Genomic DNA, 54,489 nt, shown 5'->3' on the forward strand with positions numbered 1-54,489 from the left:
CCAAGCCACACACTCATAACTACAACTATAACGCATTGGATCCGTGACGCGGTGAACGGGTCCGGACGCAAACTGGACTACACGTACATAACGGTCTTAGACACACCACCGATTACGGTTTGACGACGGTTCGAGTCCGTCGGTCGGCATTACGGCGGCCACAGCGGCGGGGTTCCTCCCGTACCCATCCCGAACACGGAAGATAAGCCCGCCTGCGTTACGGTGAGTACTGGAGTGGGCGACCCTCTGGGAAACTCGTTTCGCCGCCTCCACTCATANCCCGAACACGGAAGATAAGCCCGCCTGCGTTACGGTGAGTACTGGAGTGGGCGACCCTCTGGGAAACTCGTTTCGCCGCCTCCACTCATATCGACCAATACGGTCATCATCCACCGATCGTGGTCTGACGGCGGTTCGATTCCGCCGATCGGCATTACAGCGGCCATAGCGGCGAGGTTCCTCCCGTACCCATCCCGAACACGGAAGATAAGCTCGCCTGCGTATCGGCAAGTACTGGAGTGGGCGACCCTCTGGGAACGTCGATTCGNCCCGTACCCATCCCGAACACGGAAGATAAGCTCGCCTGCGTATCGGCAAGTACTGGAGTGGGCGACCCTCTGGGAACGTCGATTCGCCGCTACCATTCATATTATTACCACGCAGCCATTCCTGTGTGGTCCCAATTTCAATATCAAAATCGGATCGGCACGTATCATCGATCCGATCTCCAGTGAAATCCTACTGGAATGGGTAGCAGGTCAACTAGAGATACGACTTGATACGGGAGCGAGAGCTGTTACAAGGGCAGCTATACTAGTTGTTGAGATATTGTTGTTCCCATTGCCGACGCTCTTCGATCGCTTGCTGCCCACGATTACTGATCTCGTAGTAGTTGGTTCGCCGATCGAGTTGTCCCTTCTCGACGAGATCCTTGTTGACGAGAGTGTCGAGATTTGGATATAATCTGCCGTGATTGATTTCACTGCTGTAATATGTTTCAATCTCGTCCTTTACGTCCTGACCAGACGGCTGATCAGCACCTGCAATTACGTAAAGTAGGTCTCGTTGAAACCCTGTCAGATCGTCCATTGTGTATCCTTGGGTGGACGAACGAAAACCTGGCTATTTGTTATCGGTTTCGTATCAACTGTTCCGACCACGTTTAGCAAAGCTAACTATGGCAATCGTATTCCTTACTCCTGTTTCATTCAGTAATAACGACTTAAACCCGACAACACAGCCACACAAACAGGTCAATATACGGTATTGACACTACAAAGTCCTATTCATGATTGATTAGATATAACCGGTCCTATTCGTCGCAAACGTGCCTATCAGCAGCTGCTGGTTGCGGTAAAGCGCGAAAGAACGAAAGTCGACTGTGAAAACCCGTTACCGAACGTGAAAGCCGTGTTACAGGCGGGTGACGTTGGTGGCGCGGGGGCCCTTGGGGGCCTGTTCAATATCGAATTCGATGTCTGTGCCTTCTTCGAGGTCCGGACCGCCAACGTCTTCCATGTGGAAGAAAACGTCATCGTCCGCGTCGTCCGTCGAAATGAAACCGTAGCCGCCTGTGTCGTTGAAGAAATCAACGTTTCCTTTCGCCATTGCAATTCAAGAAAGACCCCCGATACGTATAACAGTTGTGTTACAGTATGTATGTCGGAACAAAAATAATATCACCCTGTACCCAACGATCACAGGATGAATGTCTGAGAAACGGCGGATCCAATCATTCTCACTTGCCGATAGAATTGTCACTCGAGAAATCGACTTATCGGCCACTCGAGACGGCGCGGAACCCGATGTACTGCTGGAGCGGCCCCCTCGGTTGGAGACGGAAACCAGCGACTGCAGGCCACTCCCGCCAGGTCCACCAGAGCACGAATCAGGTGATCGTCCAGAAACGGGGCCGAGTCAGTCGCGAGTGGGTCAGTCGAGCCTGGGTTTGCCGGCAGATTGAGACGGGAGTAGGGCCGTGGGAGCGGTGGCATTGCTGCTGGCGCTCTTAGATAGCACTGCTTAGGGTGGCTCACTGGCTACCATCGGTATGACCAAGACACGGACGCAGGGAGCGCCGACAGTCGCGCAAGTGGGCTTGATTGGACTCTTCGTCACGGCGCTCGTGACTGCGCAGGTAACCGCGTCGAAGGTACTGGCGTTCGAACTCCCCATGTCGCTGCCGGTAACGGGGTCCCAACTCGCGTTGCCCGGAGCGGCACTCGCGTACGCACTAACCTTCCTCGCAAGCGACTGTTATACTGAATTGTACGGCCGGCGTGCGGCCCAGATCGTCGTCAACGTGGGGTTCGTCCTGAATTTCGTCGTCCTCGCGCTCGTTTGGTCGACGATTGCCGCACCGGCGGCCGACCCGAGCACTGCTGGACAGTTCGCGACGGTGCTTGGCGCGTCGACGAACATCGTTCTCGGTAGTCTGCTCGCGTACATCGTCAGCCAGAACTGGGATGTGCTCGTCTTTCACCGGATTCGAGAGTACACCGGTTCCGAGAAACTCTGGCTCCGCAATATCGCCTCGACGGCGAGCAGCCAAGCGATCGATACTGTCATCTTCGTGTCGGTCGCGTTCGCCATCGCGCCGGCGGTCCTCGGTGTCGGCACTGTGCTTCCGACCGACGTCGTGCTCTCGTTGATGGTGGGCCAGTACCTGCTGAAATTCGTGATTGCCCTCCTCGATACGCCGATCGTCTACGCGATCGTCTCGGTCGTGCGCTCGCGTGAGGGAGGCAGCACCAACGACATGCATTCCGTCTGAGTCGCCAGTAGTCTGAACGGTCGGCCAGGTCGAACGGGGACCGTTTAGTAGCCTGCTCGAGAGCCACACCTATGGACGAACGTATACGCGAACACGCTGCGGTACTGGTCGACTGGAGCGCTCGCGTCGAAGCGGGCGACAACGTTGTCCTGTCGGTTGGCCCGGACGCCCACGAGCTGGCGGTCGCCGTCGCAGAAGAACTCGGCAATCGCGGGGCGAACCTGCTTGCGACCTACAGTTCGGGCGAGATCACGCGGTCGTATCTCCGTGCTCACGACGGCGATTTCGATGCGAACCCAGCACACGAGCTCGCGCTGCTCGAGAACGCCGATGTCTATCTCTCGCTTGGCGGTGGCCGAAATACGAGTGCGATGGCCGACGTGCCAGGCGAGCAGCGGCAGGCGTACAACAACACCAGACGTGAGATCCGCGAGGCGCGACTGGATACTCGCTGGGTGTCGACAGTCCACCCGACGCGGTCGCTGGCCCAGCAGGCGAACATGGCCTACGAGGAGTACCAAGACTTCGCCTACGATGCGATCCTTCGGGATTGGGAGTCGCTCGCCGAAGAGATGGCCCAGCTCAAGACCCTCCTCGATGACGGCAACGAGGTCCGTCTCGTCTCGGAGGGGACCGACCTGACCATGCGAATTGACGGTCGCACGGCAGTCAACAGCGCTGCTTCGGTCGCGTACGACTCGCATAACCTGCCAAGCGGCGAGGTCTTTACGGCACCCGCTGGGACCGAGGGGACGGTAACCTTCGACGTGCCGATGACCCTGCGGGGTGAGTCCGTCCGGAACGTTCGCCTCGAGTTCGCGGACGGCGAGGTCGTCGACTACGATGCCGACCAGGGCGAAGCAGTGATCGGCGACATCCTCGAGACGGACGAGGGTGCGCGCAGACTCGGCGAGCTCGGGATCGGGATGAATCGCGGGATCGACCGGTATACGGACAACATCCTTTTCGACGAGAAGATGGGCGATACCGTCCATCTCGCGCTCGGTCGGGCCTACGACGCCTGTCTCCCCGACGGCGAGTCCGGCAACGACTCGGCGGTCCACGTCGATCTGATTACCGACGTTAGCGAAGCGTCCCGGCTCGAGATTGACGGCACGGTTGTCCAGCGCAACGGGACGTTCCGATTCGAATCAGGGTTCGACGGCTGAGCAGCCACGGGTCCACTCGGCGGGCGGTGTGAGTGAGACTCGAGCGGCGGCGAACAGTACGGACTGCATACGAGAAAGTGGATACACGTCACTAAATCGAAATGATTGCATACGCCTACCGATGAGTCCACATGTCAGTTCTTGTTCTGCCGACCTGATAGCTGTCGACACCTTGGTATCGACACCAGTGGGATCGCTGTCGACAGGAGAACCGGCACTCGACGGTTTCGTCATGCTCTCGAGTCTCGAGGCATAACTGAGACTATGCGCGATCACCTCCGGGCCGGCGTCGCGATCTTCAACGATGGCTACTATCATGCCGCCCACGACGCCTGGGAGGATCACTGGCTCGACCTCGAGGCGGGCAGCGACGACGAGCGGCTGCTGCACGGTCTCATCCAGTACAGCAGCGCGGTGTACCACGCTCGCGGGCGAAACTGGGAGGGGACGGTCGGGCTGGCCGAGAGCGCTGGCGAGTATCTCGCGGGGTTACCCGCCGACCACCGTGGGCTCCGGCTCGAGTCCGTTCGATCGTACCTTGCGGGACTCGCGGCCGATCCCGAACTCATAGAGCGGCGACCGCCGGTCGTGCTCGAACATGAGGGGACAGCGCCGACGCTGTCGGACCTCGACATCGGGCCGACGGCGGTTGCAGCGGTCGTCCTCGCTGAGGAGTTCGGCTACGATGAGGGACCAATCGCGCAGGCACGAGCGTACGCGCGGCGCGATCTCGAGGCCGGTGACGACGCCAGCCAGTTCATTACATTGCTGTTCGATTTCGTTCGCGAGGACGAGCATCGGGGGATCGTTTTCCAGCGGCTCACCGAGCACGTCGGCAGACGGCAGGCTCGAGAGAAAGACGTCGACGGGTTATTCGGACCGAAGTGACGGAGGCGAGTGTAGGCAGTTCTGTTTAGGCGTCGGGTTCGAGGACTCGTTCGTCGCCGTCGTAGTGGGCGGAGTTGTCCTGTGGGTCGTAGTCGAGGACGTCGCGGGCGCGCTCGAGCGAGTAGTATTTGCGGTCGTTGTCGGAGATGCCGTAGACGATCTCATAGTCGTAGTCGGCCTGAATACAGCGGTCGAACAGGTGTGCACAGTCTCGGTAGGAGAGCCACATCGCCTGTCCGCGCTCGTAATCGATCGGTGGGTGGCCCTCGGTGAGATTGCCAATGCGAACACAGACAACCGAGAGATCGTATTCGTCGTGATAGTAGCGCCCGAGGGTTTCGCCGGCAGCTTTCGAGACGCCGTAGAGGTTGCTCGGCCGCGGGAGTTCGGTGCCATCGAGGAGATAATCGTCGTGGGCCCGGTACATCTCGGGCGTGCGTTCCTCGGTCTCGTAGTTGCCGACGGCGTGATTCGACGAGGCGAACGCGACCTTTTCGACGCCGGCGTCGACGGCGGCTTCGAAGACTGTCTGTGTGCCGTCGATATTGTTGGTCAGGACGCTGTTCCACGGTGCTTCCGGTCGCGGGTCACCTGCGAGGTGGATCACGACGTCGATGCCCTCCATTGCCTCGCGGACGGCCTCACCGTCGGTGATATCTGCGACGACGAACTCGCCGGGCTGGTCGCCCGTTGGCGGATCGCGATCCAGCAACCGCCACTCGTAGTCATCCGACAGGCCGCCGAGGATGGCCGTTCCGACCCGCCCCGCAGCCCCCGTGAGCAGGACTGACTGTGCCATTCGTTCGGTGTGAGGGGCAGCGTCGATAAGTACCATGCGATTCGGCCCCAGCGCGGTCGGTGGTGTCATGCATCCCCCGTGTGCACCCACGCCTCGAGCCGACTCCACTCGCATCGCAATCCCCTTCCCGACCGCACGCGAGGGCCTGTACATGCCCACAGACACGACACCCACGGACGCGGAAGCCGCCTGCTTCGAGGCCGGCATCAAGTTCGGCTCGCTGTATCATCAGTTCGCCGGCACACCCGTTTCACCGGACAGCGCCGCGAGCCTCGAGTCCGCAATCGAGGAGTCGATCGAAAACCAGCCCCACTGCGCCGCAGTAACCGTCGACGTGCTTGTCGACGAACTCGAGGCCGAACTCGCCGACGCGACGGCCGACTACACCGAACTCACCGGTCGCTTTCTCGAGGTCGAAATCGTCGTCGAGTATGAGGGCTGTGAGGTCGTCACGCGCATGGAAATGGAAGACGGCTATCCCCTGATGCGACTCGAGTCGGTTCGCGACGAACAGTCACACTGACGCCCGGCGTCAGACGCTCGATCGGTCGACTTTTTCGGGTGCTTCAAACGCCGTCGCGAGTTCGAGCAGTTGCACCAGGATCCGGCCGGTCGCGCCCCAGACGGTGTAGCCGTCGACGTGGAAGTAGTGGATGACGATGTCGCCGTAGTAGGGGTGTGAGCGGCGTTCGTACTCGTAATTCTCGGGATCGAGTAGCTCCGATACCGGGAGGACGACGATCTCGGCGACCTCGTTGTCGTTGCGGACGTACTCGCGATTCGGCACGTGGGCGACGAAGGGCGTGACGGCGTACTCGGTGACCGTCCGGATGTCGTCGAGCTGGCCGACGATCTCGGCTTCGGTGGGCTCGAGGCCGATTTCTTCGTTTGCCTCCCGAAGCGCAGTCTCGAGGATCGTTGCGTCCTCGGGTTCGGCCCCGCCACCGGGAAAGCTCATTTGGCCGGGATGCTCGCCGAGATGATCGGCCCGCCGGGTAAACAGTAGATGGTCCTCGCCGTCGCGGTCGACGATCGGCGCGAGGACGGCGGCGTCGTACTCCTGATCGTCGATTTCGGTCGCTTCGTAGGCTGCGACCGGGCCGAGGGTCAGTCTCGTCGTCATTCCTCGAGGGCGTCCTCCAGTCGCCGCCGTTCGTCCGCGAGGTCGATCGGAGCCCATGCTTCGAGATCGTAGCTGACGTCGAGCAGGGTCCGCAGTCGGTCCGTCTCGTCGGCCGTGATGGCCTCGGCGACGGCGTCGATGAATCGCTCGCGGGTCGCCTCGCCCAGCGCCTCGCGATCGGGGTGCCGGCGGTCGACGTCGAGAATGTGCGGAACGTCTTCGGCATGGTCTGGTACCGTTGGGAACGCTGTCGGTCCGGGGACCAGTAGCGCCTCGCTGTTCGCGATCGTCTCCCCATCGCCCTCGCTGGCTGGATCGTATCGAACGAGCGCGAACGACTCGAGGGCCTCGTCGATCGTCGCCTCGAGGGCCGCGTCGTCGACGGCTTGTCCGTCGGCGCGGTAGGCGGCCTCGGCGAGCGCCCGCTCGAGTTCCACGCGGGTCAACCCGCCGAAGAGGTCGACCACGCCGGCTAGTTCGTCGGCGGTCGCGTCCATACGCGGCCTAACGGCGGGTATCGGGATTAGTCTTGTGAGCGCGACCCAGCGTGGTGATGTCGCCACGGACGGGTTGCCGCGAGCACGTCCGCCGGTTCGAACGGCGCATCGACCCATCGCGGGAGGCGCATGTCGATGGCGGCGTCGGGCGGCGCAATCGATTCGGCGTAGCGTGTCACTTGTGCTCGCTCGCCTTCGAGATCGTACTCGAGTCCGTTGAACGCCGCGTCGGCACGGTACTGTTCGATTAGCGCCGTCCCGGCGGCCCGATAGCGATCGGGGAGCGTCTCGTAGTCGGGGGCGACGCCGTGGTCTTCGAGGACACACAGGAGCGCGGCGGCAACCTCGCGGCTCATTCCCTCGAGGCCGGCCTCGCCGTCGACCACGCGGTGGTCGTGTTCGTGACGGCCGAGGTCGACCTGTGCAGTCCCGTCGAAGCCAGCGACGTCGTAGGCGTCACCGAGTGTGCCGACCTCGAGCCCCCACGTCCGTGGCGTGTGCAGTCGGCGGGCGAGATCGGCGGTCGCGGCGAACTCGCCAGCCAGTGCGTACCGGAACGCCCCGAGGTAGTCGACGATTGGGGCGTCGTGGGCGTCCGCGAGCGCCCGAAGCAGCGGTTCATAAAACAGGCGGAACAGCCGACCGTAGAGCCGGCCACGCTCGATGCGGGCGTAGTACCCTTTTACAAAGTCGAAATCAATCGTCAGCGGTGCGAGCAGCCGCTGGACGTGTTCAGCCTCGTAGCTTTTGGCGTCGGCGTCGTGGACGACGACCGTGTCGGCAGCTGCAGCTGCTGGTCCGAGTGCGAGCCAGACGTCCCGGCCTTTCCCCCAGTTGCCCGCCAAACCCGTGTCGGCGAGCAACGCGTCGACCTCGGGCGCGTTACACCAGAGCACCCGCGTCGGAACGTCGAAGGTGGCGAGCCAGTCCCGAAACGGTTCGATCTGCGCTCGCTCAGCGCGGACGGGAACGAAGACGGCCGCTGGCGCTGGCTCGAGGCGCTCGAGTTCCTCGAGGACGCGTTCGGTGGCAGGACTCTTGTACTCGCGACCGGTCATCGGAACGACGAGTGCCGTTTCGGCGACCGCGGCGGCGATGTCACGGGTGAGGGAACCGCCGACGCCGTCTCCCTCGCCGAACTCGTGGAGCGTCGCGATCCGCTCCTGGCAGTACTCCATCGATGGGTTGTTCACGCGGACGGGTAAAACGGCCACGACTCCGGCCAGATTCGTAGCCACTGCTGCAAACCGATCGCACGAAGACTGTGCGATCAGTGTCTCAATCGTTTAGCGTCGATCCCTCGATTGTCGGCCGACTCACATCAAAAAAAGCACCGGTCTTTTTCTATCCCACCTTCTTACAGGCGAATATGAAATCAGTTCGGAAGGCACTTCGTGATGGCGACCTTGATAAAGACACCTACGATCGGCTCGTCTGTGGTGACTGCGAGAAGCCGCTCAAAACCGAAAACGACCCGAACGAGATCAAGACGGTTCGCATCTGTCCTGACTGCGCGTCCGAGTGGAAGGAGATTCGCTAGCCCTGTCGGCGGTCGGTGGTGTGCGGAGTCGAGCGGCTAGCGCTCGCCAGCGAGTGCCGAAAAGAGCCGTTCTTCGAACTCGTCGCGGCTGATCCCGTCGGATGGACCGATGCCGTTCATGTGATCGACCGAGAGTTGGCCGCCACCCATACGCGCGTGCCCGCCCGCGCTTGCCATCGGAATGTCACTGATGGCGTGGCGGAGCGTCTCACCCATGTGAACCCGATCGTCACGCGACCGGCCGGAGAGATGAAGCGTCCCGTCGTGTTCGCCGTAGACGACGACCGCCGTGACACCCTCGAGGTGCATGAGTTCGTCTGCGGCCTGTGGGATCGCGTCGACGTTGCTGATCTCGCCGACGTCGCAGACAGCGAAGGGGCCTTCGACCCGCTTTTCGGTGATCGCCGTTGCCTTGACCTGTAACACGTCATCGCTGACTTGCGGGTTGGCGATCCGATCGAGCAGGTCCTCGTCGATTCCGGGGAACAAGGCTGCGGCGGCGTCGAACTCCGCCCGCGAGCAGCCGTTCGTCAGGTGGTTCGTATCGGACTGGATCCCATAGAGAAGACCTGTCGCAAGCTCCGGCGATACCGCAAGCGAGCTCGAGTCGTCCGCTGCATCCATCGTCGCGCCGATGTCGTGGAGATATTCGACGAGGATCGTCGACGCCGCCCCGTACGCCGTTCGGACGTCGGTGAACTTCGTACCGGCTCCGTTCCCGGGGTGGTGATCGACGACAGCGATCGGCTCGACGGACTGGGCACCACTAAAGCCTCGCGGCGTGTTGTGATCGACCAGGACCACCGCGTCCGACGCGAGCTGGGAACTGGCTTCGATGGACTCGAGCTCGAGCCCGAGGACGGTCCGGAACGCCCGGTTCTCTTGATGGCGGATCTCGCCTGCATACTGTAACGTCGTGGTCGTGTCGACCGATTCGGCGATCCGCTCGACGCCCATGGCACACGACATGGCGTCGGGATCGGGATTTGGATGCATCAACACGGACACGTCGTCGTAGTTTGCCAATAGGCGCTGGAACCGGGCCCCTGGCGGTCGTCGAAACCAGCGAACGAGCCACCAGACACCGAGGACGAGCGCGACGACGACGAGAACCAGCAGCGACAGTAGGAGCGGCTCGAGCGAACGGACCGAGTCGCTGACCGACTCGACCACCAGCGGGTTCGTCCCGACTGCCGTCGTGGCCGTCGAGACGCTCCAAGCGCTCATATCGCCATGTCAAATCGAACCACCAAGAGTGTTCCCCCGGTACCCCGTGTTCGGCGGCTACCGATCGCTGGTGGCGGCGGCCCGATAGCGCTCGATCGCGTCACGGTACCCCTCACGGAAGGTCGGATAGGCGAACTCGTAGCCCAGTTCGCGAAGCTTCTCGTTCGAACAGCGCTTGCTCGTCAGGATGCGGCGTCGGCCTGCCTCGGAGAGGTCGTCGTCCGCGAGCCGGTCGGCTTTCGTCCGCTTCGGCGGCTGCTCGACGCCACACTCGTCGGCCAGCCAGTCCGCGAACGCCCACTTCTCGGCGGGCTCGTCGTCGACCACTTGGACGACCTCGCCGCAAGCGAGGGCTTCCTCGAGCACGTACCGGACCGCGCCGGCGGCGTCGTCCCGATGGACCATGTTCAGATAGCCCGCCGTTACAGGGCCCTCGAGATAGCGCTCGAGCCGATACCGGCCGGGGCCGTAGAGGCCGGCAAAGCGGGCGACAGTCCCCTCGAACCCGTATTGTTCGGGTAACTCGAGGGCGAGCCGTTCGGCCTCGGCGAGGACCGCGGTCTTGTCGGTCGTCGGCTCGAGGGGGGTCGTCTCGTCGACCCAGTCGCCGTCGTGGTCGCCGTGGACGCCCGTCGAGGAGGTGTAGACGAGCCGGTCGGGCGCGTGCTCGCGCTCGCCGAAGGCTTCGATCGCCGTGTGCAACCCCTCGACGTATACGTTGCGGGCGGCTTCGGCTCCCCGGCCGCCGCTGCTCGCCGCGAAGACGATCGCGTCGACGTTCGGGACAGCCGCGAGCGCCTCGCGGTCGGTGACGTCGGCCTGGACGGCGTCGAAGCCAGCGTCTTCGATCCGTGCAACGCCCTCATCTGATCGGCGGACGCCGATTGGGTCGTGATCTCGCGCCGCGAGCTGTCGACCCAGTTCGAGGCCGACGTACCCACAGCCGAGAATGGCAACGCGCATACGCGAGTTCGTGCCCGAATCAGCATAGGTTCACCGCTCGTGGCGATCACTCGACAGTGACCTCGAGCGCGTGTGGGTGCCACGCGTTCTCGGCGTAGCCGCCCTCGTTCCACGGGTAGTCGTCGCCGTCTTCATCCGCGTCAGCGATCCGTGCCGGCTGGCGGCGGCCGCGTTCGTCGGTCGCGCGCGAGGCGAGCGTGTACGTGCCGGGTGCGGGCTCCCAGCGGTACCGAAACAGCCGCCACGCACAGTCGTAGTCCGGCCCGAACCAGTCCGCATCCTGCCAGCTGTCGCCACCGTCGGTCGAGACCTCGATCCCCGTCACCGCGTCGTCGCCGGCCCAGGCGACGCCGACGATCTCGACCGTACCGTCGGCATCCGGGGTGACGGTCGCGCCGTCGTCCGGCTGGCCGATCGTGGACTTGACGTTCTCGTCGAACGTGTAGGGATGGTCGATCTCGTCTGACTCGAGCTGGTCCCAGGTGTCGAACGTCGAAACTGTTGCGTTCGAGTTAGGCTCGACGCCCTCGGGATGGATGCGGTAGGACGATTGTTGCCACTGAGTGAAGTCCTCGCCGTCGCGGTCGGCCCACTCCGGGCCGTGGACCATCGTCTCCGTGACGTGCAACTCGGTGAGCCACTTGACGCTGTTGACGCCGTACCAGCCGGGGACGAGCAACCGAACCGGATGGCCGTGCTCGGGCGGCAACGGCTCGCCGTTTATTTCGTAGGCGAGGATGCAGTCCTCGAGGACCTTGGCCATCGGGATCGAGCGAGCGAACCGGTCGTTTTCGTCCTCGACTTCGGGGTGGTCGCCGCCGACTGCGGTGAGCCACATCCCGTCGTCGGTCGTCGCGCCGTAGTTGGCCAGAATCGACGTCAGCGGCACACCGGTCCAGATGGCAGTGCTGACGGCCCCGTACTCCCACTGGACGCTGCCGGTTTCGGGATCGAAGTAACCGCGGCCGTTACCGGCACACTCCATTGTGTGTGCGACCGCGACCGTTGGGTAGTCCTCGCGAAGATCGTCCATCCCCAGCGTGCCCTCCCGGTCGACTGCGCCGGCGAGGTCGACCGCCCAGTCGGCGGCGTCGGGATCGAGCGTCTCGTTGCGGTGACAGACGTAATGGTCCTCGATCGGCGTGAGCCAGTTCGCGTACGTCTCCCGATCAGCGGCACCCACGACCCGATACCGGTCCTCGAGATCGGTGACGGCTTCGGTGCCGGGTTTGCGCTCGAGAATCGCGTCAGTTTCCTGTTGCCGATTCTCGCTGCGCTCCGAGTTCGACATACGGGCCACACATCACCGAGTGCGATAAATCACGGGGCGTGGCAACACTCACCGAGACCAATCTGGAACACAACTGTGAGCGGAGCCGCGTCTACGGCGCACCGTCTGCGATCACGTATTGCACATGGACGAACTCCTCGAACGACATCGGCGCTCGCCCCTCGATCTTCTGCTGGATCTCCTTTGCCTCGAGGTCGATGTCGATGTAGCTCTCGAGCGCCTCGACGTCGAGGACCGCCGTCGACATGCCCAACAGCAAGTGCTCGAGCGCCATTGTCACGATCGTCTCCGGGTCCGGTTCGCCCTCGGCGAGTGACTGGATCTCGGCGGCTTCCTCGAGCGTCAGATCGGGCGAGTCGCCGGCTGCAAGCGCCTCGAGCGTGTCTTCGTCGAGGTCGGTGTCGGCCGCGACGGCTGCAGGGCCATACTGGTCGACGATCGTTGCGAGGTCGTCCTCGTACTCGGCCCGCAACGCGGCGGGCGAGTCGGGAACAGTCATCCGCTGTTCGTAGAACATATCCGAACGGACGGGGATACAGCAGAAAGGTATTGTGACCTCTCCCGATCGTTGTGGGGAGTTACTGTGCAACCAGTCGGCTCACCAAGTGTATCAACTCACCGGAACGTTAAACAGGCTGCTTACATATGGAAGTGGTATGAAAGTCGCCCTCCTCGGAGTCGGTCAGGCCGGTGGGAAGATTACTGAACGGCTTGCCCGGTTCGACGCAGACATGGGATTTGGAGCCGTTCAGGGCGCGTTGGCCGTCAATTCTGCGAAACCCGACCTCAAGTCGCTCGAGTTCGTCGACACCCAGCTGATCGGTGCCGACCGCGTCAACGGCCATGGCGTCGGTGGTGACAACGAACTCGGTACCGAGGTTATGCAGTCGGACATCCAGCAGGTCCTCGGCGCACTCGACGGCCGTGTCACTTCGAAAGCGGAGGCAATCTTCGTTGTCGCCGGTCTCGGCGGCGGCACCGGTAGCGGTGGTGCGCCCGTACTCGTCCACCATCTCCAGCAGGTCTACGATGTCCCCGTCTACGCGCTCGGTGTCTTACCGGGACGCAACGAAGGGGCGCTCTATCAGGCCAACGCCGGTCGGTCACTGAAGACCCTGCTGCGAGAAGCCGACGCGACGCTATTGATCGACAACGACGCCTGGCACGAACAGGGCGAGAGCGTCGAAGGGGCCTTCGAGACGATCAACGATCGGATCGCCCGGCGGGTCGGCCTGCTGTTCGCATCCGGTGAGGCCGTCGAAGGCGTCGGCGAGAGTGTGGTTGACTCGAGCGAAGTCATCAACACGCTGCGTGCAGGCGGCGTCGCGGCGCTTGGCTACGCGAGCGAAGTCGCAAGCGAGGACAGCGCCGAGAACATCAGAACGACGATGAGCGTCTCCCGACAGGCGCTGCTGACGGGGACGAGCCTGCCGGATGCGACGACCGCGGAGGCGGCACTGCTCGTCATTGCGGGCCAGTCCGACGCGATTCCGCGCAAGGGCGTCGAGCGGGCTCGGCGCTGGCTCGAGGACGAGACCGGGAGTATGCAGGTCCGCGGCGGCGACTTCCCGCTTGACAGCGACCGCCTCGGCGCGCTGGTCTTACTCGGCGGGGCGGAACGGTCCGATCGGATCGAGGCGTTCATGGACCGTGCCCGGGAGGCAAAACAGGCTCAGGAAACCGAATCGACCGACCACGCGGACGCGTTCGCCGACGACCGGCTCGAGAACCTCTTTTAACGAACCGCGCTTTCGTCACCACGTGAACTGACGGCGACCCGACCGAGCCCGATCGGCTCCTTCGTACCCAGTTTTGTTTATAAGTCACTCGCGAGCCGTGGTATGGCCCAACATGGGGGAACGACGCCCCTGCTAACGGTTTTCAGGGGTTGTGTGACCGGTACATTTAAATTATAGGCGACAGTACTGTCTGTCACCAGAACGCCACCGGGGCGCGTATCGCTCGACGATCGATGACAGGAAATCTTATTCACCGAGGTTTCGCAGATCGTGAGCAGCCGCTTCGACCAGTTGATCGAGAGTTAGTGAGTCATTCGCCGAGCCGTCGGCGAGCGCTTACACAGTCGGTCGACTGGTTCCCCGGTGCGGGTATGGCACAGAGGTTTGACTAACATGGTAGACGAATCGAAAAACATCGAACTGACAGAGGACGACCTCGAAAACAAATCGAAAGGACAGCTCATCAAGATGGCCGGCCAGCTGCGAGACCGGCGAAACGAGCTGAACCAGATGGCTTCCGAGCGCGCATCCAAGCGCGACGACCTGAACGCGAAGACTCGCGAGAAGGTCGACAAAGCCCAAGAGCACCGCGAGAAACGCGACGAGCTCAACGAGCAGGTCCAGGAGCACAAGGAAAGCCGCAACGAGCTCAACGCCGAAGCCAACGAGCTGTTCGACAAGGTCGAGCAGCTCAAGTCGGACATGGAACTCGACGAGGGCAAGGACTTAGAGGAGCTCGAAGAAGAGATCGAGCAACTCGAGTTTAAACAGCAGACCGAGGTTCTCTCGAGTGAAGACGAAAAAGAGCTGATCGAGAAGATCGAGTCCAAGCGCGAGGAGTACGAAGAGCGCAAGCAGAAACTCGACCAAAACGAGGATCTCGAGGAGCTCGTCGAGGAAGCCGAGGAAGTCCGATCAGAAGCCTCCCAGCACCACCAGAAGGTGACGGAGCTGGCGGACAAGGCACAGGAACATCACAATCAGATGATCGAGGCCTACCGCGAGGCCGACGACATCCGTGATGAGGCCGACGAGATGCACGAGAAGTTCGTCGAGGCCCAGGAAGCCGCCGACCGCCACCACGAGGACTTCGTCCGCGTCCAGAAGCGCCTGCGCGAACTGGACAAGAAAGAGGAAGAAGAGCGCAAGTCCGAGCGCGACAAGAAGAAAGAAGAGGCCAAAGAAGAGGCCGAGGAAATCTATCAGAAGTTCAAGGAAGGCGAGACCCTCGACACCGAGGACCTGATGAAGCTCCAGAAGACGGGGCTGCTCTAGATCGATCCCGTCTACCTCGATTTTCTCCCGATTTTCGGGGTTTGAACGCGGTCGTATCGCTGTTTTCTGCGTCGCCACATCGAGAGCGGATGCCAGTTGCGCGTCCGACTCCCTGACGACCACTGCGTCTCGTGTGCCGGCCACGCTCGAGTCCGTCGCACGAGACTGCATGCCAATATGGTTGTAGCCTGTTACTATTCGAACGATCGGCAGGGGGTAGCAATGGCTTACGATGGAACGACCGATGGTCGACAGCCCGAATCGGGGTGGCTCAGGGCTCGAGTGAGGCGACGATCGCAGACGAGCCCTGCTGGTGAGGAGTGGACACGCGAGTATCTGTAGTCGGTACCTATGACCGTCCAGTCGGGACTCGTTCGGTGGCGACCGCGATGGGATGTAGTATTCGATCTATAACAATGGAAGAGGGGCCCACAGCCATCGCCTATGGAACGACACAGGGACGACGCGGGCGTGGTCGTGCCGGGGATCGACGCGCCGAGTACCGTCGCGTGTCTCCGCTCGCTTCGACCGCGCGGTATCCGCACGATCGTCGGCTCGGAGTCGCGGTCGACGCCGGCGGCCACGTCTGCCTATCGCGACGAGTTCGTCGGACTGCCGGACCCGGAGACGGACCTCGCTGCATACGGTGACGCTTTGCTCTCGCTGGCCGAGCGGCCGGACGTCGAGACGATCATCCCGGTTCGCGAGGAGGATATCTACGTGCTTGCCGAGCGAAAAGACGCGTTTGCGGACGTAATCGCGACGCCGTGGCCGGACTTCGAGACGCTTCGACGCGTCCAAGACCGCGTCGACCTCTTTGCAGCCGCCGATGCGGCTGGGGTTGCCGCTCCCGAGACCGCGCTGCTCGATCAGTGGGACGACTGGGACCGGGAGACGATCGTCAAACCACGATACACCGTCGCATCCTCCACCTATCTCGGCGCGCGGTTCGACGACGCGGAGATCGGCTCGACGGAGTACCAGCGACCGGGTACTCAGCCGGATCCTCAGGCTGCTCTCGAGCGGCGCGGCCACGTTCCGCTCGTCCAGGAACGAATCCCTGACTCACGGGAGTTCGGCTTTTTTGCACTTTATGAGCACGGCGATGCGGTCGCGACCTTCCAGCACTGTCAGCGTCGGGGCTGGAAGTACTGTGGTGGCCCCAGCGCTTACCGCGAGTCGGTCCACATCCCCGACCTCGAGACTGCCGGACGCGCCCTGCTCGACGAACTCGAGTGGCACGGGCTCGCGATGGTCGAGTTCCTGCGCGATCCGGCCGACGGTGAGTTCAAGCTGATGGAGATCAATCCGCGATTCTGGTCGTCGCTGCCGTTTTCAGTTCGTGTCGGCGCGGATTTCCCCTACTACTACTGGCAGCTGGCAACCGACGGACAGCTCACGTCGGAGCCGACCTACGATGTTGGGGTGGGCGGGCACCTCTTGCGAGGGGAACTCAGTTACCTCCATAGCGTCGCGACCGAGGAGTACCCGCTCGTCGAGCGGCCGTCGCTCGGCACGGCTGCACGCGAGGTCGCCACGTCACTGGTGTCCCACCCACGGTTCGATTACGCGGTGCTCGACGATCCGGTGCCGTTCTTCCAGGACGGCGTCAACCTCGTGCAAGCGTGGCTCGACGGCCGATCCGACGGCGGCATACCGGATCAGACCGAAACCAGTCTCGAGCCCGAGTCGACGGACGACGGAGTGGAGCCGACGGAGACGAAGCCGGGGGCTGACGAGGAGTCGACACGGTCGGCCCAGACCGACGGCGGCCGGTCGCCGGACTCGTAGGCGATCGCACTGATCGATATGGGGTCGTCTGCGTGTCTAACCGCCAACGCTTAACGGGAACCGCACCCAGCTATCGGTATGACTCGAGGTGACTGCTGTGGTCAGTAGTGAGGGTATCGGGCGACTCGCGGTCGTCGTCGGTGGCGGCCTCGCGTTCGTGATTATCGGCGTCGTCCTGTTTATCATCTTCCCGGCGACGCTGACGGATCTGCTGGGCGTGATACTCGCGCTCGCCGTCGCACTCGTCGGCATCCGGCTTGCGGGCAACGCTGCCAGTTCGCTGTTTCCGGACTACGATGTCGCCGAGGTCGCCGTCGAGGGACCGATCAGCCGGGACGGCGGTGGCGGCCGCCTTCCCACGACACCGGGTGCGACGCCGGCCGACGACATCGTCGAGCAGATCGACCGCGCGAACGACGACGACAACGTCCGGGCGCTGTTGTTGAAATTAAATACGCCCGGTGGTGAGGTCGTCCCGAGCGACGACATTCGACTCGCAGCCCAGCGCTTCGACGGGCCGACGATTGCCTACGCGACCGATGTCTGTGCCAGTGGCGGCTACTGGATCGCCAGCGGCTGTGACGAACTCTGGGCCCGCGAGGGCTCGATCGTCGGCTCGATCGGTGTCATCGGGTCACGGATCAATGCGAGCGATCTCGCCGAAAAGGTTGGTCTCTCCTATGAACGCTTTGCCGCCGGTGAGTACAAAGACGCCGGCACGGCGCTCAAGGAGATGGACGACGACGAACGCGAGTACCTTCAGGGGTTGATCGACGACTACTACGATACCTTCGTCGAACGGGTCAGCGACGGCCGCGACTTGGAGCCGGGATTTGTCCGCGACACCGAGGCCCGGATCTACCTTGGTGAGCAGGCCTACGACATGGACCTCGTCGATCACCTCGGCACCCGCCGGGAGATCGAGGACGAACTGGCCGACCGACTCGACACCGACGAGGTGACCGTCGAGGAGTTCGAACCCGAGCGGCCACTGATGACTCGCGTCGGCGCGGGTGCCCAGCAAGTCGCGTACGCCTTCGGCGCTGGGCTCGCCGGCCTCGGCGATGGCCGCGGGTTCCGGCTGCGTAGCTAATCACGGAGCGATGTTCTCGAGGCGGCTGGCACGGGGTCCCCCGTGACAGGTTGGCTCGAACGAGTAAGTGGTTTTATCGTTGCACGGAATGCATCGCCTATCGTGACAACGCTGGTCGTCTGCCTCGACCGAACCGACGACGTGGGCCGCAAAACCGGTCTCCACTCGCCAGTCGTCGGCTGGGAGGCAGTCCGCGCGCTCGTGACTGACGTCGGCCTCGCGGATCCGGAGGACTCGAGTGTCAACACGCTTCTCGAGTCGCTTCGAGTCGCACAGGACTTACGCGACGAAAACGAGGAGGTCGTCGTTGCGGTCGTCTCGGGGGATCACGAGTCGATGGTGTCGGCAGATCGAGCGGTCGCCGCACAACTCGACGATCTCATCGCCGACTACGACCCCGATTCGGCGGTCGTAGTGACCGACAGCGCCGAGGACGAACGGCTGATCCCGATCGTCGAGAGCCGCGTCCGGGTCGATTCCGTCGACCGGGTCGTCGTCCGCCAGGCCCGGGACATCGAATCGACGTACTACCTGCTCAAACAGTTCCTCGCCGACGAGGAACTCCGCCAGACCGTCCTCGTCCCGATCGGGCTGACGATGCTCGTCTTTCCGTTGCTTGCGACCACCGTCGGTCCCGCGAAGGGAGCGGCCGCGATTACGACCGTCATCGGCCTCTTCTTGCTCTACAAGGGGTTCAACATCGACGAACTCCTGACCCGCTTTGCCCACCAGACGCGAGAATCGCTGTACTCTGGCCAGGTGTCCGTCGTTACCTACGTGGTCGCGGCCGGCTTGACCTTTGTCGGCCTGTTTGCCGGCGCACTCGGCGTCTCGAGCCTCGGTGACACGCCCGGTGTGGTGCTTCCGGCGACACGGTTTGCCTTCGATAGCATCCCCTGGCTAGCGATGGCTGCGCTGACCGCAAGCGCCGGTCGGCTGCTCGACGAAGTGATCGGCGATGAACCGGTTCGACGGTCCTTCCTCAACCTGCCGTTTATCGTCGTCGCCGTCGGGCTGGTAATTCGTGGTTTCTCTGCATACTTCCTCGAGCAACAAGGCGTGATCGAGCCGTTCGTCGTTTCGGCGTACGAATTCGGCGTCTTCTCGAACGAGCGGTTCGTGATGGTCGCCGGCGAACGACTCGCGCTGTTTGTCGTCTCGGCGCTCGTCGTCAGCCTCGTCGGCGCGCAGGTCGCGTCGTCGCTGAGTGAGTCACACGGCGGCGATCGAACCGATGGCGGGGCCGACGCGACGACCGACGCGGGAACTAGCGCACGTTCTGATCGGTCCGATCCCGAACTCACGGACGGCGGTGCGAATACGGCTGCAGATCCCGACCGCGATCGCTAATACTGTCGGCCAAAACGGATCACACATCGATCGAACGTGAGACACGATCGAGCGTTCATTGACTGTTGTCCGACAGTATACCAACCCGAACTCGGTATCCCTTTACCCATCCCTGCCGATCACCTCACATGAGCGACGCAGACGGCGCGTGGGTGAGTCTCTTTTCGGGTGGCAAGGACTCAGCGTGGGCGCTGTACCAGGCCATCGAGCGCGGCTTCCCGGTCGAACGGCTCGTCACCGTCCACCCTGCGGGTGACTCGTATATGTATCACGTCCCTGCAACCGACCTGGCCGCGCTGGCGGCCGAAAGCATCGGGATCGAACTCGTCGATGTCGAACCCGACGATTTCGGGGCCGACGCGGTGACCGACTCGAGTGCACAGGGCGACGACGAACTCGAGCCACTCGAGGCCGCCCTCGAGGAACTCGACTGTGACCTCCCGGGCGGTATCGCCGGTGTTACGGCTGGGGCCGTCGAGAGCGAGTACCAGACGAATCGCATTCAGGGGATGTGCGACCGACTGGGCTGTGAGCTGTTCGCCCCGCTGTGGCAGGAAGACCCCCACGAGTTGGCCGACGCGATGCTCGAGGCGGGCTTCGAAATCATGATCATCCAGGTCGCAGCTCATGGCCTCGACGAGTCGTGGCTCGGTCGAACGCTCGACCGGGAGGCACTCACCGAACTCGAGGCGCTCAACGAGGAGTACGGCGTCCATATTCTGGGCGAGGGCGGCGAGTTCGAGACGCTGGTTGTGGATGGACCGCATATGGATCGGCGGATCGACCTCGAGTACGAGACGGAGTGGGACGGAACCCGCGGGCGGTTGCGGATTACGGACGCACAGCTGGAATAAGCGAACGTCTCCCGCGAGTGAACGGATGCGCGGTTGGAGTAGCGGAGTGGAGTTGGCCTGTTTACTGACTGATCCCGTAGCGAGTCTCGAGCGGGGCGCGCTCGTGTCTGGCAAGAAATACGTGGAGCGCGATCGCGACGGCGAACAGTCCGAAATTCCAGACCGGCGAGTTGTAGTAGATCACGTCGATGATCACTGGTTTCGCGTACAGCGGCCAGAACGGCTCGAGCGGGGCGGCGATGTCGGGAGCCGAGAGGAGGTCCGCGAAGATGTGGCTGATTCCACCGAGGGCGAGCCCACCAGTCGCGAAGACGAAGACGACCTCGCTCGTGATGTCGGTGCTTCGGATCCAGCGGGTAGCGTTAATCCGGGGAGTGAGCCACTTCGAGGCACCTGCGCCGACGAGGACGCTTGCCAGCGCCACGAACAGCAGGGTGTGAGTGATGCCGTGGTGGGTGATCGGGAGGACCTGCTGCAAGACGAGGTCGGTGTCCGGGAGCATCGCAGTCGCCAGCGCAAAGCCAGTAAACCCCAGCGCACCGCGTTGGCCCCAGACGAGCCACGCCGGAGCGGCAAACAACAGGGCCATTCCGAGGTGGCCGGTGACGTCGACCATATGAGTGGACGGTTATCGGAACCGCCGGACGAGCCGGAGGAGCACTGACACTGCTGTCCCGAGGCCGGGAATGCGAGACGAGAGCGCGGCCGCACCGAGCAACAGGAGACCGCTCTTTGGTCGTCCGCGCCGAAACGCCAGCGCGCTGTCGATCAGTGTCGAGACGATGCTCAGCTTGTTCGCCGTCCGTGAGTTGACGTTCGTCATCGTTCTGTTCGCCGAGATTGGCACGTCACGGGTAAGTACGACACCGCTGCAACAGCAGGCTCACAGGACTTCGCTCTCACACTGATCAAAAACTCTCGAGCAAAACCGCTCGCTCATTTCATTCGCTCACGGGAACACCGTGCTCGATTACCGCACTAATCGTGCTTGAACGAGCGCTGACCCGTAAACGCCATCGCGGCATCGACCTTTTTCGAGGAGGGGTTCGCGAACGACGTGAGCGAACCCCTCCTCGAAAAATCTCGACCAAAAAAGCCGCTCGCTCATTTCATTCGCTCACGGGAGCGCCGTGCTCGATTACCGCACTAATCGTGCTTGAACGAGCGCTGACCCGTAAACGCCATCGCCATGTCGTGTTCGTCTGCAGCCTCGATCACATCCTCGTCGTTGACCGAGCCGCCGGGCTGGACGACTGCCTCGATGCCCGCCTTCGCGGCCTCTTCGATGCCGTCCGGGAACGGGAAGAACGCGTCCGAGGCCATGACCGCGCCCTCGGCGTCTTTGCCTTCCGCGTGCTCGTCGGCTTTCATCGCTGCCAGCCGAACCGCGTCGACGCGGGAGACCTGTCCCATCCCGACGCCGACCGTCTCGGTGCCGTCCGCGAAGAGGATCCCGTTCGATTTCACGTGCTTGAGCGTTTGCCACGCGAAGACCATCGACTCGAGTTCCTCCTCGGTGGGCTCGCGCTCGGTGACGACCTCGAGATCATCGACCGAAATCGACTGCAGGTCCCGTTCCTGGACCAGTCGGCCGCCGACGAGGTCCTTTTCCGTGAAGCGCTCGGTCTGCTCGCCGAGCGCTCGCGGCTCATCGCCGCTCGCATCCGAGGCGCTACGCGCCTCGCGGCCCACGTCGAGCACACGGAGGTTCTCCTTCTCGCAGAGTACCTCGAGTGCGTCGTCGGTGTAGCCGGGGGCGACGACGACCTCTTTGAACGAGTCGATGATCTGTTCGGCCGTTGCAGCGTCACACTCTCGATTGAGCGCGACGATACCGCCGAAGGCGCTCATCGGATCGGTCGAGAGGGCCTTCTCGTAGGCCTCGGCCAGCGAGTCCGCGGTCGCACAGCCTGCGGGGTTGGTGTGTTTGATGACCGCCGCCGCGGGCTCGTCGAACTCCTTGATGAGGTTGAGCGCGCCGTCGGCGTCGTTGTAGTTGTTGTAAGACAGGGCCTTCGCGCCCTCGTTCAGTTGGTCGGCGTGGACGACGCTCGCCTCATCGCAGGTGTAGTCGGCGTAGACGGCGGCGTCCTGGTGGGGGTTCTCGCCGTAGCGCAGCGTATCCGCGCGGTCGCTCGCGGTGAGCCGCCGGGCTGGCAGCCCCTCGGCGTCAGGTGCGGTCGGCGTATCGGCGTCGACCGTGACCTCGCCGGCCTCGAGATCGATCTCGAGTGCGTCCTCGGCGACCCACTTCACGGCGCGGGGATACGCACGGAATTCGCCCTCGTAGAGGACGCGTTCTTTCAGGGTGTCCTCGTCGTCGCCCTCGTAGACGGGGATCGGCTCCTGGGTGACGATCGGGCCCATGTCGACTTCGTCCTCGACGACTGCGCCGTCCTCGTCGGTCGCGTCGGTGACGACGTGGACCGTACAGCCGGTCACCGACACGCCGGCCTCGAGCGCGTCGCCCCAGGCGTCCATGCCGGGGAACGACGGCAGCAAGGCGGGGTGGACGTTCAGCGTCGTCGGTGCCTCGTCGAGGAACGTATCCGAGAGGATCCGCATGTAGCCGTCCAGACAGACGAGGTCGAACTCGTACTCGCTCAGTGCCTCGAGCACGGCCTCCTCGTGCTCGCGGCGGCTCATGTCCTCGGCGAGCGGGACGACTTCGGTGGGAATCCCGCGTTCGGCTGCGGCCTCGAGTACCGGTGCGTCTTCGGTGTTCGTCAGAATTACGGCGAACTCAGCTCCGCCCGGCTTTCGGTCGGCGATGTTCAACAGGTTGCGCCCTCGGTTGCCGGCCATCCCGGCGATTCGCGTCATGGTCGAACCCGCGCCCGCAAGCGGCAAAGTGGTTGCGGTCTCGAACACCGAGGTATCCACATTCGTGTATTATTCTGACTGTATTTCGCCCCCGATCCGCAGAGGTATGCACGCTCGTGGCATCGAGCGGCCACTGGTTTCGATACGCTTTTGCGACCCGCTGGACGAACGGCCACTATGACAGAGACCGACGCCCTGTATGCCGTTTCACCGCTGGACGGCCGATACGGTGGCCGGACCGCACCGTTGTCGCCGTACGCGAGCGAGGCTGCACTCATGCGCGCCCGCGTTCGCGTCGAAGTCGAGTACCTGATCGCACTGGCCGACTGCGAGGCGACGCCGCTGGAACTCGACTTAGAGGAACGCGAACACCTCCGCGGGCTCTACAACCACTTCGCCGAGGAGGACGCTCGCCTGATCAAGAAACTCGAGACAGAGGGCCACGCCGATTTCGAGGCGACCAACCACGACGTCAAGGCTGTCGAGTACTTCGTCCGCCACCGACTGCCCGAAAACAGCGATGCATCCGCCTGGATCCACTTCGGACTGACCAGCGAGGACGTGAACAACCTCGCCCACCGGCTGCTCATCCGCGACGCCGTCGACGAGGTGCTCCTCCCCGAACTCTACGACGTCCAGAACACGCTTGCCGAGATGGCCCGCGAGTACCGCGATCTTCCGATGCTGGCGCGTACCCACGGCCAGCCCGCGACGCCGACGACCTTCGGCAAGGAAATGGCCGTCTATGCCTCCCGACTCGGCCGCGCCACGGGCCGAATTCGACAGGCGACCGACGAACTGAGTGGCAAACTCGGCGGTGCATCGGGCACCTACGCGGCCCACGTCGCCGCTTACCCCGACGTCGACTGGCAGGCTTTCGCACAAGAGTTCGTCGAGGGCCTGGGCCTTGAGTTCGAGGAGCTTACGACGCAGGTCAACCCTTGTGACGATCTCGCGGCCGTCTTCGACGCGTTCCGCGGAGCCAACGACGTCCTGCTCGATCTGGATCTGGATATGTGGCTCTACGTCTCCGATCGCTATCTCGGTCAGGAGGCCGTCGAGGGCGAGACGGGCTCGTCGACGATGCCCCACAAGGTCAACCCGATTGACTTCGAGAACAGCGAGGGTAACCTCTCGAAGGCCAACTCCGATCTGACCTTCCTCGCGGACTACGTCACTACCTCCCGGCTCCAGCGCGACCTCTCCGATTCGACCGTCAAGCGTAACATCGGTGGTGCCTTCGCCCACTGTCTGATCGGCTACGGCAAAACCGCCGCCGGCCTCTCGAAGGTCGTGCCGAACGAACACGTGATGCGCGACGAGCTCGAGTCGACTCCCGAGATCATCGGCGAGGCCGTCCAGACGATCCTCCGGCGCGAGGGTCAGGCCGACGCCTACGAGCGTGTCAAGGCCGTCACCCGCGGCAAGGACGTTACGATCGAGGACTTCCGCGAGATGTTCGACGACCTCGACGTCGACGAGGACGCCCGCAAAGAACTCCACGCGCTGACGCCGGCAGGGTACACCGGCGTCGCGAGCGAACTCGTCGACGACCTCGAGTAACCGCGAGCGCGTTTTCCGTCAGTTCCGATCACCAGTCCCACCCCCAGTCTCAGTTCCGGAATCCGGTTCCGGGACCGTGACAATATTAATCGGTCTTATTCGAGGGAGTGTATGGAGTATCTTCTCTGGGTGATCGTCGCGCTCGTTGCCTACGGCCTGATGGCACCGCTGACGAGCGTCGTGACGACCGACGTGCCACCCGCGGTTGCGCTCTTTCTCTCGACGACGATCTTTCTCTGCCTGACGGCGGTCGTCCTCGTCGTCACGGGAACCGGCAGTCTCTCGGACGTCACCAGCCCCTCGGCGGGGATCGTCTACGTCGCCGGCCTGTTCCTCTCCGCCGGCATCCTCGCGTACTACCAGGCGCTCGAGCGCGGGCCGGTCAGCGTCGTCGTGCCGATCTACGGGCTCTTTATCGTCGGGAGTTCGATCATCGGGATCGTCTTTCTCGGCGAGGACCTGACCGCGACCCGCGCGGCCGGCATCGTCGTCGCGGCGGCCGCGATTTACCTCGCTGCAGGAGGTGAGGAGTGATGCGTCGCTATCTCTCCCTCTCGCTGTTCGCCTGTCTGTCCTACAGTTTGGTCGCGCCGTTGCTCTCGATCGCGATGCTCGAGTTACCCAGCACGCTGGCGGTGTTCCTCTCGAACTCGGTGATGTTTCTCACGGTCGGCCTCGTGATCCGCGCTCGCGGCCTGTCGGTGGGGCCGTATCTCCGCCACCCGCGTACCCCCTACATCCTCGCGATGGGCGTCCTGCTGACGATCGGGCTGTTGACCTACTACCGGGCGCTCGCGCTCGGGCCGGTCAGTATTGTCGTCCCGATCTACGGGCTGTTCATCGTCGTCAGTTCGCTGGTCGGAATCCTCGCCTTCGAGGAGACCGTCACGCCGCGCAAAATTGCCGCCATTGCGCTGAGCGTGCTGGCAATCGCGCTGATGTCCCTGTGATCCTCGTCGCGGTCGGCCCAATCACTCCGTCGTATCGACGCCAGCGGCGTCATTGATCGGGCACTTCTGGGTCGTTCCGGTCACTAGCAAGATCGCGCCGATGAGGAGCGCGATGACCGCGGTCACGATTCCGACGGCCCAGTAGCCCATCAGCGCGGCGATACCCGCTAACACAGCGATCGCGCCAATGACGAGCCGTCCGGTCCGATCGATTCCGCCGACGTTCTTTTGCATGGCATTCACCCACACTAAATTAGGTTCCAGTTGACAAAATCGTTCGGTGTACCACGCGAGCGGTACGTCTCGGCGAGAAACAGGTCGCGATCGGATACCGAAGGGGCCGTCCGTCTGCTCCGGTTACGCGACCAACGCCGCGAGCGTCTCCTCGAGCGCCTGCGCCGCCTCGCGGACGGCCGCGACCTGCACGTACTCTCGCGGGGCGTGGGCGACCGCGCCCTCGTCGTCGGCGAGGACGCCGGGGCCGAAGACGACCGTTGGAGCGTCCGCCGCAAAATACGAGGCCTCTGTGGCCGCGGTGAACGGGCGCACGTCACCGCCGGCCGCGTCTGCGAGCGTCCGAACGACCGCCGCGTCAGGGTCGGTGTCCCAGGCCTCGAGAAACGGCGTTGGCCGGTCGGTAAAGCGAAACTCGAGACCGACATCGTCGGGAACCGCGGCCCGCAGATGCGCTGTCAGCGCCTCGTGGAACTCGTCGGCGGTCTCGGGCGGGACGCTCCGCCTGTCGACCGTCAGCGCACAGTCGGCCGGCACCTGATTGGTCGCCTCGCCGCCCTCGACGACGGTCGGGGTCAGCGTCGCCGCGCCGAGTTGCGGGTGGGTCGGCGGTGCATCGTCGCGCTCACCGAAGGTGCGGATCGCCGCGAGAGCGTCCTCAAGCGCCGCGACCGCGTTGATACCGGTGTCGGGTTCGGCGGCGTGGGCGTTGGCCCCCGAGAGGTGGATCGTTCCCTGAAACCGCCCTTTCGCAGCCGTACAGACATCGAGGTCGGTGGGTTCGCCGACGATCATTGCGTCCGCGTCCCGCGTGGGCGCATCGTCGCCAGAGACCAGCGCGTAGGCCCCCGTCGAGAGCACCTCCTCGTCGGGGGTAATCGCGAGCGTGACGCGGCCATCCGTTGGCTCGACGGCGAAAAAGGCAGCGAGCAGCGCCGCGAGCGGCCCTTTCGCGTCACAGGAGCCACGGCCCCGGATCACGTCGCCCCCGTCCGCTTCGGGACCGTCCGCGTCGCGCTCGAAGGGCACGTGTGGGGACACCGTGTCGATGTGAGTGTTCAACACGACGTGCGTCTCGGCGTCACCGCTCGGCTGTCCGCGACTCGCCAGCACGTTCCCGGCGTCGTCGACGCGGGGCTCGACGCCGTGGGCCTCGAGCGTCTCACAGAGATACTCGCGCATCGGTCCGACATCCTCGTGGGACGGGTGCTGGACGGCGGCCTCAAGAAACCCGATGGGGTCGAAGGCGGCGCTCGCGGCCCCGTCAGCAGCGCTGTCGCCCGTCATGATTCGACCGGCGACTCGAGAGTCACTTCGCCGTCGAACTCGTGCTCGACTGGCCCGGCGAGTGTCGGCCGGCCGCGCTCGTTGAAGCTCACCTGCAGGTCACCGCCCGGCGGATGGACGTCGACCGGATCGGCATCGGTGAGCCCGAGTCGGCGCGCCACGACGGCGATGGCGACCGCGCCGGTGCCACAGGAGTCGGTTTCGCCCTCGACGCCGCGTTCGTAGGTGCGCTGGTCGAAGCCACCCTCGCCGTCGGGGCTGGCGATGGTGACGTTCGTCCCTTCCGGGAAGACGTCGGCGTGGCGTACCGGCGGCGCGACGGCCTCGAGGTCGACCTCGTCGACGTCGTCGACGAAACTCACGGCGTGGGTGACGCCGGTGTTGACGACCGAGACCTCGAGGCCCTCGATTTCCTCCTCGAGGACCGGCTCGTCGGCGTCGACCGGTACCTCCTCGGGGTCGAACGTGAGGTCGGTCATCTCGACGACGACGTTTTTGCCGTCGCGGTCAGCCCGCAGCGTGCCAGCCTGGGTGTCGATCATCACGCTGTCAGTCCCAGTTCGCTCCATGGCCCACTCGGCGGCACAGCGCGCGCCGTTGCCACACATCTCGGCTGTCTTGCCGTCGGGCTGGAACAGCGTCATGACGACGCGTGGTGGGTTGAAGTCTTCCTCGAGCGCGAGGAAGAGCACTCCGTCGGCACCGACGCCGTCGGTTCGGTCGCACTCGCGTTTGGCGAGTGCGCCCCGATTGGGAACGTGTTCGTTCGCGTGGATGATCAAAAAGTCGTTGCCGGTGCCGTGGTACTTCTGGAATGGAACAGTCATCGTGCTATCGTACTCGTTGGTTGTCGGTGTCGCTCGCCGCTGGGTGGTCGTCGGTCTTTCGATCCGCATCGGTGCCGCCGCACGTCTCGCGTTCAGGTCGGGTCACGTCGTCGACCGTCTCACGACGGCGAGCGAGCCGTGCATCGCCGTCCGCGAGGATGATCGATGCGGGCCGGGGTCGGGAGTTGTACTGGTTCGCCATCTCGTAGCCGTAGGCCCCCGCGTTGCCGATCGCGAGGACGTCGCCGCGTTCGGTTGCCGGCAGTTCGCGGTCAGCACAGAAAACGTCGCCGCTCTCACAGATCGGGCCGGCGACGGTCTGCGGGATCATCTCGCGCTCGTCGGCGTCCAAATCAGCCGTCAGGTTTCGGATCGGGTGGTAGGCGTCGTACATCGCCGGTCGAATCAGCGTCGTCATCCCCGCGTCGACGCCGACGACGGTCGTGTCGCGGGCCGCCTTGATGGTGTTCACGTCGGTCAGCAACACGCCCGCGTCCGCGACGAAGTAGCGGCCGGGTTCGATCGTCAATCGGGCGTCGATCTCACCGAGTGCCTCTCGCGTCGCGTCCGCGACTGACTCGAGGTCTAGCGGTTCCTCGTCCGTACGGTAGGGCACGCCGAAGCCCCCGCCGACATCGACGAACTCGAGATCGCCGACAACGTGACTCACTTTCCGTGCGAGATCACCCATCCGCGCGACGAACTCCCGGTGATCGTCGAGCTGGTCGCTCGAGACGCCCGAGCCGACGTGGGAGTGGATCCCGACGACGTCGAAGCCGCGACCGGCGGCGTCTGCGAGCACGTCGACGGCGCGCTCTGCGGGGACGCCGAACTTCGCCGCCGCGCCGGTCTGCACCTTCTCGTGGTGGCCGGCACCGATACCGGGGTTGACCCGCAGACAGAGCCGGCCGTCGTAGCCCCGGTCGGCGAGCCGGTCGATCGTGTCCTCGGAGCCGACGGTGACGGTTAGGTCGGGATGCTCCCGCCAGGTGTCGACGATCCAGTCGAGGTCCCGGGCCGGCGGGTTGACCGCCGTGTAGTGGACTTCGGAGCCGGACGCGCCGGCCTCGAGCGCTCGCTGGACCTCGCCAGCGGAGGCACACTCGAGGCCGGCCCCCTCCTCACGCAGCGTTGTGAGGACGTCGCCCAGCGCGTTCGCCTTCACCGCATACAGGATGTCGGCGTCGGGAAACGCGGCTGCGAGCCGCCGGTAGTTCTGGCGGACGCGCTCGAGATCGAGGACGTACAGCGGCGAGCCGTAGTCGTCGACGAGCGTCTGCAATTCGGCCGCATCCCACGCGGAGAGGCGGCGGACGGACGGTGAATCCCCAACGTCAGTCATTACCACGTTCAAGTGACCGCGAGGATTCAAGGGTTTGGGTTCTCGATCGCTGTTCGTGTTCCGTGAGCGACTAACGCTACTGCAACGGCCACGAAAGCCCCCAGTTCGCTCGAGTCGGTGGACTCGCTGTGCTCCTCGGTCAGTCGCAGTGCTCCTTCCCTGCGGTGCTTACGTCGTCCGCCTTCCTCGAGCGAACTGGCCCCTTTCAGTCCCATCCATATCGGCTGGCCAGTCGGGCTACAGCGGGTGGGACTGAAAGGGGCTTTTGCTCTCGACGAACCCGGACGATGCAAGGACCACAACGAGTGAACGAAGTGAACGAGTGAGAACCGCAGCGAGTCCCGGGAGTCGAGAGTAAAAGGGGCTTTCGTGGTGTTCTCGAGAATTTCGGGTCCGGAATCGAATACAGAGAAACGGAGTCCCGAAAATTGCGATACTGCCGAGACGACTACTCGCGCAGCGCGTCTTCGCGTTCGGTCGCCTCGAGCGTCTCCGTCTCCAGATCAGTCGCAACGACGGCTGGCTTGTACGCGCCGCCGTCGAAGAGGTCGTGGTCGCTGACTGAGGACTCGACGAAGCGAGTGAAGGCGCGGCGGTCGGCGGGCAGTTCGCCGTACAGCACTTCGTCCTCGACGAGGTCGTAGACCGGGATGCGGGGGGTCAACAGCGTGTTCTCGCCGACGACGCTGTTCTCGCCGACAACGAAGCCGCTGGTGACCCGACAGCCAGCGCCCAGCGAGACGTTGTCCTCGACGATGACCGGTGCGTCCTCGACCGGCTCGAGCACGCCGCCGATGAGGGTGTTCGCGCCGAGTTTGACGTTGTCGCCGATCTGCGCACAGGAGCCGACGGTGTCACAGGAGTCGACGAGGGTGCCGTCGCCGATGCGCGCGCCGATGTTGACGAAGGCGGGGCTCATCAGGATACAGTCGGAGCCGATGTTCGCACCGCGGCGGACGACGGTGCCGTCGGGCGTGTTGCGGCTGCCGCGGTCGCCGTACTCGCTCGAGTCCGCAAGCGGCAGGACGTCGTTGTACGTGACACCGCCATACTCGCGAGGCTCGGTCGCGCGCAGGCCGAAGTTGAGCAGAATGCCCTGCTTGACCCACTCGTTTGCCTCCCACTCGCCGCCCGATTTCTCGGCGGCGCGGATCTCGCCGGCCTCGAGCGCGTCGAGGAAGGCATCCAGCGTCGCGTACGCGTCTTCGCCGGCGGTTTCGGCGTCGATCTCGCCGTTTTGCTTGCGCTCCCACAGCTCGTCGATCTCGGTTTCGAGTGCACTCATTCGCTGATCACGTCCGCAAAGTCGTAGCTGCCTGCCTTCCGTCCTGCGATCCAGACCGCCGCGTCGACCGCGCCAGCGGCGAAGACGCCGCGATCCTCGGCGCGGTGGGTTAGTCGGACCTCTTCGTGGTTGCCCGCGAGGATGATCTCGTGTTCGCCCGTGATGTCGCCCGCCCGCAGCGCGTGGACGCCGATCTCGCCGGCTTCGCGTGGCGCATCGCCTTCGCGGCCGTGCGTGCGCTCGCCGAAATCGCCATTGGCTTCGATCTCGGAGAGCAGGCGGTTTGCGGTCCCACTCGGGGCATCGCGCTTGCCATTGTGGTGGGTTTCGACGAGTTCAACGTCGTAGCCGGGCAGGTTCTGGACCGCCTCGCCGACGACGTTGACCAGCGCTTGGACGCCGCGCGCGAAGTTCGGCGCGTGGAGGACGGGTGTGTCCTCGCTTGCTGCCTCGAGCGCTGCTCGTCCCGCGTCGTCGAAGCCGGTCGTCCCGGTGACGAAGGCAACGCCGGCGTCGGCACAGGTCTCGGCGTACTCGACGGCCGACTCTGGCCCGGTGAAGTCGATCACGACCGTCGGCTCGCGCTCGGCGACCAGAGAGTCGAACTCGGCTGCGGGCTCGATTTCGACGCCGTCGACGGTCTCGCCGTCCGGGTCTCGATTGACCGCGAATACGACCTCGCAGTCCTCGCGGCCCGTCGCGGCGGCAATTACTTCCTGGCCCATCCGGCCTGTCGCGCCGGTGATGCCGAGCCGAACCGTCATCGATCACCCTCCGCCGCGTCGGCGACCGCAGCCGAGTCTCGCTCTAAGTCGGCGAGGACGGCCTCGAGCCCCTCGCGGTACTCGTCTGCCAGCCGAGTCAGCGGCGAGCGCATGCGAGCGGGGCCGTAGCCGCGGATCTGCATGGCTTCCTTGACCGGGATCGGGTTGGTCTCGACGAAGAGTTCGCGGAACAGCGGGCCGAGTTCGTGGTGGAGCCCCCGGGCGCGCTCGTAGTCGCCGTCGAGTGCCGCGCCGACCATCGCACACGTGCGTTCGGGTTCGATGTTCGCGGCGACGCTGATCGTCCCGGTGCCACCGACGGAGATCGTCGGCAGTGTGAGTGCATCGTCGCCCGAAAGCACCGCGAAGTCCTCGTCAGTCGTCCGTTCTGCGATCTCACCGATCTGGCCCAGGTCGCCGCTGGCGGCCTTGAAGCCCGCGATGTTTTCGTGACTTGCGAGCTCGACGGCCGTGTCGGGTTCGATGTTGCGGCCCGTCCGCGAGGGGACGTTGTAGACGATCTGTGGGAGGTCGACCGCGTCCGCGATCGTCCGATAGTGGTCGATCAGCCCGCGCTGTTCGGGCTTGTTGTAGTACGGCGAGATCAGCAGGAGGCCGTCGGCACCGGCGTCCGCGGCGCGTTCGGAGAGCTCGAGTGCCTCACGTGTGTTGTTCGATCCCGTGCCCGCGATGACGGGCACGTCGTCGACGGCCTCGATGACTGCCTCGACGACGCGGACGTGTTCGTCGTGAGTCAGCGTCGCCGATTCGCCGGTCGAGCCGACGGGGACGAGCCCGTCGACGCCTGCTTCCTCGAGCCGCTGTGCGTCTTGCTGCAGTGTTTCGTAGTCGATCCGTTCGTCTTCGTCGAAGGGCGTACACATTGCGGGGTAGACGCCCGAAAGGTCGAGTGCTGTCATGTATCGTCGTTGGGTCGTGTCTCGGTCCCCAACCGGTAGGGTGTATCGGTTCCGGTCGGTGGGTGGTCAGTAGTCGGTCGTGCGCGGTCGAATCGTACCCGAGACGGGGATGCCACGCCCGCCGCGAGCACACTCACGCACGTTTACGTTTAGAACGAGGAGGGACGTCGCTCACGACGGGACCGACGGTCGGTCGAGCGACGTGGCGCATATCCGTTTCGTTGCGCTACTCTGCCTTATTTTTTCTGTCTTTGCTCAACAGTTGATCGACCCATGTTAGAAAGGAACAGTCTCCTTCACGTAATTTATCCCGTCTCACTACGTACTGGTTCCTATGACGGACTTTGGATTGAAAGTGCGAATGGCGATCGTCGGTTCGATCCTGTTTGCATTCTACATGCTCGTCGGGGCTTTCGGCCTGGCGATGTTCGGCCTCAGTATGTGGCCGCTGGTCTTGCTCGGCCTACTCGTCTTGCCGGCCATTCAGTACAAGATCGGAACGTGGTCGGCGACCAGACGTGCCGAGCCGATGCCCGAGGACGGCCAGTATCAGGACATCCATCGGATGACCGAGTCACTGTCCCAGGACATGGGCATCGACAAGCCGAAGCTGATGGTCATGGAGATGGGCGTTCCCAACGCCTTCGCGACCGGCCGGAAGGGCAAGGGCTACGTCGTCGTCTCGACGGAACTCATCCGGCTGCTCCAGCGTGACGAACTCGAGGGCGTGATCGCCCACGAACTCGCCCACATCAAGAATCGTGACGTCCTCACGATGGTGCTCGGCCAGTCGGTCGGGATGATGGTCGGTTGGGTCGCCTACATGGTCTACATGATGGGCGACGACCGCAACATCGGCAGCATCTTCGTCGGCATGCTCATCTCGAATCTCGCCCAGATGCTCGTGATGGTCTTCGTGCTGGCCATCTCGCGCTATCGCGAGTACGTCGCCGACGACGACGCCCGCCAGTACATCGGCAGCGGCGACCCGCTCGCTCGCGCCTTAGAGAAGATCTCGAAGGGATCGCAGGGCCGTGAGTCACAGCTCGACGACAGCGTGAGCGCGCTGTGTATCTTCAATGCGGATCGCTCGCTCCTCCAGAAGGTGTTCGCGACCCACCCGCCGACCGAAAAACGCATCGAGAAACTCCGCCGCTAACCGGAGCGCCGTCGTCGCCGGTCACGAGCGACCGACGCGACTTTTTACACTGGCACGCGATATGCAGATACGTGACGGAAATTCATCCCGGGCAGCGCGTCGCCGTGCTCGTCGACGCCCAGAACCTCTATCATACAGCACAGAGTCTCCACAGCCGTAATATCGACTACTCGGCCTTGCTCGAGAAGGCCGTGCAGGACCGCCAGCTCACGCGCGCGATCGCCTACGTCATCCGCGCCGAGGCTCCCGAGGAGGAGAGTTTCTTCGAGGCGCTGATCGACATCGGCTTCGAACCAAAGATCAAGGACATCAAGACGTTCGCCGACGGCACCAAGAAGGCAGACTGGGACGTCGGGATGAGCCTCGATGCAGTGACGCTTGCCAATCACGTCGACACGATCGTCCTCTGTACGGGCGACGGCGACTTCTCGCGGCTCTGCTCGCACCTGCGCCACGAGGGCGTCCGCGTCGAAGTGATGGCCTTCGAATCCTCGACGGCCGAGGAGCTCATCGATGCGGCCGATTCGTTCCTCGACTTAGAAGAGCGCCACGAGACCTTCTTGCTCTAACGCGTCTGTCCCACTCGAGGCAGGACTACGTCGGCTGCTGGCGCTGCCACAGTCCGAACAACAGCGCAGCGACCGTCACGAACAACGTCGACCCGGTCACGAGATACGCAAGCGGTCCGGTGGCCAGTGTGGCGGGCCCGATCAGCGTCAGAGTCCCGATGACGAGTAGGGTGGCTCCGAGGCCGATTTGCGTAACGTCCATGTCCTGCCAAGAGCACTCGAGCGAACGCTTATAAGTATCACTCTCCACCCATCGGGTCTACGCTCACCACGCCGGCAGGTCGAAGGGCTTTCGATCCGGCAGGCCAACCGTCGGGTAATGAGCGAGCCAGCAGACGGGAGTGCCGGCCTCTCCCAGCTTCGGACCATCGCTGACTATCAGTTCGGTGCTGGTGCGGGCGCGGCACTGTTCCCACCCGACGAATCGCTGACGATCAAACGGACAACCTCTGGTCGCCCACAGCAGGTCCACGCCGAATCGGGGCGGATCGTCTCCTTTGGCACCGACGGCCGGTTTACGCTGGGTCTCGAGGGCGGTCACCGACTCGACGCTGCCCTTCCACATCCCGCCTATCGCGTCGTCGTCGACGACGAGAGCGAGCCGTTCGTTCGCGACGAGAAGAACGTCTTCGCGAAGTTCGTCTGCGAGGTCGGCGACGAGATCCGGCCGGGTGACGAGGTGCTGGTCGTTCACGAACGCGGCGAGTTGCTCGCGGTCGGCACGGCACAACTCGATGCCGGGGCAATCCGGGACTTCGAGACGGGAATGGCGGTGAACGTGCGCGAAGGCGCGCCTGCTGAGTCGTAATCAGACGGGCGGCGACCGCAGCCGACTATAATTGGCACTCTCTTCCGATCTCTCGTTCGTATCGTGTCTTGGTCTCCTCAAATAGCGTCTCACCGATCTCAGTGTGGAGCCGCGGTGCAGCCGTAGCGAAGAACTCGTCTAGGTTTTCGTACTGCGAGAAGGCAGTGTTCTCCTCGGCGTCGTCGTATCGGTTTTCGCGTTCGTATTTGAGTGCCTGCAGGCAGTTGTCGATCAGATCCATGTCCTTGACGAACTGTGCGGTCGGCGTCTCGCGAGTCTCGTACTCTTCCCAGAGCGAGCGAAACTCGCCATCGGCGTCGAACGGCTCGAGCAACTCGGCGATCGCCGCCCGCTCGCGGGCCGTCTTCTCCTCTGTGGACACCTGCTGGTGCTCGTCATCTGCACGAGTTGGGATATCCCCCGTGCGCGCTTCCGCGAGGTCGTGGACCAGCGCCATCGCGACCGCCCGGTCCCGCTCGACGGCGTCGCCAGCCTGCTCTGCATACAGCAGGCACAGCGTCGCCACACCCCACGTGTGGGCCGCCACCGACTCCGGCGCGTCGATCCCGCGGAGGACCCAGCCCGTCCGCAACTCGTCTTTCAGCTCGAGCGCCTCGAGCAGCGCGTCGAATTCGTCGGCCATGGCCAAATGGCACGCACTAGTGCCGGTTGAACCCGTCGGTCATCGACCCCGTTTCGAGCCCGATGGATCGGCTCGGCGACCCGGGTAGCGATCCTCGAACGACAAAGTAAAAGGTCGCTCACGGCGACGTGGCGAGTATGTTTGGAGGAGGCGGCGGCGGACTCAATCCGCGTAAAATGGAACAGATGATGAAACAGATGGGAATCGACGTCGAGGACATCGACGCCGAAGAGGTCATCATCCGCACTGCAGAGCACGACCTCGTGTTCAGCGACGCCGAAGTCACCAAGATGGACGCCCGCGGCCAGGAGACCTACCAGGTCATCGGCTCGCCCGAGAAAGTCGAAGCCGGCTCAGCCGGCGGCACTGGGGCTGACGACGACGCTGGCTCGTCGATCCCCGACGACGACGTCGAACTCGTTGCGATGCGAGCCGACGTCAGTGAGGACGAGGCCCGCGAGGCCCTCGAAGCGACCGACGGCGACCTCGCCGCAGCGGTCGAGTCCCTCGAGTGACCCGCGTGAGCGGTGACGGCGACACGGCCGAGGGAGACGCCGAGACCGACCACGACTGCATGCCGGTCTTGCTCGTCCGCGGCGACCGCGAGTTCCTCGTCGAACCCGGCGACGAGATGGGGACCGACCTCGGCGTGCTCGAGGTTCCCGACGACGTCGAGTCGGGCGACATTGTCGAGACGCATCTGGGCGACGAGTTCCAGGTGCGTCGACTGCGCGGCCCGGATCTCTTCCATCACTTCGAGCGGACCGGCGCGCCGATGGTCCCCCGCGACATCGGGCTGGTGATCGGCGAGACAGGTATCGCTCGCGGCGACCGGGTCCTCGACGCTGGCACCGGCACGGGCGTGCTCGCGGCGATGATGGCCCGCGCCGGCGCATCGGTGGTGACCTACGAGCGAGATGCCGACTTCGCTGACGTCGCCCGCGAGAACATGTCGCTGGGCGGCGTTTCTGATGCTGTCGACGTCCGAACTGGCGATGTGACCGAACAGATCGAGGATCTCGAGCCCGCGTCGTTCGACGTTATGACGCTCGATACGGGCGATGCGGCGACGATGGTCGAACACGCACCCGAGCTGCTCGTCGACGGCGGGTTCGTCGCGGTCTACAGCCCGTTCATCGAGTCGACTCGTGACGTCGTCGAGACAGCCCACGAAGTCGGGCTCTCGGACGTGGCCACGCGCGAGACGATCCAGCGCGAGATGCAGTTCGACGATCGGGGCTCGCGGCCGTCGACCGCACCCGTCGGCCACACCGGCTACCTGACGATCGCGCGCAACGAGTAACGTGCTCTCTCGCGGTTTCTCTTTGCTCGAGCGCCGGTGACGATCGCCGATCGGATCTTTCGTCGCAGGTACTGTCTCGAGTTGCCACGCTCTCGAGCGGTGGCCGGGAGCGGGCTCCAAGTAACGCGCGGAGCCCGCGACTCGGGGAATGGCAGGCGCTTTACAGCCGTTCGCCGCGAGCGACCATCGGGAGCGAGCGGGCCGACGACTGACCCATCGGGGAAGGAGGAGTGCGTTTGATCAACCGTTTACCGAGGGACGTCACGCTGTGCGGCGAAGCCGCCAGCGTGACAGACCGCAGGGTAAACGGTTGTTAGTTGTCGTCCTCGCGCCACTTGTGCTCGCATTCGGTACAGATGAAAAAGCGCGTCTCGGACTCGTCGGCCGAGCGGATCTGTTGCATGTACCAGTAGGCACGGTCGTTGCCACATTCGGGACAGATGGCGTCGGTTTCGGGCAGCGAGGTCTCTTCGGAGGATTCGATGATCTCGCTGGCTTCCTGGTCTTCGGTGAGCGTGTACTGGTCGGCGTCGCCTTTCGGCTTCGTAAAGCCACAGCTGCCACACTCCCAGATGCCGTTATCGGCTTTCATCATCGAACCGCATTCGTCGCAGAATTCCATCGTTGTCCGGGCTACGAGCGTCGAGCGACTTAAGGCACGCGTTTAGGCCCGCTGATCGGGCTCGGCTCCACGCCCGTTGCGTGGCAGTTAGCCTTCGCCTTCCGATTGATACGGCTCGCCGACGGCCTCGCGTGGAAGGACGTTGTGGAGCTCTGACTTGAGGTCTGCGGCCGACTCGAAGCGGTCGCTGCCGCTGCGTTCGATGAGCGCGCCAAGGTTTCGCTCGCCGTCTGCAAGCAGGAGCGTGGTATCCTCGAGTTCGGCGGCAGCCTGGTCGGTTGTGACGGGGTACTCGAGGTCCGCGAAGACAGCTTCGATGCGGCTGAGTTTGACTTCAGGCATGGGTGGAGAAACGCAGTCCAATGGTATGTACTTCTGCTGTGCGTGGCAGTACTGTCACGGACACCAATCTGTCCCGTCGAAACTGTAATCGGGTGGGGGCACACAGTTAGGATCCATGCGGAGTGTCGTCGAGCGGGTTATCGCGCCGTTTGCTGTCGATCGACGGGTGCTCGCGCTGGCGGGTGCCCGGATGGCAGACGGGATCGGCAACTCGTTTCTGATCATCGTTATTCCGCTGTATGTCACGAGCGGCATCGTCGGCGGGACGGCCTTCGGTCTCGAGGAGTCGCTGATCATCGGGGTGATCCTCTCGTTGTTCGGCTTTCTCAACAGTAGTTTTCAGCCGGTTACGGGCCGGCTGTCGGATCGGCTCGGCCGGCGCAAGCCCTTTATTTTGGCCGGACTCGCCGGCCTCGCGCTGACGAACATCGCCTACGTTTTCGCGGAGACGTACGTCTCCCTGTTAGTCATCCGCGGGCTGCAGGGGGTCAGCGTCGCCTTCATCATTCCGGCGTCGGTCGCGCTCGTCAACGAACTCGCCTCGAGCGGCGATCGCGGCGGGAACATGGGCGTCTACAACACCTTTCGGTTGGTCGGCTTTGGAGCCGGCCCTGCGGTCGCCGGTGCCGTCGTCAACCTCGGCCCGTACACGCTCCCCAGCGGAGTGATGGTCAACGGCTTCGACGCCGCGTTCTACATTGCTACGATCACGGCGACGATCAGCTACGTGCTGGTGACGGTGCTCGTCTCCGATCCCGAGTCGACGGCGGCGAACGCGGGTGCGGACCTCTCGATCCCGATCCGCGATCGGACGGGCCCGAACCTGCTCGATCCGATCTTCACGCTGGGCCTCGCGTCGTTTTTCATGGCCACGGGGATCGCGCTCTTTGCGACCATTCAACCCGAGGTCAACGCTCGGCTCGAGCAGGGCGCGACCTGGTTCGGCCTGCAGTTTGCGGCGTTTATCCTCGCGCAGGTTGCCCTCCAGACGCCGATCGGGCGAGCCTGCGATCGGTATGGTCGCCGGCCCTTTATCATCGGTGGGATGGTGTTGTTGATTCCGACGACGCTCGTCCAGGGATTCGTTCTCTCGTCGATGCTCATGTTCGTCGCGCGGCTGTTTCAGGGCGTTGCGGCCGCGATGGTCTTTGTCCCGTCGCTGGCGCTGGCGGGCGATCTCGCCGGGAAAGGGGAATCGGGTTCGAAGCTATCGGTGCTCACGATGGCCTTCGGCTATGGGATCGCTGCCGGCCCGCTCTCGTCGGGTGCGTTGGTCGGGTTCGGCTTCAGAGTGCCGTTCGTCTTCGGGTCCGTTCTCGCCGTCTTCGGGGCGATCCTAGTCTACACACAGGTCGAGGAGACGCTCGAAACGACGGCCCCAGTGCCGGTTTTCGGAAGCGAGTGATCGGAACACGACGGGACGCAACGCAAAAGTAGCGGATACACATACGCTTTCACGATGACGCTCTCGGAGGAGGCCACAGACCGGTTGGCGGACGTAGTGGAGCTACAGCCGACGAAGAACGCCGAGCTGCAGGAGCGCTGGGATATGGACAGTGGCAGCGAGGTCCATCAGTACTTGGAGAACGAACTCGGCGACTACTACTTTCGGGACGACAACAGCCTGATCCGGGCGACCGCCGAAGCGGCTGACCTGGTCGACGTCGAGCCGGGCATCGAGAGCGATCCTGACGCCGACGGAATCCCCTCCAAAATCCGCGTCCCCGAGTTGCAAGCCCAAATCGTCGCGGTGTTGGCTGCCCCTGGCGAGCGATCCGAAAGCGTCGTCTCGGTGCTTCACAACCTTCAGGACGAATACGACGTCGACCCCGACGCCGAGGACGTCCGCTCGGGCCTCCAGAGTCTGCGCCGCAAGGGCGTCGTCGAGGTCGAGTACCGCACTGTTCCCACCTTCCGGCTGGCCGTCGAGCGCGACGACCTCGAGGTCGCCGTCGCCGAGTAAGTTCGTCACCTCCGATTGTGGCTGCCGGCTTCGTTACAGACCCGGCCGCCGGCGACGGCGACGCTCGGCGAGCAGTTGTTGGAGCCGTTTTCCGGGACCTCCTTCGATCGGCCAGCCACGGGTGCGCCAGGTCGGCGGCTCGGGTTCAAAGTGAGGACAGGAGCCACCACACTCGGCGGCCGTCTGGCAGCGATCGGTAGCAGCACAGTACGGCAGCGCTTGCGTTGCACCTCGAGCGCGCAACTGGAAGTGCCGGCAGTCGGGACGCATGGTGTCGACGAAGGAACGCCAGCCGCGTTCGTAGGCGCGTTCGGCGATCGCGAGCCGTGTGTCGGCTTTCGTCTCGGGATCGACGTACTCGAACCGGGCCGCCGATGCGTCGCGAGCGCCGCCCTCGGGGCGCTCGAGAATTCTCGTTCCCGGTTCGTCAACCGCCAGCGTTCGGGGATACCAGACGACATCGGCGGTCAGACTCTCGGGCTCGAGCGTAAGGATCCCCGCTTCGACCGGCAGGTCCTCGAAGAGGGCGGGCTCGACGGTATCTCCTGTCGTCCGGGTTGCAACCCAGACCTCGTCGGCCAGCCCCATGGCGACGTCGTACTCGAGTTGTGCGCCGAGCGCACGGGCGGCGCTGGCATCGAGATCCGGTTTGTTCTCGATCGCGACGATCCGCTCGAGCCAGTCGGGATAGGCCCATTTTCGGCGGATCTCGATGCGATTGCCCGACTTTCGCGTCTCTATACTCCCGCGGTCGTCGGCGCGGTGGATCGCCTCGCGGACGTATCGCCACGGGTAGCCGGGATATGGGAGGGCGTCGCGGTAGTAGGTCCACTCGGCGGGGGCGTTCCGGACGATGTGGAGGAGATCGCTGTCGAGTCGGTCGGGACCGAATCGAGCGCGGCGACTGAGGGCCTCGGGATCACACTCGAGCACGATGGTGTCCCAGCGGCGGCGTTTAGTGCCGAGCTGGCGGGCGATGACGGTCACGGTGTCGTCGCTGGCAGCGGTTGCTGGCGGCCACGCCAGTTCGGCCCATCGGCAGGCCCGTAACTCGAATCCGAATTCGTGTCCGGGGTCGCGCTGCACTGTTCGCGATAGGGTCGGGACCGACATGTGTACTACGGTGTGCTCATTTCGGTTTCGACGTGTCGCTGTCGGGATCGAGTCACCAACGAAACCGGAAGCGACGTTCGACCGCAGTCGATCTGGCCTCAGAACGTGGTGGGTGTCGAAGTCGACCGCGACGTTCCGGTCGTGGTGGCTGTCGCGAACGCATGGCCGAACATGCGGAAGATCGCGACGTTCGCATAGAACCCAACGAACGGCACGAGTAACGCACCGACGAACGTGAGTATCAGTGCCGAGTTGACGATCGTGAGCACGACGGCCACGGCCATCGGAAAGAGCGCCGCCAACAAATAGTCGGTGCTCAGCAGAACGGGCTTGATCGCGCTCATGTCGAACGCTGCGCTGATCGACCCTTCGCGAGCATAGTTGGTCAGCCCCGCGGGAACGATGTAGTAGATGATCAGCATCAGTGGAATGCTTGCAAAGACCGTCATGAACCCGATACCGGCGATCAGTCCACCACCATCACCGCCAAGCCCTAACCCAACGCCGATCAAGCCGAATACGACCACCGAATAGATGGCCGTCGGCACGATCGCATACGCCAGTCCGATGACCGTCCCGGCCAGGCCCTTCACGAAGAGGTCGCCCCACTCAGTGAACTTCGGTGGGTTCTCGTCGCCGGCAACCGTCTTCTCGAGCACCTGGATCCAGTAGCCGGTCAAGAGAATCGCAGGAAACAGTAACACTGAGAGGAGTACGAGTCCGCCACCGATCAGTATCCGTCCGGCCCAGTCGCCCCGAACCGGATATGAGAGTCCATCTTCTAACATGTCTCGTTCACAACCAGTGGACTCATTGGCGATAAGAAACACTTTCGATGAGAGGAGAGTACGGAGCGGTAGCAAGTTTCGTGCTGAGCAGTGACGTGGCTAATCAGCAGCGCTACTATCGGTGGTACAATGAGGTTGCAACTGCGGACGACAGCGACGATCAGGACACTGACTTGTCCGATGTCGGCATCGCGGTATGAGCCGTCGCCACCCTACTCTTCCTCGTCCTCGAGTTCGTCTAAGAACTCGTGGGCATCCTCCAAGATTTCTCGTGGTCCGTCCTGCGTGACGGTGTTGATCGCCTGTTCGTAGTCGCGCCACTGGAGGTCGCGGTGTTCGTTTGAGAGTTCCGCGCTGGCCTCGAACGATTTCGCAATAAAGAGGTGAACGGTTTTGTGAATCGTCTTGCCGTTCGCCTCGAAGACGTAGTCGTAGTCCTTGCGAAAGCCGTCGAGTAACCGGAACTGTTCGATCCCTGCCTCTTCCTTTACTTCGCGGATCGCCGTCTGCTGTAGCTCTTCATCTCCTTCGACACCGCCCTTGGGAAACTCCCAATCGCCTGGGCGGCTCTTGAGTAGAAGATACTCGCGCCGGCCCCGCGTATCGCGGAAGAGGATCGCGCCTGCGCTCGTAGCTTCGACTGCCATTAAGTAGGCTAACAGATGCGACGTTAAGAGAATATCGGACTGTTCGTCCAGCGTCTGCTGATTGTAGGCGTGATTTTCACGCCATCCCCGGCCGATCGACCGCAGTCGTTCACCGCGCCTGATCGGTATCGACCGATCTCAGCAACTTTTTACGCGCCCACCGTCGACCTATTCGACAGCACCAGCCATGACCTTCGTCACCCGTCTGACGCTCCAGAGCGGCGATCGCACCGCACTCGATGGTATCGTCGAGGACATCAAAACCACCGCCGAGCGAAAGGGCGCAGCACTCAAAGGCCCCCACTCGCATCCGCCGGAGCGACTCTCGGTTCCCCAGCGCTGCCGACTCCACGCCGACGACGATCGGCGGTTCTCCTCGTGGGACTACACCGTCTTCACTCGTGAACTCGAGATTCACGGCCACGACAATCTCGCACGCAACATCGCCTCGCAGAACTTCCCCGATTCGGTCCACATCGAGGCCGAAGTCGAGCAGATCCACGGCGCTGGCCGCGGCAACTGAGGGCTTTTTACACCGCGTCGAGCGAACCCGCCGTCAGAGCTTTTTATCAGTCTCGCGGAGAGAGTACCATGACCGCGGACGACCTCGTAACCCTCCGGCGAGACCTGCATCAGCGACCCGAACCTGCTTGGCGCGAATTCTATACGACTGCACGGATCGTCGACGAACTCGAGTCGCGCCTCGGCGACGACCTCGATGCCCTCCATGTCGGACCAGAGGCGATCGCGGGCGACCACCGGCTGGCGGTCCCCGACGATGCGGAGCTGACCCGCTGGTACGAGCAGGCCCACGAGACGGATGTCGATACTGCCACGCTCGAGCGGCTCGAAGGCGGCTACACGGGTGCCGTCGCGGTCATCGAACGCGGTGAGGGGCCGACCGTCGGCCTGCGCGTCGACATCGACGGCCTCCCGCGACCCGAATCCGCGGAACTGTCCCACAAGCCCGCCGCCGCCGGCTTTCGCTCCGAACACGAGGGTGCGATGCACGCCTGCGGCCACGACGCCCACGCGACGATCGGAATCGGCGTCCTCGAGCGAATTGCAGACAGCGACTTTGCGGGCACCCTGAAGGTGTTTTTCCAGCCCGCTGAGGAAGTCGTCGGCGGCGGCAAGTCGATGGCCGAAAGCGAGCACATCCGAGACGTCGACTCCCTGCTCGCAATGCACGTCGGGCTCGACCACCCGACCGGCGAAGTCGTCGCGGGGATCGACGGCTTCCTCGCGGTTTCGCATCTCGAGGCCGCGTTCACGGGCGAATCGGCCCACGCTGGCGGCCATCCGGAACAGGGCCGTAACGCCGTGCAGGCGATGGCGACGGCCGTCCAGAACCTCTATGCCATCCCACGGCACAACGACGGCAAGACGCGGGTCAACGCGGGCGTCGTCGAGGGTGGCAGCGCCGCCAACGTCATCCCTGACGAGGCTCGCATCGTCGCCGAAGTGCGCGGCGAGACGACTGACCTGATGGAGTATATGAAACACCGGGCCGAGCAGGTGCTCCGGAGTGCCGCCGAAATGCACGACTGCGAGGTGTCGATCGAGACCGGTGCCGAAGCACCCAGCGCGAGCAGCGACGACGAACTCGTTTCGATCGTGGCTGACGTGGCCGGCGAGACGGCAGGCGTCGAGCGCGTCCTCGAGCGCGACGAACTCGGCGGCAGCGAGGACGCGACCTATCTCATGCGAGCGGTCCAGGAACGCGGCGGCAGCGCCTGCTACGTCGGTGTCGGTACTGATCACCCCGGCGGCCACCATACTGCCACGTTCGACGTCGACGAAGCGAGCATCGGCCACGGGGTCGACATACTGGCCGGGACGATCGAGCGGCTGGGCCGGCGGGCGGACTAATTTCGAAAATCCGAACAGTATTGATCGTCGAACCGAACCACGTGATACGATGGTCGGGCGATCAGTAGACGGCGGCGACTTCGTCGACGCGCACTGGTGGGGCCATCATCGACTGCTCGAGGTGAGCGGGTCGTGAAGAGAACCCGCGTGCGGGCCGCTCTCTGGGGGCGCATGGCAGTCTCGGTGGTACTCCTCGCGCTCGCGATGGGACTGCTTGTCGCCATCGAGGTCATGTTGCTCGGTCTCGCGTCCGGAGTGGCGATAGTCGTTCCCTACGTCATTTTTACGCTCGGGCTTGGGAGTTCGTCGCTCGCTGTCGTCCCCACCGCCGTCGTCTACGGCGGGCTGGTACTCGCGGTAGGCTGTGCTGTTCGCGTGGTACGGAGCGAACACGCTTCCACGGAGATGGCGGCCGAAGTCGTCGCAGTCACGTATCTGCTGGTGATTCTGTCGTCGATAGTCGCGACCGGGTACCTGCTCGTCTCGGTCCTGGGGAGTTCACTTAGAGCGGCGATACTCGTCTGTGGCATTCTCGTCGCTGCCGTCTTCGTCGGCTGGCTCCTCCACACGGCGGTCGACTGGTCGAACGCGGACGAGACGGAGCGCGCCGGGAATTCGGTGCATGAGCCCACGAACACGGCGGCAGACGAGCCCGTCGGGATCACGACCGAAATGCGCAGCGTGCTCGAGGGGGTCAGCGAACTGACTGATCGACCGGCGTCCGGCTATTTCGGCGTCACGCTCGCAGGCATCGTCGTCCTCGGTCTCTGTTTCGCTGCCGCGACGGTCGTTCCGACGGTCTATCACCTTCCTGGACTGGCGGCGGTCGGCAGCCTTTGTATCGTCGGGCTACACGTCGGCACCACGGTTCGGTCCGAATACGCTGGCGAGAGCGCAGTGCTTCGGGACCTCGAGCGGGGCGAGCGACGCGAGTCGCGAGCCACGGCCACGACCAGAGCGGACGACCACGACCTGGCGACCCTCCAGGCGACGGTCGGCCGGCTCGCAGCCCAGGCCGACGTTCCCACGCCGACGGTTCGCATCGGCTCGAGTGCCACCCCGCGGGCTATCACGGTCGGCTACCGACCCGCGACGTCGACGATCGTGGTCTCCCGTGGGCTGCTCGAGAGCCTCGATGACCGGGAACTCGAAGCGGCGCTCGCACACGAACTCGCACACGTCGTACACCGGGATGCGGCCGTGATGACCTGTCTCGCCCTTCCCGCGGCGAACGCGAGCGCAACGGTCGATCGCCACGTCGCGAACCCGGTCCTCGCGATTCCTGCAGCCGTCACGTACGCGGTGAGCCGGTGGTGTGTCGCCCTCGTCTCGAGCTATCGGGAGTACGTCGCTGACGACGGTGCTGTCGCGATCACTGGCGATCCGGCCGCCCTCGCGAGTGCGCTCGAGACGCTCGATGCCGAACTCGAACGGCGGCCTGCGACGGATCTGCGCGACCACCGGTCTACCGCGGCGTTCTCGATCGTCCCGCCGCCGTGGGAGGAGCACCGCTTTTTTGACCGGACCCGGCGGGTCATCGCTCGGGGAATCTTCGGGACACACCCCGACACCGAAACGCGGATCGACCGGCTCAGAACTGCCGTCGACGGGCGCGACTGAACGGTCTCGATATCGGGTCACGACCGACCCTCATCAGGCGTCCGTCACGACCTCGAGGTCGAACGGCGCGTCGGCGGGTGCCATGTCAGGCTCGAGGTAGCCGACCGCGAAGGCGGTGTAGACACTGCCGGTCTCGGGTGCGGTGTCGACGGTCGCGACCACGTCGCCGTCGTTGGTCTCGGTCGCCGGTCGGACCTCGAGCGTGTAGTCCCCGCCGGGGACTTCGGTCGTTGCCGCCTCGCCGAAGGCCACGTCGTCGAACAAGACCGTCTCGCCGTCACCAACCGTGACATCGACAGCGGGTGCGTCCGGCGAGGCATGCACAAGGCGGACGCGTGCGTTGTCACCCGGATCGCTGCGATCGTCCTCGAGAACTGTCGGTGCAAACAGCTGGTTCGTCTCGCTTAGTTCGCCAAGCGCCGCGATGGTGAACGCCCCGTCCGTGATCTCGAGGTCGTCCTCGAACACGACCGCATCAGGGTCACCTGCAGCCGTGATCATCACCGTGTAGGTGCCCGGCGCGAGCTCGAGGTAGTCGCTGACATCCCGGTAGGGCACATCCTCGAGGACCGTGTCGCCGTCGACGTAGACGTCGACGTTCGGTGCATCCGGCGAGAGGTGCGCGACGCGGACGTTCGCCATTGTCTCGTCGCTTCCGTTATCGGCCATCTCGTCGTCACTCATCTCCTCTCCCGACTCGTTACCGCCCATCTCGCTGCCGTCGTCACTCCCACCCATACAGCCGGCGAGCGCGATCCCGCCCGCAGTTCCGATCAGTGTCAGTGCGCGTCGGCGTGTGTGGATTTTTGCCATACAATCCGGTACCTGACGCATCGGAAAAGCGAAATTCCCTAACGGAGTAGGGGTATTTCCACAGGAATTTATAACTCACTGACCAGTAATACCGTATTACTCGGACGTAGCCGTCTCGAGTGACCAGTGGCCGGGAGGACGGCTCAAGCAACGCGAGAGCCGTCCGACCCGGGGGCAGGCGGTTACCCAGATACTGACCGCGAGCGAACCCGACGGGTGAGCGAGCGGGCCGACGACCGACCCGGAGGGGAGGGAGGAGTGTCTTCGTGAGCGGAGCGAACGAAGGCTCGGAAGTCGCAGCCTGCGAGTGATAACGAGCAGGATCTTCTTCCGGTGCTTTTGATCGACCCTAAGCGGGAGCGAAGCTCCAGCGAGGTCCGAGAGAGCTTCGCTCTCTCGAGATTTTGCCGAGCGAACGAGCGGCGCGAGTGAGCGCAGCGTAAAAGGTCGTTCTTAGTACTTGGGCTCTGCCCCAGTCGTCTCGTAGACCTGTTCCATGAGGTCGTCACGGCGTTGTTGCCAGTGCTCGAGTGCGGCGGGGTGGTGGGGATACCCTTCGTAGAGCTCGAGGAGGTCGTCGGCCCGACGTTTGGTCTGGAAGAGCGTCCAGATCGTCCCCCAGTGGCCGCGGCTGTTGAGCAGGCTTTCGATGGCGAGTTTCGGGCCGACGCTCGTACTCCCCGAGTACAGCGCCTCTGCGAGTTTCTCGCCGGGCATCGCGGCGAGCAGTCCCATCAGGTCGTCGACGTCGACGGCCGTCGAGAGGATGTTGTAGACGTCCAGGGCGGCATACCGGGCGCCGAAGTGGTCCATGACGCGTTCGTTGTACTCCCAGAGGGCCTTCTCGCTGACGTCGCCGGTCTCGAGTGCGTCGATCGCGGCCTCGCCGGCGTACTTGCCGCCGTAGGCGGCTCCGGCGATCCCGCCGCCGGTCGTGGGGTTGACGTGGCCGGCGGCGTCGCCGATGGCCATGTAGCCCGGATGGACGGCCGAATCGTAGGGCCGCCGGGTGGGGAGGGCTGCGCCGAGTTTGTCCTCGACCTCGGCATTCCGGAACTCGGGGCGGGTCTCGAGGTCGCGTTTGAGGTCGTCGACGAGTTTCATCGGCTCTTCGGTCATCTGGAAGCCCAGGCCGGCGTTGATCTCCGTCTCCGTGCGCGGGAAGTACCAGAGATAGCCTGCGGCCCGTTCGGTCGGCTTGAAAACGAGCGCGTCGTCCCACTCGACGGGTTCCTCGACGTGGACGATCTCGCGGTAGGCAGAACAGAAGTGCGTATAGTTAACGTTCGTATCGAACGAGGAGGCCGAGAAGTCGACGTGATCCTGGAGGACGGACAGCGAGCCCGCGGCGTCGATGACGATGTCGGCCTCGTAGGTGAGCGGGTCGCCGTTTCGGATCGCTTCGACACCGGTGACGCGACCGTTGTCATCCTGAAGGACGTTTTTGACGACGGTGTCATAATGGAAGTCGACGCCGACGTCGCCGGCCCCGTCGATGATCCGGCGGCCGTACTCCCAGCGGTCGATAACGGCCAGTTCGCCGGGGATCGGGATCTCGAGGACGGTATCTTCCTGTGGGATCTCGAAGCGACCGTGATCGACGCCCGTATTCGTAAAGGCGGGCTCGAGTTTCGATTTCGGAATCGCCTCTGGGAAGCTGTCGGCACCCTTCAGCGCGTCGCCGCAGGCGATGTGGCCCGCTTCGGATTCTGGCTTTCGCTCGAGGACGACGACGTCGTACCCTTCCCGTGCGATGGTCGCTGCGGCGTAGCACCCTGCCGTTCCGGCACCGACGACGACCACGTCCGGCGACTGCGTCTTCGGCGTCGTGGCGGCCGACTGCTCCTGCGTACTCATATCAACACTGTGGACGCCGCGGTAAGAAAACGTTTTATCAAGCGGTTGGCCGCGATCTGTGGCTGCTCCGGTGACGAACCAGCGCGCTGGAATCGGTCGGTTTGCTCCCCTGCAATGAAATAAAGAGTTTTAGTGAGGTCCGCCGTACCGAACCGTATGACTGAGTATACGGTCGAGTTCGTCGGGACGGGTGAGACGATCACCTGTACCGACAAGGAGACGATCCTCAGCCGGTGTCTCGAGGAGGGGATCGCTCAGGAGTACTCCTGCCGAGTGGGGATGTGTCTGGCCTGTTCTGCCGAAATCGTCGAAGGTGAGGTCACCCAACCCGCTGCCCGCGGCCTGACCGAAGCAGAAGCCGAAAACTACGCGCTGACCTGCATGGCGCGTCCACAGTCAGATCTGAAACTCGACCGTGGCAAATATCCGCCAAGCATCGAGGACGATCTCGAGGCCGATAGCGGACGCGACGGCGCAGTTGCCGACGACTGAGACGGTTTGCTGTACCGATGTTCCGGTGCAACGCAGGGCGGTCGCGGTCCCACCGGCAATGACTGATAGGAGCCCGTCTGAGGCCCGTCGGCTGGACCACGTTCTCGGCGATCCACACGACGGATCGCGGGTGTGCCGGCACTGACAGCGGTTCGTCTCGAAGCGTGGCGACTGGGCGACCGAAGAGAACGCGAGAGAAACGCGGAGGCTGGGCTGGGACTCGAATCGCCGACGCGGCGCGCCTCGAGGCGCGATTACTCGACGAAGTCGATGTCGTCACCGCCTGCTCCTGCGGGCTGGACGGCTTCGCCGTCCTGACGACCGTATATCTGGGGCGACTCGACGCCCGTGACGACGATCATCGTCCGCATGCTGCCCTCGAGACTCTCGTCGATCGAGGTCCCCCAGATGATGCGGGCGTCGGGGTCGATCCGGTCGTAGATCTCCTCGACGACGCCTTCGGCTTCCTCGATGGCCATGTCGTTGCCGCCGGTGACGTTGACGAGTGCGGAACTCGCACTGGAGATATCGACGTCCAGCAGCGGCGAGCGAAGCGCGGTTTTGACCGAATCTTCGGCTTTGGCTTCGGAGTCGGCTTCGCCGAGACCGATCATAGCGACGCCACCTCGTTCCATGACGGTACGCACGTCGGCGAAGTCTAGGTTGACGAGTCCGGGTTTCGTGATGAGTTCCGTGATGCCCTTGACGCTCCGCATCAGGACCTCGTCGGAGACCTTGAACGCCTGACGGACGGGCAGTTTGCCCACTGAATCGAGCAGGCGGTCGTTGGGGACGACGATGACGGTGTCGGAGACATCGCGCAGGCGCTCGAGGCCGGCCTCCGCGTTGGTTCGGCGGACCTCTCCCTCGGCGGTAAAGGGTGTCGTGACGATCGAAATCGTGAGTGCGCCAGCCTCGCGGGCGGCTTTGGCGACGACGGGCGCAGAGCCAGTGCCGGTGCCACCACCGAGCCCGGCCGTGACGAAGACCATATCGGAGCCGTCGATGGCATCGTAGATGTCCTGCTGGCTCTCGAGGGCGGCTTCTTCGCCGACCTGGGGCAGGGAGCCAGCCCCGCGGCCGCCGGTTTTCTCTTCGCCCATCAGGATCTTGGTGTCGGCTTCGATCTCGACTAAGTGCTGGACGTCGGTGTTGGCGGCGACGAGTTTCGCGCCGTGGATCCCCTCCTCGTGCATACGGTTGACAGTGTTCCCGCCGGCACCGCCACAGCCGACGACCGTGATGTCGGTCTGGAGGTCCTGGAGAACGTCTTCCAGTTCGTCGTCGGTCATCGTCCCGGTCTGTCGGCCGTCCGACGACCCGCCGCCGGACGACTGCCCGTCCTGGGGTGCGTCGTCGGGAGCCGTGGCCGCCCCGTCTTCGGCCTCGTCGATTGCGTCGTCGATGAGAGAGTCCATTCTTGCTCCTGTCTAAACAATGGAGCATAATTACCTTTCCCCTACACGTCAGCCGCCTGTCTGACACGTTCGGACGATCGTACGGATCTCATTGCGTGAACGTCGAATCCACGAGCAGCCCTCGAGTAATACTCTCTTACTGTCGGTTTCCCGTTCAGTCAGATCTGAAATCGGTGCGTTCGCTCGGTTCGAACTCTCTCGGGACTGACCGTTTCTCCGTCGACGGTCACTGACTCGCCGTCGGCGAGTGCGCCAAACTTCGGTCCTTCTGGAACGCCGGCCTCGCGTGCCAGTTGTGGATCGAAGGCCGTCTCTTCGGCAACGATGGCGTCATCGTCGATCCACACGGCGTCGTACTTCTCCGCGAGGACGGCAGCCAGATCCTGAATTATCTTCGCTCTGGGTCCGCTCGAGTCTTTGGTGGCGATGTCGTCAGTATCGGGAACGGCCACCTGCGAGCCGACGCGGCTCCCTCCGTTTTCGGTGGCGAACGCCACCGTGTTCGCCGCGACGGTTTCACGGACGCGGTCGGGATCGATCCCCTGTGCGACGCTGAGGAGATCGGCCGGAAGCTCGACGACAGTGAACGACTCGGCGAGCCGCTCCCCGAAGCGGATTCCATCGTCGACGGCACCGAGCTCGGTTTCGACTGCGTCGACGACCTCGAGCGGCCGGTCGTCGACCTCGCGGAGCCACGTCTCGCTGACGAGCCGGTAGTCCAGCTCCTCGAGTGTTTCCTCGAGTACCGGCCACTCGCCATCGAGCAGCGCGACCTCGGCATCGCTCGCCTCGAACGCGCGCTCGAGCACGTCGCGGTGGGCCGTCGGATGGCCCATCGCCTCGAGCGCCCAGTCGGCCGCGACGTGGCCGACCGCCCACGAAGTCTCGCGGACGACCCGTCCGAACCGGGGGGCGTAGTGGTTGCCGCCGAAGCCGACGACCTGTCTGTCACGATGTGGCACAATGTTTCGTAGCTCGAGGATGGCGCGGGCGACGGCGTCGGCACCGGCGGGATCGTCCCACTGTTCGTCGCCGCTGCCGAGTTCGGCAAAGAGCGACGGACACCCTACCTCGGAGGGGCCGTGGTGGGTACATTCCATGCCCACGTCGTACTCGGCGGGTGCGTACTCCTCGAAGGCTGCGAGCAATTCGGCCAAGGCGTTCGGTGCGGCATCGGCCAGCGCGTCGGGCTCGCCGCCGAACTCGGCCGGGCCGAAGTTGCCCGTGAAATGGCCGGTCAGCAGCGGGCCGGTATCCCCCGAATGGCGCGAGGCGAAGACGAGCAGGTCGGGGTCGCAGTCGAAGGCGTCGGCAGGACGCTCGAGATCGATATGCAACGCGTCGAACGACCGCAGGACGGCTCCGTCGGTCCGGTAGTAGGTGCCGCCGCCGTCGGCTGCCGGCCGGCTGTCGTCGGTTCGCTGGGTCCAGTCGGCGCGCTCGCGGAGCCGGTCACAGATGTGCTCCGAGGCGCGGTCGGCGTGGCTTTCGACGATCGCGAGCGTGGTCATACCCGTGCTCGTGGGTTGTCGGCGTTAACGTCGCCGGTTTCCATCTGCTGGTGACGGTGACCCGCAACGTTTCATGTGTGTAGATAACATACACGTAATATAGGATGACTGACTAATGACCGATAACTCGTCGGATCGAACTGTCACGTCTGGGGAGCAGTCGTTCGAGTTCGACCTCGAGATCAGCGAGTTGAGCGCACTCGTCAGCGATTGTGCCATCGCGCTGTTCGATGCCGACGGGTTCATCACCGAGTGGAATTCGGGCGCGCGCCATCTCACGGGATACGATGCGGAGACGATCGGTGGCGACCACTACCGGTCTCTCTTTCCGACAGATGCTCGCGAGGACGGCCGTCCGGACCGGTTGCTCGAGCGAACACGTGCCGAGGGAACTGTCGAAGACGACGGCTGGCGACTCGGGGACGGCGACAGTCGGATATGGGTCTGTGAGGTCATCGCCACGATCCGTGCGGATGGCGATGTCGGCGTTCCGGTCGCGTCCGCAGCCGACTTAGATGGGTATCTCTGGTTCGTCCGCGACCGAACAGCTGATCACGGGCGAGCACGCGAACTCCGCGAGGAGAAGGCGTTCACAGAGAGCGTGCTTCGCGCACAGCCGGACATCCTCTATGCCTACGACACTGACGGGAATCTGATCCAGTGGAACGAGCAGTTCGAGCGCGTAACCGGCTACGACCCGGAACCACCCAGTGACGTCGATCCGCTGACGTTCATCGCACCCGAAGACCGCGACCACATCGGCGACGCGATCGAGCGCATCCTCGAACATGGCGAGCGTCTCACCGCTGAAGGTCGAGTTCTCGCGACCGACGACGACCGAATCCCCTACGAGTTCAACAGCGCCAGAATCGTCGACGACGGCGACGTCCTCGGCTTTACCGGTGTCGGCCGCGACATCAGCGACCGCAAGGCTCGCGAACGCGAACTCGAGCGCCTCGAGCGACTCAACGCGGTGATTCGGACGATCGACGACACGATGGTCACGGCAGACACCCGCGACGAGATCGAAGCTGCGATCGTCGACACGTTCGCAGCCAGCGAGGGCTATCGATTCGGTGTCATCGGTCGGGCCCGAGGTGTCACGACGGGTGAGGGACACTCGTGGGAGCCGACTGCTCGAGGCGGAATCGACGCGGCTGGCGCGGACGGTTGCTCGTCGTTCGTCGATCCACCGGTCGACGCCGACGGCGAGTCGGCACTCGAGACGCGAACCGTCCAGCGGTATCGAGCGCTCCGCGATAGTTCGATCGAGCAATGGCGACACCACGCACGCGAACACGACTACGGCGCCGTCGCCGTCATTCCGATCGCTGCGAGTAATCAGCCCCTCGGCGCGCTCGTAATCGGCACGGCCGAGCCGTCGGCGTTTCCCGATCGGGAACGGGAAGTGCTACAGGAGTTCGGCGGCACGATCGGACACGCGATCAACGTGATGGCAGTCCGTCGGCTGCTCTATCAGGATTCCGTCGTCGAACTCGAGTTCGAGTCGACCGATCGGGGCGACGCCTGTATTCGGCTCTCCGACGAACTTGGCTGCGAACTGTCGGTCGACCACGTCCTCCCGCTGACCGGTGAGGTGTTCATCTATTATTTGACCGCATCAAACGTCGATCCCGATCGTGTACGCGAGCTCGCTCGCGACGATGAGGCGATTACGGACTACCGGCTCATCGACGCCGATAGCGACGAGAGCTACTGGGAATGTGTCGTTCGCAACGCGACGATCGCCGAAACCGTCACCGGTTACGGCGCACGGCTGCAGTCGAAGACCGTCCGCGACGGCGTCGCGAAACTCACGGTTCAGGTCAGTTCCGATGTAGCGCTCCAGGAATTCGTCGACACGATTACGTCTGCCTATCCCGACAGCAGGCTCCGCTCGAAACGAACCGTCGAGCGACCGGTCGAGACGCGCGGCGACTTTCGACGCACCGTCGAATCGATGCTGACCGACAAACAGCGCATGGCACTCGAGTCGGCATATCACGGCGGCTACTTCGAGTGGCCATCTCGACACAGCAACGCAGAAGAGATCGCCGATCAACTCGGGATCGCTCGGCAAACCTTCCACCAGCACCTCAGAGTCGCACAGGCGAAGCTGCTCTCGGCGTATTTCGGCGACGCCGACTGAGACAGCCGACTGGCCGTCGTTTGCAGACCCGATGTCGGGAGTCGCAGCTATACCAAGGCCACTGGTGACATCTCGCATTCGCCGATACCAGAGCATGCTGGTATACACCTTTCCCCCGCCCGGTGTCTTCCTCCGGTAATGAGCCCGCCACCGTCCACCGAGCTGACAACCGCGTTGGACGTGCTCGCAGAGCCGCGACGCCGATATCTCCTTGCGACGCTGCTCGAGCACGCGGACGCAGCCGAAACGGACGCCCCGCTGGCGTCGGAAGGGATGTCGATCGACGCGCTTGCAACTGCGGTCGCGACGATGGAACACGGCTCCGCGCCCGTCACTGACGAGCAGTCCGGTCGCGTCCGACTGACGCTGGTCCACGCCCATCTCCCGCGGCTGGTCGACGCCGGGTTAGTGGTGACACATACTGACGGCAACG

At 63.9% G+C, this 54,489-nt stretch carries 58 protein-coding genes and 2 rRNA genes (1 of these 60 only partly in view); 29 read left to right on the forward strand and 31 right to left on the reverse strand.

Annotated features, from left to right (window positions below; translation table 11 throughout):
• Positions 1-150: 150 nt before the first annotated feature.
• Both rrf (C476_RS01410) and rrf (C476_RS01415) read left to right on the forward strand, forming a co-directional pair.
• Positions 151-272, forward strand: a 5S ribosomal RNA gene (rrf, locus tag C476_RS01410).
• A gap of 168 nt (positions 273-440) precedes the next feature.
• A 5S ribosomal RNA gene (gene rrf, locus C476_RS01415) occupies positions 441-549 on the forward strand.
• A gap of 264 nt (positions 550-813) precedes the next feature.
• On the opposite strand, the gene C476_RS01420 is transcribed toward rrf (C476_RS01415), so the two are convergent.
• Both C476_RS01420 and C476_RS01425 read right to left on the reverse strand, forming a co-directional pair.
• Complete coding sequence (locus C476_RS01420) at positions 814-1,089, reverse strand: PadR family transcriptional regulator (RefSeq protein ID WP_008009117.1); 276 nt, start codon at positions 1,087-1,089, stop codon at positions 814-816.
• A gap of 324 nt (positions 1,090-1,413) precedes the next feature.
• A complete protein-coding gene (locus C476_RS01425; RefSeq protein WP_006087767.1) occupies positions 1,414-1,608 on the reverse strand; it encodes a cold-shock protein in 195 nt (64 codons plus the stop codon).
• Positions 1,609-2,050: 442 nt separating this feature from the next.
• Here C476_RS01425 and C476_RS01430 point away from each other — a divergent pair, with 442 nt between their 5' ends.
• The 3 genes from C476_RS01430 to C476_RS01440 all read left to right on the forward strand — a co-directional run bounded on the left by C476_RS01430 (position 2,051) and on the right by C476_RS01440 (position 4,830).
• Positions 2,051-2,773 carry a queuosine precursor transporter gene (locus C476_RS01430; RefSeq protein ID WP_049911533.1) on the forward strand — a complete coding sequence of 241 codons (723 nt, stop codon included), beginning with the start codon at positions 2,051-2,053 and terminating at the stop codon, positions 2,771-2,773.
• 71 nt (positions 2,774-2,844) lie between these two features.
• Positions 2,845-3,942: an aminopeptidase gene (locus C476_RS01435; protein WP_008009126.1), complete on the forward strand. Its 1,098-nt coding sequence runs from the start codon at positions 2,845-2,847 to the stop codon at positions 3,940-3,942.
• Between the two features lie 264 nt (positions 3,943-4,206).
• The gene (locus C476_RS01440) at positions 4,207-4,830 is read left to right on the forward strand and encodes a DUF309 domain-containing protein (protein WP_008009128.1); all 624 of its coding nucleotides are present in this window, start codon (positions 4,207-4,209) and stop codon (positions 4,828-4,830) included.
• 25 nt (positions 4,831-4,855) lie between these two features.
• On the opposite strand, the gene azf is transcribed toward C476_RS01440, so the two are convergent.
• Complete coding sequence (gene azf, locus C476_RS01445; protein WP_049911536.1) at positions 4,856-5,629, reverse strand: NAD-dependent glucose-6-phosphate dehydrogenase Azf; 774 nt, start codon at positions 5,627-5,629, stop codon at positions 4,856-4,858.
• Positions 5,630-5,780: 151 nt separating this feature from the next.
• Between azf and C476_RS01450 the strand changes: the two genes are divergently transcribed.
• Positions 5,781-6,152, forward strand: coding sequence for a dihydroneopterin aldolase family protein (locus C476_RS01450; protein WP_049911537.1), 372 nt, complete (start codon positions 5,781-5,783; stop codon positions 6,150-6,152).
• A 9-nt stretch (positions 6,153-6,161) separates the two neighbouring features.
• Here C476_RS01450 and C476_RS01455 read toward each other — a convergent pair whose 3' ends face one another.
• Genes C476_RS01455 through C476_RS01465 form a run of 3 tightly spaced genes read right to left on the reverse strand, consistent with a single transcriptional unit; the run spans position 6,162 to position 8,427 of the window.
• A complete protein-coding gene (locus C476_RS01455) occupies positions 6,162-6,752 on the reverse strand; it encodes an NUDIX hydrolase (protein WP_008009134.1) in 591 nt (196 codons plus the stop codon).
• The gene (locus tag C476_RS01460; RefSeq protein ID WP_008009135.1) at positions 6,749-7,249 is read right to left on the reverse strand and encodes a DUF7109 family protein; all 501 of its coding nucleotides are present in this window, start codon (positions 7,247-7,249) and stop codon (positions 6,749-6,751) included. Before C476_RS01460 ends, C476_RS01455 begins: the two co-directional genes overlap by 4 nt.
• A gap of 26 nt (positions 7,250-7,275) precedes the next feature.
• Positions 7,276-8,427, reverse strand: coding sequence for a glycosyltransferase family protein (locus C476_RS01465; protein ID WP_008009138.1), 1,152 nt, complete (start codon positions 8,425-8,427; stop codon positions 7,276-7,278).
• Positions 8,428-8,618: 191 nt separating this feature from the next.
• On the opposite strand from C476_RS01465, the gene C476_RS18815 reads away from it, so the two are divergent.
• Positions 8,619-8,789: an HVO_0758 family zinc finger protein gene (locus C476_RS18815; RefSeq protein WP_008009139.1), complete on the forward strand. Its 171-nt coding sequence runs from the start codon at positions 8,619-8,621 to the stop codon at positions 8,787-8,789.
• A 36-nt stretch (positions 8,790-8,825) separates the two neighbouring features.
• Here the strand turns inward: C476_RS18815 and C476_RS01475 are convergent, their stop codons facing one another.
• From C476_RS01475 to C476_RS01490, 4 genes are all read right to left on the reverse strand, one after another.
• Positions 8,826-10,016 carry a DHH family phosphoesterase gene (locus C476_RS01475; protein ID WP_008009140.1) on the reverse strand — a complete coding sequence of 397 codons (1,191 nt, stop codon included), beginning with the start codon at positions 10,014-10,016 and terminating at the stop codon, positions 8,826-8,828.
• A gap of 57 nt (positions 10,017-10,073) precedes the next feature.
• Positions 10,074-10,979, reverse strand: a complete 906-nt coding sequence (locus C476_RS01480) for an SDR family oxidoreductase (protein ID WP_008009142.1) — start codon at positions 10,977-10,979, stop codon at positions 10,074-10,076.
• 46 nt (positions 10,980-11,025) lie between these two features.
• Complete coding sequence (locus C476_RS01485) at positions 11,026-12,270, reverse strand: sulfite oxidase (protein WP_008009144.1); 1,245 nt, start codon at positions 12,268-12,270, stop codon at positions 11,026-11,028.
• A 91-nt stretch (positions 12,271-12,361) separates the two neighbouring features.
• Positions 12,362-12,787 carry a DUF5791 family protein gene (locus C476_RS01490; RefSeq protein WP_008009145.1) on the reverse strand — a complete coding sequence of 142 codons (426 nt, stop codon included), beginning with the start codon at positions 12,785-12,787 and terminating at the stop codon, positions 12,362-12,364.
• A gap of 139 nt (positions 12,788-12,926) precedes the next feature.
• On the opposite strand from C476_RS01490, the gene C476_RS01495 reads away from it, so the two are divergent.
• From C476_RS01495 to C476_RS01520, 6 genes are all read left to right on the forward strand, one after another.
• A complete protein-coding gene (locus tag C476_RS01495; protein WP_008009148.1) occupies positions 12,927-14,009 on the forward strand; it encodes a tubulin/FtsZ family protein in 1,083 nt (360 codons plus the stop codon).
• A gap of 393 nt (positions 14,010-14,402) precedes the next feature.
• Positions 14,403-15,284 (forward strand): coiled-coil protein, encoded by an 882-nt coding sequence (locus C476_RS01500; protein ID WP_008009150.1) that lies wholly within the window; start codon positions 14,403-14,405, stop codon positions 15,282-15,284.
• A gap of 444 nt (positions 15,285-15,728) precedes the next feature.
• A complete protein-coding gene (locus C476_RS01505) occupies positions 15,729-17,075 on the forward strand; it encodes a carboxylate--amine ligase (RefSeq protein ID WP_008009151.1) in 1,347 nt (448 codons plus the stop codon).
• 97 nt (positions 17,076-17,172) lie between these two features.
• A complete protein-coding gene (gene sppA, locus C476_RS01510) occupies positions 17,173-18,168 on the forward strand; it encodes a signal peptide peptidase SppA (protein WP_008009152.1) in 996 nt (331 codons plus the stop codon).
• 102 nt (positions 18,169-18,270) lie between these two features.
• Entirely contained in the window at positions 18,271-19,518 is a 1,248-nt protein-coding gene (locus C476_RS01515; protein WP_008009154.1) for a DUF373 family protein, read from the forward strand.
• A gap of 128 nt (positions 19,519-19,646) precedes the next feature.
• Positions 19,647-20,372, forward strand: a complete 726-nt coding sequence (locus tag C476_RS01520; protein WP_008009155.1) for a diphthine--ammonia ligase — start codon at positions 19,647-19,649, stop codon at positions 20,370-20,372.
• A 61-nt stretch (positions 20,373-20,433) separates the two neighbouring features.
• Here the strand turns inward: C476_RS01520 and C476_RS01525 are convergent, their stop codons facing one another.
• From C476_RS01525 to purH, 3 genes are all read right to left on the reverse strand, one after another.
• Positions 20,434-20,988 (reverse strand): metal-dependent hydrolase, encoded by a 555-nt coding sequence (locus tag C476_RS01525; protein WP_008009157.1) that lies wholly within the window; start codon positions 20,986-20,988, stop codon positions 20,434-20,436.
• 12 nt (positions 20,989-21,000) lie between these two features.
• The gene (locus C476_RS01530) at positions 21,001-21,195 is read right to left on the reverse strand and encodes a hypothetical protein (RefSeq protein WP_008009160.1); all 195 of its coding nucleotides are present in this window, start codon (positions 21,193-21,195) and stop codon (positions 21,001-21,003) included.
• A 323-nt stretch (positions 21,196-21,518) separates the two neighbouring features.
• Entirely contained in the window at positions 21,519-23,195 is a 1,677-nt protein-coding gene (purH, locus tag C476_RS01535) for a bifunctional phosphoribosylaminoimidazolecarboxamide formyltransferase/IMP cyclohydrolase (RefSeq protein WP_008009163.1), read from the reverse strand.
• Between the two features lie 177 nt (positions 23,196-23,372).
• Here purH and purB point away from each other — a divergent pair, with 177 nt between their 5' ends.
• From purB to C476_RS01550, 3 genes are all read left to right on the forward strand, one after another.
• Positions 23,373-24,758 (forward strand): adenylosuccinate lyase, encoded by a 1,386-nt coding sequence (gene purB / locus C476_RS01540; RefSeq protein ID WP_008009165.1) that lies wholly within the window; start codon positions 23,373-23,375, stop codon positions 24,756-24,758.
• Between the two features lie 111 nt (positions 24,759-24,869).
• The gene (locus tag C476_RS01545; RefSeq protein ID WP_008009166.1) at positions 24,870-25,292 is read left to right on the forward strand and encodes an EamA family transporter; all 423 of its coding nucleotides are present in this window, start codon (positions 24,870-24,872) and stop codon (positions 25,290-25,292) included.
• Positions 25,292-25,708 (forward strand): EamA family transporter, encoded by a 417-nt coding sequence (locus tag C476_RS01550; protein WP_008009168.1) that lies wholly within the window; start codon positions 25,292-25,294, stop codon positions 25,706-25,708. The genes C476_RS01545 and C476_RS01550 overlap by 1 nt, the downstream gene beginning before the upstream one ends.
• 21 nt (positions 25,709-25,729) lie before the next feature.
• Here the strand turns inward: C476_RS01550 and C476_RS01555 are convergent, their stop codons facing one another.
• The 7 genes from C476_RS01555 to dapA all read right to left on the reverse strand — a co-directional run bounded on the left by C476_RS01555 (position 25,730) and on the right by dapA (position 32,367).
• Positions 25,730-25,942: a YgaP family membrane protein gene (locus C476_RS01555; RefSeq protein ID WP_008009170.1), complete on the reverse strand. Its 213-nt coding sequence runs from the start codon at positions 25,940-25,942 to the stop codon at positions 25,730-25,732.
• Positions 25,943-26,065: 123 nt separating this feature from the next.
• Positions 26,066-27,229 (reverse strand): M20 family metallopeptidase, encoded by a 1,164-nt coding sequence (locus tag C476_RS01560; RefSeq protein ID WP_008009172.1) that lies wholly within the window; start codon positions 27,227-27,229, stop codon positions 26,066-26,068.
• Positions 27,226-28,056, reverse strand: a complete 831-nt coding sequence (gene dapF / locus C476_RS01565; protein WP_008009174.1) for a diaminopimelate epimerase — start codon at positions 28,054-28,056, stop codon at positions 27,226-27,228. The genes C476_RS01560 and dapF overlap by 4 nt, the downstream gene beginning before the upstream one ends.
• A 4-nt stretch (positions 28,057-28,060) precedes the next feature.
• Positions 28,061-29,398: a diaminopimelate decarboxylase gene (gene lysA / locus C476_RS01570; RefSeq protein ID WP_008009176.1), complete on the reverse strand. Its 1,338-nt coding sequence runs from the start codon at positions 29,396-29,398 to the stop codon at positions 28,061-28,063.
• A 448-nt stretch (positions 29,399-29,846) separates the two neighbouring features.
• Positions 29,847-30,683, reverse strand: a complete 837-nt coding sequence (locus C476_RS01575; RefSeq protein WP_008009178.1) for a 2,3,4,5-tetrahydropyridine-2,6-dicarboxylate N-succinyltransferase — start codon at positions 30,681-30,683, stop codon at positions 29,847-29,849.
• Positions 30,680-31,447 (reverse strand): 4-hydroxy-tetrahydrodipicolinate reductase, encoded by a 768-nt coding sequence (gene dapB, locus C476_RS01580; RefSeq protein WP_008009179.1) that lies wholly within the window; start codon positions 31,445-31,447, stop codon positions 30,680-30,682. Before dapB ends, C476_RS01575 begins: the two co-directional genes overlap by 4 nt.
• Entirely contained in the window at positions 31,444-32,367 is a 924-nt protein-coding gene (gene dapA / locus C476_RS01585) for a 4-hydroxy-tetrahydrodipicolinate synthase (protein WP_008009181.1), read from the reverse strand. The genes dapB and dapA overlap by 4 nt, the downstream gene beginning before the upstream one ends.
• 334 nt (positions 32,368-32,701) lie before the next feature.
• On the opposite strand from dapA, the gene C476_RS01590 reads away from it, so the two are divergent.
• A complete protein-coding gene (locus C476_RS01590; RefSeq protein ID WP_008009184.1) occupies positions 32,702-33,526 on the forward strand; it encodes a M48 family metallopeptidase in 825 nt (274 codons plus the stop codon).
• 71 nt (positions 33,527-33,597) lie between these two features.
• Positions 33,598-34,095, forward strand: a complete 498-nt coding sequence (locus C476_RS01595; RefSeq protein ID WP_008009185.1) for a LabA-like NYN domain-containing protein — start codon at positions 33,598-33,600, stop codon at positions 34,093-34,095.
• A 25-nt stretch (positions 34,096-34,120) separates the two neighbouring features.
• Here C476_RS01595 and C476_RS18820 read toward each other — a convergent pair whose 3' ends face one another.
• The gene (locus C476_RS18820; protein WP_008009187.1) at positions 34,121-34,297 is read right to left on the reverse strand and encodes a hypothetical protein; all 177 of its coding nucleotides are present in this window, start codon (positions 34,295-34,297) and stop codon (positions 34,121-34,123) included.
• Positions 34,298-34,414: 117 nt separating this feature from the next.
• Here C476_RS18820 and C476_RS01600 point away from each other — a divergent pair, with 117 nt between their 5' ends.
• Positions 34,415-34,903: a PUA domain-containing protein gene (locus C476_RS01600; RefSeq protein ID WP_008009189.1), complete on the forward strand. Its 489-nt coding sequence runs from the start codon at positions 34,415-34,417 to the stop codon at positions 34,901-34,903.
• Positions 34,904-34,928: 25 nt separating this feature from the next.
• Here the strand turns inward: C476_RS01600 and C476_RS01605 are convergent, their stop codons facing one another.
• The gene (locus C476_RS01605) at positions 34,929-35,546 is read right to left on the reverse strand and encodes an HD domain-containing protein (RefSeq protein ID WP_008009192.1); all 618 of its coding nucleotides are present in this window, start codon (positions 35,544-35,546) and stop codon (positions 34,929-34,931) included.
• A 137-nt stretch (positions 35,547-35,683) separates the two neighbouring features.
• Here C476_RS01605 and C476_RS01610 point away from each other — a divergent pair, with 137 nt between their 5' ends.
• Together C476_RS01610 and C476_RS01615 are read left to right on the forward strand one after the other, a co-directional pair.
• On the forward strand, positions 35,684-36,061 hold the full coding sequence (locus C476_RS01610; RefSeq protein WP_049911535.1) for a nascent polypeptide-associated complex protein: 378 nt from the start codon (positions 35,684-35,686) through the stop codon (positions 36,059-36,061).
• Positions 36,058-36,849, forward strand: a complete 792-nt coding sequence (locus C476_RS01615; RefSeq protein ID WP_008009195.1) for a methyltransferase domain-containing protein — start codon at positions 36,058-36,060, stop codon at positions 36,847-36,849. Before C476_RS01610 ends, C476_RS01615 begins: the two co-directional genes overlap by 4 nt.
• 313 nt (positions 36,850-37,162) lie before the next feature.
• Here the strand turns inward: C476_RS01615 and C476_RS01620 are convergent, their stop codons facing one another.
• Both C476_RS01620 and C476_RS01625 read right to left on the reverse strand, forming a co-directional pair.
• Positions 37,163-37,471 carry a transcription factor S gene (locus C476_RS01620; RefSeq protein WP_008009197.1) on the reverse strand — a complete coding sequence of 103 codons (309 nt, stop codon included), beginning with the start codon at positions 37,469-37,471 and terminating at the stop codon, positions 37,163-37,165.
• An 87-nt stretch (positions 37,472-37,558) separates the two neighbouring features.
• Complete coding sequence (locus C476_RS01625; protein WP_008009199.1) at positions 37,559-37,813, reverse strand: DUF5789 family protein; 255 nt, start codon at positions 37,811-37,813, stop codon at positions 37,559-37,561.
• A gap of 115 nt (positions 37,814-37,928) precedes the next feature.
• Between C476_RS01625 and C476_RS01630 the strand changes: the two genes are divergently transcribed.
• Together C476_RS01630 and C476_RS01635 are read left to right on the forward strand one after the other, a co-directional pair.
• Entirely contained in the window at positions 37,929-39,218 is a 1,290-nt protein-coding gene (locus tag C476_RS01630) for an MFS transporter (RefSeq protein ID WP_008009200.1), read from the forward strand.
• Positions 39,219-39,272: 54 nt separating this feature from the next.
• The gene (locus C476_RS01635; RefSeq protein WP_008009202.1) at positions 39,273-39,776 is read left to right on the forward strand and encodes a DUF5797 family protein; all 504 of its coding nucleotides are present in this window, start codon (positions 39,273-39,275) and stop codon (positions 39,774-39,776) included.
• 33 nt (positions 39,777-39,809) lie between these two features.
• Here the strand turns inward: C476_RS01635 and C476_RS01640 are convergent, their stop codons facing one another.
• From C476_RS01640 to C476_RS01650, 3 genes are all read right to left on the reverse strand, one after another.
• Positions 39,810-40,889, reverse strand: a complete 1,080-nt coding sequence (locus C476_RS01640; RefSeq protein ID WP_008009203.1) for a DUF5787 family protein — start codon at positions 40,887-40,889, stop codon at positions 39,810-39,812.
• Positions 40,890-40,987: 98 nt separating this feature from the next.
• Entirely contained in the window at positions 40,988-41,677 is a 690-nt protein-coding gene (locus C476_RS01645; protein WP_008009205.1) for a DUF4013 domain-containing protein, read from the reverse strand.
• Positions 41,678-41,889: 212 nt separating this feature from the next.
• Complete coding sequence (locus C476_RS01650; RefSeq protein WP_008009207.1) at positions 41,890-42,324, reverse strand: bis(5'-nucleosyl)-tetraphosphatase; 435 nt, start codon at positions 42,322-42,324, stop codon at positions 41,890-41,892.
• 187 nt (positions 42,325-42,511) lie between these two features.
• On the opposite strand from C476_RS01650, the gene C476_RS01655 reads away from it, so the two are divergent.
• From C476_RS01655 to C476_RS01665, 3 genes are all read left to right on the forward strand, one after another.
• The gene (locus C476_RS01655; protein ID WP_008009209.1) at positions 42,512-42,847 is read left to right on the forward strand and encodes an uS10/mL48 family ribosomal protein; all 336 of its coding nucleotides are present in this window, start codon (positions 42,512-42,514) and stop codon (positions 42,845-42,847) included.
• 68 nt (positions 42,848-42,915) lie between these two features.
• A complete protein-coding gene (locus C476_RS01660) occupies positions 42,916-44,196 on the forward strand; it encodes an amidohydrolase (protein ID WP_008009211.1) in 1,281 nt (426 codons plus the stop codon).
• Positions 44,197-44,328: 132 nt separating this feature from the next.
• The gene (locus tag C476_RS01665; protein WP_241430460.1) at positions 44,329-45,816 is read left to right on the forward strand and encodes a M48 family metallopeptidase; all 1,488 of its coding nucleotides are present in this window, start codon (positions 44,329-44,331) and stop codon (positions 45,814-45,816) included.
• A gap of 33 nt (positions 45,817-45,849) precedes the next feature.
• On the opposite strand, the gene C476_RS01670 is transcribed toward C476_RS01665, so the two are convergent.
• Positions 45,850-46,629: a DUF4397 domain-containing protein gene (locus C476_RS01670; protein WP_008009215.1), complete on the reverse strand. Its 780-nt coding sequence runs from the start codon at positions 46,627-46,629 to the stop codon at positions 45,850-45,852.
• A gap of 453 nt (positions 46,630-47,082) precedes the next feature.
• The gene (locus C476_RS01675; RefSeq protein WP_008009216.1) at positions 47,083-48,486 is read right to left on the reverse strand and encodes a geranylgeranyl reductase family protein; all 1,404 of its coding nucleotides are present in this window, start codon (positions 48,484-48,486) and stop codon (positions 47,083-47,085) included.
• Between the two features lie 156 nt (positions 48,487-48,642).
• Between C476_RS01675 and C476_RS01680 the strand changes: the two genes are divergently transcribed.
• A complete protein-coding gene (locus C476_RS01680; protein WP_008009217.1) occupies positions 48,643-48,978 on the forward strand; it encodes a 2Fe-2S iron-sulfur cluster-binding protein in 336 nt (111 codons plus the stop codon).
• Positions 48,979-49,232: 254 nt separating this feature from the next.
• On the opposite strand, the gene ftsZ is transcribed toward C476_RS01680, so the two are convergent.
• Positions 49,233-50,396, reverse strand: coding sequence for a cell division protein FtsZ (ftsZ, locus tag C476_RS01685; RefSeq protein ID WP_008009220.1), 1,164 nt, complete (start codon positions 50,394-50,396; stop codon positions 49,233-49,235).
• Between the two features lie 158 nt (positions 50,397-50,554).
• Positions 50,555-51,907: a D-aminoacyl-tRNA deacylase gene (locus tag C476_RS01690; RefSeq protein ID WP_008009222.1), complete on the reverse strand. Its 1,353-nt coding sequence runs from the start codon at positions 51,905-51,907 to the stop codon at positions 50,555-50,557.
• 115 nt (positions 51,908-52,022) lie between these two features.
• Between C476_RS01690 and C476_RS01695 the strand changes: the two genes are divergently transcribed.
• Together C476_RS01695 and C476_RS01700 are read left to right on the forward strand one after the other, a co-directional pair.
• On the forward strand, positions 52,023-54,056 hold the full coding sequence (locus C476_RS01695; RefSeq protein ID WP_008009224.1) for a bacterio-opsin activator domain-containing protein: 2,034 nt from the start codon (positions 52,023-52,025) through the stop codon (positions 54,054-54,056).
• Positions 54,057-54,194: 138 nt separating this feature from the next.
• Positions 54,195-54,489, forward strand: the start of a protein-coding gene (locus tag C476_RS01700) for a DUF7344 domain-containing protein (protein ID WP_008009225.1). 695 nt of this gene lie beyond the right edge of the window; 295 of the gene's 990 nt are visible here — the first part of the coding sequence; it begins with the start codon at positions 54,195-54,197; its stop codon lies beyond the right edge, outside the window.

Origin of the sequence: Natrinema limicola JCM 13563 (assembly GCF_000337475.1) — an archaeon.
Classification (GTDB): domain Archaea; phylum Halobacteriota; class Halobacteria; order Halobacteriales; family Natrialbaceae; genus Natrinema; species Natrinema limicola.

What these genes read in the sequence shown, in the direction of transcription:
- C476_RS01490 (WP_008009145.1), bottom strand. Translation starts at nt 12,787, where the DNA reads ATGTTCTACGAACAGCGGATGACTGTTCCCGACTCGCCCGCCGCGTTG.
- C476_RS01625 (WP_008009199.1), bottom strand. Translation starts at nt 37,813, where the DNA reads ATGCCTGAAGTCAAACTCAGCCGCATCGAAGCTGTCTTCGCGGACCTC.
- C476_RS01520 (WP_008009155.1), top strand. Translation starts at nt 19,647, where the DNA reads ATGAGCGACGCAGACGGCGCGTGGGTGAGTCTCTTTTCGGGTGGCAAG.
- ftsZ (WP_008009220.1), bottom strand. Translation starts at nt 50,396, where the DNA reads ATGGACTCTCTCATCGACGACGCAATCGACGAGGCCGAAGACGGGGCG.
- C476_RS01675 (WP_008009216.1), bottom strand. Translation starts at nt 48,486, where the DNA reads ATGAGTACGCAGGAGCAGTCGGCCGCCACGACGCCGAAGACGCAGTCG.
- lysA (WP_008009176.1), bottom strand. Translation starts at nt 29,398, where the DNA reads ATGACTGACGTTGGGGATTCACCGTCCGTCCGCCGCCTCTCCGCGTGG.
- C476_RS01460 (WP_008009135.1), bottom strand. Translation starts at nt 7,249, where the DNA reads ATGGACGCGACCGCCGACGAACTAGCCGGCGTGGTCGACCTCTTCGGC.
- C476_RS01495 (WP_008009148.1), top strand. Translation starts at nt 12,927, where the DNA reads ATGAAAGTCGCCCTCCTCGGAGTCGGTCAGGCCGGTGGGAAGATTACT.
- C476_RS01500 (WP_008009150.1), top strand. Translation starts at nt 14,403, where the DNA reads ATGGTAGACGAATCGAAAAACATCGAACTGACAGAGGACGACCTCGAA.
- C476_RS01560 (WP_008009172.1), bottom strand. Translation starts at nt 27,229, where the DNA reads ATGACGGGCGACAGCGCTGCTGACGGGGCCGCGAGCGCCGCCTTCGAC.
- C476_RS01550 (WP_008009168.1), top strand. Translation starts at nt 25,292, where the DNA reads ATGCGTCGCTATCTCTCCCTCTCGCTGTTCGCCTGTCTGTCCTACAGT.
- C476_RS01555 (WP_008009170.1), bottom strand. Translation starts at nt 25,942, where the DNA reads ATGCAAAAGAACGTCGGCGGAATCGATCGGACCGGACGGCTCGTCATT.
- purB (WP_008009165.1), top strand. Translation starts at nt 23,373, where the DNA reads ATGACAGAGACCGACGCCCTGTATGCCGTTTCACCGCTGGACGGCCGA.
- C476_RS01485 (WP_008009144.1), bottom strand. Translation starts at nt 12,270, where the DNA reads ATGTCGAACTCGGAGCGCAGCGAGAATCGGCAACAGGAAACTGACGCG.
- dapB (WP_008009179.1), bottom strand. Translation starts at nt 31,447, where the DNA reads ATGACGGTTCGGCTCGGCATCACCGGCGCGACAGGCCGGATGGGCCAG.
- C476_RS01630 (WP_008009200.1), top strand. Translation starts at nt 37,929, where the DNA reads ATGCGGAGTGTCGTCGAGCGGGTTATCGCGCCGTTTGCTGTCGATCGA.
- C476_RS01660 (WP_008009211.1), top strand. Translation starts at nt 42,916, where the DNA reads ATGACCGCGGACGACCTCGTAACCCTCCGGCGAGACCTGCATCAGCGA.
- C476_RS01430 (WP_049911533.1), top strand. Translation starts at nt 2,051, where the DNA reads ATGACCAAGACACGGACGCAGGGAGCGCCGACAGTCGCGCAAGTGGGC.
- C476_RS01620 (WP_008009197.1), bottom strand. Translation starts at nt 37,471, where the DNA reads ATGGAATTCTGCGACGAATGCGGTTCGATGATGAAAGCCGATAACGGC.
- C476_RS01610 (WP_049911535.1), top strand. Translation starts at nt 35,684, where the DNA reads ATGTTTGGAGGAGGCGGCGGCGGACTCAATCCGCGTAAAATGGAACAG.
- dapF (WP_008009174.1), bottom strand. Translation starts at nt 28,056, where the DNA reads ATGACTGTTCCATTCCAGAAGTACCACGGCACCGGCAACGACTTTTTG.
- C476_RS01605 (WP_008009192.1), bottom strand. Translation starts at nt 35,546, where the DNA reads ATGGCCGACGAATTCGACGCGCTGCTCGAGGCGCTCGAGCTGAAAGAC.
- C476_RS01465 (WP_008009138.1), bottom strand. Translation starts at nt 8,427, where the DNA reads ATGGAGTACTGCCAGGAGCGGATCGCGACGCTCCACGAGTTCGGCGAG.
- C476_RS01455 (WP_008009134.1), bottom strand. Translation starts at nt 6,752, where the DNA reads ATGACGACGAGACTGACCCTCGGCCCGGTCGCAGCCTACGAAGCGACC.
- purH (WP_008009163.1), bottom strand. Translation starts at nt 23,195, where the DNA reads ATGACGCGAATCGCCGGGATGGCCGGCAACCGAGGGCGCAACCTGTTG.
- C476_RS01420 (WP_008009117.1), bottom strand. Translation starts at nt 1,089, where the DNA reads ATGGACGATCTGACAGGGTTTCAACGAGACCTACTTTACGTAATTGCA.
- C476_RS01650 (WP_008009207.1), bottom strand. Translation starts at nt 42,324, where the DNA reads ATGGCAGTCGAAGCTACGAGCGCAGGCGCGATCCTCTTCCGCGATACG.
- C476_RS01450 (WP_049911537.1), top strand. Translation starts at nt 5,781, where the DNA reads ATGCCCACAGACACGACACCCACGGACGCGGAAGCCGCCTGCTTCGAG.
- C476_RS01435 (WP_008009126.1), top strand. Translation starts at nt 2,845, where the DNA reads ATGGACGAACGTATACGCGAACACGCTGCGGTACTGGTCGACTGGAGC.
- C476_RS01425 (WP_006087767.1), bottom strand. Translation starts at nt 1,608, where the DNA reads ATGGCGAAAGGAAACGTTGATTTCTTCAACGACACAGGCGGCTACGGT.
- C476_RS01440 (WP_008009128.1), top strand. Translation starts at nt 4,207, where the DNA reads ATGCGCGATCACCTCCGGGCCGGCGTCGCGATCTTCAACGATGGCTAC.
- C476_RS01680 (WP_008009217.1), top strand. Translation starts at nt 48,643, where the DNA reads ATGACTGAGTATACGGTCGAGTTCGTCGGGACGGGTGAGACGATCACC.
- C476_RS01575 (WP_008009178.1), bottom strand. Translation starts at nt 30,683, where the DNA reads ATGAGTGCACTCGAAACCGAGATCGACGAGCTGTGGGAGCGCAAGCAA.
- C476_RS18815 (WP_008009139.1), top strand. Translation starts at nt 8,619, where the DNA reads ATGAAATCAGTTCGGAAGGCACTTCGTGATGGCGACCTTGATAAAGAC.
- C476_RS01600 (WP_008009189.1), top strand. Translation starts at nt 34,415, where the DNA reads ATGAGCGAGCCAGCAGACGGGAGTGCCGGCCTCTCCCAGCTTCGGACC.
- C476_RS01695 (WP_008009224.1), top strand. Translation starts at nt 52,023, where the DNA reads ATGACCGATAACTCGTCGGATCGAACTGTCACGTCTGGGGAGCAGTCG.
- C476_RS01640 (WP_008009203.1), bottom strand. Translation starts at nt 40,889, where the DNA reads ATGTCGGTCCCGACCCTATCGCGAACAGTGCAGCGCGACCCCGGACAC.
- C476_RS01505 (WP_008009151.1), top strand. Translation starts at nt 15,729, where the DNA reads ATGGAACGACACAGGGACGACGCGGGCGTGGTCGTGCCGGGGATCGAC.
- C476_RS01670 (WP_008009215.1), bottom strand. Translation starts at nt 46,629, where the DNA reads ATGGCAAAAATCCACACACGCCGACGCGCACTGACACTGATCGGAACT.
- C476_RS01635 (WP_008009202.1), top strand. Translation starts at nt 39,273, where the DNA reads ATGACGCTCTCGGAGGAGGCCACAGACCGGTTGGCGGACGTAGTGGAG.
- C476_RS01645 (WP_008009205.1), bottom strand. Translation starts at nt 41,677, where the DNA reads ATGTTAGAAGATGGACTCTCATATCCGGTTCGGGGCGACTGGGCCGGA.
- C476_RS01525 (WP_008009157.1), bottom strand. Translation starts at nt 20,988, where the DNA reads ATGGTCGACGTCACCGGCCACCTCGGAATGGCCCTGTTGTTTGCCGCT.
- C476_RS01530 (WP_008009160.1), bottom strand. Translation starts at nt 21,195, where the DNA reads ATGACGAACGTCAACTCACGGACGGCGAACAAGCTGAGCATCGTCTCG.
- C476_RS01690 (WP_008009222.1), bottom strand. Translation starts at nt 51,907, where the DNA reads ATGACCACGCTCGCGATCGTCGAAAGCCACGCCGACCGCGCCTCGGAG.
- azf (WP_049911536.1), bottom strand. Translation starts at nt 5,629, where the DNA reads ATGGCACAGTCAGTCCTGCTCACGGGGGCTGCGGGGCGGGTCGGAACG.
- C476_RS01545 (WP_008009166.1), top strand. Translation starts at nt 24,870, where the DNA reads ATGGAGTATCTTCTCTGGGTGATCGTCGCGCTCGTTGCCTACGGCCTG.
- dapA (WP_008009181.1), bottom strand. Translation starts at nt 32,367, where the DNA reads ATGACAGCACTCGACCTTTCGGGCGTCTACCCCGCAATGTGTACGCCC.
- C476_RS01655 (WP_008009209.1), top strand. Translation starts at nt 42,512, where the DNA reads ATGACCTTCGTCACCCGTCTGACGCTCCAGAGCGGCGATCGCACCGCA.
- C476_RS18820 (WP_008009187.1), bottom strand. Translation starts at nt 34,297, where the DNA reads ATGGACGTTACGCAAATCGGCCTCGGAGCCACCCTACTCGTCATCGGG.
- C476_RS01475 (WP_008009140.1), bottom strand. Translation starts at nt 10,016, where the DNA reads ATGAGCGCTTGGAGCGTCTCGACGGCCACGACGGCAGTCGGGACGAAC.
- C476_RS01590 (WP_008009184.1), top strand. Translation starts at nt 32,702, where the DNA reads ATGACGGACTTTGGATTGAAAGTGCGAATGGCGATCGTCGGTTCGATC.
- C476_RS01480 (WP_008009142.1), bottom strand. Translation starts at nt 10,979, where the DNA reads ATGCGCGTTGCCATTCTCGGCTGTGGGTACGTCGGCCTCGAACTGGGT.